54 protein-coding genes (1 of these 54 only partly in view) are annotated in these 56661 nt (G+C 68.3%); 44 read left to right on the forward strand and 10 right to left on the reverse strand.

Translation table 11 applies throughout. The features are described from left to right. Positions 1-70 precede the first annotated feature (70 nt). The gene (gene alr / locus AAIL17_RS11430) at positions 71-1159 is read left to right on the forward strand and encodes an alanine racemase (RefSeq protein WP_424682971.1); all 1089 of its coding nucleotides are present in this window, start codon (positions 71-73) and stop codon (positions 1157-1159) included. Positions 1160-1316: 157 nt separating this feature from the next. Continuing rightward, on the forward strand, positions 1317-2708 hold the full coding sequence (gene radA / locus AAIL17_RS11435; protein WP_424682972.1) for a DNA repair protein RadA: 1392 nt from the start codon (positions 1317-1319) through the stop codon (positions 2706-2708). Positions 2709-2803: 95 nt separating this feature from the next. On the opposite strand, the gene AAIL17_RS11440 is transcribed toward radA, so the two are convergent. Continuing rightward, a complete protein-coding gene (locus AAIL17_RS11440) occupies positions 2804-3622 on the reverse strand; it encodes a cytochrome C assembly family protein (RefSeq protein WP_424683026.1) in 819 nt (272 codons plus the stop codon). A gap of 168 nt (positions 3623-3790) precedes the next feature. On the opposite strand from AAIL17_RS11440, the gene AAIL17_RS11445 reads away from it, so the two are divergent. The 7 genes from AAIL17_RS11445 (at position 3791) to rplS (ending at position 8341) form a co-directional block, all read left to right on the forward strand. Further along, positions 3791-4078, forward strand: a complete 288-nt coding sequence (locus AAIL17_RS11445) for an autorepressor SdpR family transcription factor (protein ID WP_424682973.1) — start codon at positions 3791-3793, stop codon at positions 4076-4078. Next, on the forward strand, positions 4075-4719 hold the full coding sequence (locus AAIL17_RS11450) for an SdpI family protein (RefSeq protein ID WP_424682974.1): 645 nt from the start codon (positions 4075-4077) through the stop codon (positions 4717-4719). Before AAIL17_RS11445 ends, AAIL17_RS11450 begins: the two co-directional genes overlap by 4 nt. Before the next feature lie 91 nt (positions 4720-4810). After that, positions 4811-6193, forward strand: coding sequence for a signal recognition particle protein (gene ffh, locus AAIL17_RS11455; protein WP_424682975.1), 1383 nt, complete (start codon positions 4811-4813; stop codon positions 6191-6193). Positions 6194-6350: 157 nt separating this feature from the next. Next, positions 6351-6608 (forward strand): 30S ribosomal protein S16, encoded by a 258-nt coding sequence (gene rpsP / locus AAIL17_RS11460; RefSeq protein WP_091333189.1) that lies wholly within the window; start codon positions 6351-6353, stop codon positions 6606-6608. A gap of 2 nt (positions 6609-6610) precedes the next feature. Beyond that, positions 6611-7126, forward strand: coding sequence for a ribosome maturation factor RimM (rimM, locus tag AAIL17_RS11465; protein ID WP_424682976.1), 516 nt, complete (start codon positions 6611-6613; stop codon positions 7124-7126). A 14-nt stretch (positions 7127-7140) separates the two neighbouring features. Continuing rightward, complete coding sequence (gene trmD / locus AAIL17_RS11470; RefSeq protein WP_424682977.1) at positions 7141-7923, forward strand: tRNA (guanosine(37)-N1)-methyltransferase TrmD; 783 nt, start codon at positions 7141-7143, stop codon at positions 7921-7923. Between the two features lie 25 nt (positions 7924-7948). Beyond that, entirely contained in the window at positions 7949-8341 is a 393-nt protein-coding gene (gene rplS / locus AAIL17_RS11475) for a 50S ribosomal protein L19 (RefSeq protein ID WP_091333184.1), read from the forward strand. Positions 8342-8445: 104 nt separating this feature from the next. Here the strand turns inward: rplS and AAIL17_RS11480 are convergent, their stop codons facing one another. Beyond that, positions 8446-10485, reverse strand: a complete 2040-nt coding sequence (locus AAIL17_RS11480) for an EAL domain-containing protein (protein WP_424682978.1) — start codon at positions 10483-10485, stop codon at positions 8446-8448. A gap of 203 nt (positions 10486-10688) precedes the next feature. Further along, positions 10689-11699 carry an EF-P beta-lysylation protein EpmB gene (gene epmB / locus AAIL17_RS11485; RefSeq protein WP_424682979.1) on the reverse strand — a complete coding sequence of 337 codons (1011 nt, stop codon included), beginning with the start codon at positions 11697-11699 and terminating at the stop codon, positions 10689-10691. Positions 11700-11784: 85 nt separating this feature from the next. Here epmB and efp point away from each other — a divergent pair, with 85 nt between their 5' ends. From efp to folE2, 7 genes are all read left to right on the forward strand, one after another. After that, positions 11785-12354: an elongation factor P gene (gene efp, locus AAIL17_RS11490; protein WP_325164829.1), complete on the forward strand. Its 570-nt coding sequence runs from the start codon at positions 11785-11787 to the stop codon at positions 12352-12354. Between the two features lie 81 nt (positions 12355-12435). Further along, entirely contained in the window at positions 12436-13767 is a 1332-nt protein-coding gene (locus tag AAIL17_RS11495) for a TRZ/ATZ family hydrolase (RefSeq protein WP_424682980.1), read from the forward strand. A 10-nt stretch (positions 13768-13777) separates the two neighbouring features. After that, positions 13778-14032 (forward strand): YciI family protein, encoded by a 255-nt coding sequence (locus AAIL17_RS11500; RefSeq protein WP_424682981.1) that lies wholly within the window; start codon positions 13778-13780, stop codon positions 14030-14032. A 72-nt stretch (positions 14033-14104) separates the two neighbouring features. Next, the gene (gene ubiG, locus AAIL17_RS11505) at positions 14105-14815 is read left to right on the forward strand and encodes a bifunctional 2-polyprenyl-6-hydroxyphenol methylase/3-demethylubiquinol 3-O-methyltransferase UbiG (RefSeq protein WP_424682982.1); all 711 of its coding nucleotides are present in this window, start codon (positions 14105-14107) and stop codon (positions 14813-14815) included. Further along, positions 14812-15492: a phosphoglycolate phosphatase gene (gene gph / locus AAIL17_RS11510; RefSeq protein WP_424682983.1), complete on the forward strand. Its 681-nt coding sequence runs from the start codon at positions 14812-14814 to the stop codon at positions 15490-15492. Before ubiG ends, gph begins: the two co-directional genes overlap by 4 nt. Continuing rightward, the gene (locus AAIL17_RS11515) at positions 15492-16340 is read left to right on the forward strand and encodes a squalene/phytoene synthase family protein (protein WP_424683027.1); all 849 of its coding nucleotides are present in this window, start codon (positions 15492-15494) and stop codon (positions 16338-16340) included. Before gph ends, AAIL17_RS11515 begins: the two co-directional genes overlap by 1 nt. A gap of 126 nt (positions 16341-16466) precedes the next feature. Then, the gene (gene folE2, locus AAIL17_RS11520; RefSeq protein WP_424682984.1) at positions 16467-17414 is read left to right on the forward strand and encodes a GTP cyclohydrolase FolE2; all 948 of its coding nucleotides are present in this window, start codon (positions 16467-16469) and stop codon (positions 17412-17414) included. Between the two features lie 118 nt (positions 17415-17532). On the opposite strand, the gene yidD is transcribed toward folE2, so the two are convergent. Beyond that, entirely contained in the window at positions 17533-17784 is a 252-nt protein-coding gene (yidD, locus tag AAIL17_RS11525) for a membrane protein insertion efficiency factor YidD (RefSeq protein WP_424683028.1), read from the reverse strand. 123 nt (positions 17785-17907) lie between these two features. Here yidD and dksA point away from each other — a divergent pair, with 123 nt between their 5' ends. Beyond that, positions 17908-19155: an RNA polymerase-binding protein DksA gene (gene dksA, locus AAIL17_RS11530; protein ID WP_424682985.1), complete on the forward strand. Its 1248-nt coding sequence runs from the start codon at positions 17908-17910 to the stop codon at positions 19153-19155. Positions 19156-19248: 93 nt separating this feature from the next. Here dksA and AAIL17_RS11535 read toward each other — a convergent pair whose 3' ends face one another. Together AAIL17_RS11535 and cysS are read right to left on the reverse strand one after the other, a co-directional pair. Further along, the gene (locus tag AAIL17_RS11535) at positions 19249-19677 is read right to left on the reverse strand and encodes a SufE family protein (protein ID WP_424682986.1); all 429 of its coding nucleotides are present in this window, start codon (positions 19675-19677) and stop codon (positions 19249-19251) included. 55 nt (positions 19678-19732) lie between these two features. Beyond that, positions 19733-21100, reverse strand: a complete 1368-nt coding sequence (gene cysS / locus AAIL17_RS11540) for a cysteine--tRNA ligase (protein WP_424682987.1) — start codon at positions 21098-21100, stop codon at positions 19733-19735. A 255-nt stretch (positions 21101-21355) separates the two neighbouring features. On the opposite strand from cysS, the gene AAIL17_RS11545 reads away from it, so the two are divergent. The 8 genes from AAIL17_RS11545 to AAIL17_RS11580 all read left to right on the forward strand — a co-directional run bounded on the left by AAIL17_RS11545 (position 21356) and on the right by AAIL17_RS11580 (position 31969). Continuing rightward, positions 21356-21895, forward strand: coding sequence for a glycine zipper 2TM domain-containing protein (locus tag AAIL17_RS11545; RefSeq protein ID WP_424682988.1), 540 nt, complete (start codon positions 21356-21358; stop codon positions 21893-21895). A 415-nt stretch (positions 21896-22310) separates the two neighbouring features. Beyond that, positions 22311-23315 carry an N-acetylornithine carbamoyltransferase gene (locus AAIL17_RS11550; RefSeq protein WP_424682989.1) on the forward strand — a complete coding sequence of 335 codons (1005 nt, stop codon included), beginning with the start codon at positions 22311-22313 and terminating at the stop codon, positions 23313-23315. Between the two features lie 25 nt (positions 23316-23340). Continuing rightward, on the forward strand, positions 23341-24546 hold the full coding sequence (locus tag AAIL17_RS11555; protein ID WP_424682990.1) for an argininosuccinate synthase: 1206 nt from the start codon (positions 23341-23343) through the stop codon (positions 24544-24546). A gap of 25 nt (positions 24547-24571) precedes the next feature. Continuing rightward, a complete protein-coding gene (locus AAIL17_RS11560) occupies positions 24572-25672 on the forward strand; it encodes an acetylornithine deacetylase (RefSeq protein WP_424682991.1) in 1101 nt (366 codons plus the stop codon). A gap of 37 nt (positions 25673-25709) precedes the next feature. Then, entirely contained in the window at positions 25710-27002 is a 1293-nt protein-coding gene (locus AAIL17_RS11565; protein WP_424683029.1) for an acetylglutamate kinase, read from the forward strand. Positions 27003-27023: 21 nt separating this feature from the next. Then, positions 27024-27971 carry an N-acetyl-gamma-glutamyl-phosphate reductase gene (gene argC / locus AAIL17_RS11570; protein WP_424682992.1) on the forward strand — a complete coding sequence of 316 codons (948 nt, stop codon included), beginning with the start codon at positions 27024-27026 and terminating at the stop codon, positions 27969-27971. A 25-nt stretch (positions 27972-27996) separates the two neighbouring features. Further along, the gene (gene argH / locus AAIL17_RS11575) at positions 27997-29292 is read left to right on the forward strand and encodes an argininosuccinate lyase (RefSeq protein WP_424682993.1); all 1296 of its coding nucleotides are present in this window, start codon (positions 27997-27999) and stop codon (positions 29290-29292) included. Positions 29293-29449: 157 nt separating this feature from the next. Next, positions 29450-31969 carry a PAS domain S-box protein gene (locus AAIL17_RS11580; RefSeq protein WP_424682994.1) on the forward strand — a complete coding sequence of 840 codons (2520 nt, stop codon included), beginning with the start codon at positions 29450-29452 and terminating at the stop codon, positions 31967-31969. A 6-nt stretch (positions 31970-31975) separates the two neighbouring features. Here the strand turns inward: AAIL17_RS11580 and AAIL17_RS11585 are convergent, their stop codons facing one another. From AAIL17_RS11585 to AAIL17_RS11600, 4 genes are all read right to left on the reverse strand, one after another. Then, on the reverse strand, positions 31976-32476 hold the full coding sequence (locus AAIL17_RS11585) for a pyridoxamine 5'-phosphate oxidase family protein (RefSeq protein ID WP_424682995.1): 501 nt from the start codon (positions 32474-32476) through the stop codon (positions 31976-31978). 180 nt (positions 32477-32656) lie between these two features. Continuing rightward, positions 32657-33931, reverse strand: a complete 1275-nt coding sequence (gene kynU, locus AAIL17_RS11590; protein ID WP_424682996.1) for a kynureninase — start codon at positions 33929-33931, stop codon at positions 32657-32659. Positions 33932-33941: 10 nt separating this feature from the next. After that, positions 33942-34454 carry a hypothetical protein gene (locus AAIL17_RS11595; RefSeq protein ID WP_424682997.1) on the reverse strand — a complete coding sequence of 171 codons (513 nt, stop codon included), beginning with the start codon at positions 34452-34454 and terminating at the stop codon, positions 33942-33944. Next, positions 34451-35479, reverse strand: coding sequence for an amidohydrolase family protein (locus tag AAIL17_RS11600; protein ID WP_424682998.1), 1029 nt, complete (start codon positions 35477-35479; stop codon positions 34451-34453). Before AAIL17_RS11600 ends, AAIL17_RS11595 begins: the two co-directional genes overlap by 4 nt. A 172-nt stretch (positions 35480-35651) precedes the next feature. On the opposite strand from AAIL17_RS11600, the gene AAIL17_RS11605 reads away from it, so the two are divergent. The 19 genes from AAIL17_RS11605 to tagH all read left to right on the forward strand — a co-directional run. After that, positions 35652-36212 carry an ECF-type sigma factor gene (locus AAIL17_RS11605; protein ID WP_424682999.1) on the forward strand — a complete coding sequence of 187 codons (561 nt, stop codon included), beginning with the start codon at positions 35652-35654 and terminating at the stop codon, positions 36210-36212. A 283-nt stretch (positions 36213-36495) separates the two neighbouring features. Further along, the gene (tssB, locus tag AAIL17_RS11610) at positions 36496-37002 is read left to right on the forward strand and encodes a type VI secretion system contractile sheath small subunit (RefSeq protein ID WP_424683000.1); all 507 of its coding nucleotides are present in this window, start codon (positions 36496-36498) and stop codon (positions 37000-37002) included. 6 nt (positions 37003-37008) lie between these two features. Continuing rightward, positions 37009-38502 carry a type VI secretion system contractile sheath large subunit gene (gene tssC / locus AAIL17_RS11615; protein WP_424683001.1) on the forward strand — a complete coding sequence of 498 codons (1494 nt, stop codon included), beginning with the start codon at positions 37009-37011 and terminating at the stop codon, positions 38500-38502. A 161-nt stretch (positions 38503-38663) separates the two neighbouring features. After that, a complete protein-coding gene (locus AAIL17_RS11620) occupies positions 38664-39167 on the forward strand; it encodes an Hcp family type VI secretion system effector (protein WP_424683002.1) in 504 nt (167 codons plus the stop codon). Between the two features lie 62 nt (positions 39168-39229). Continuing rightward, positions 39230-40042 (forward strand): type VI secretion system accessory protein TagJ, encoded by an 813-nt coding sequence (locus tag AAIL17_RS11625; protein WP_424683003.1) that lies wholly within the window; start codon positions 39230-39232, stop codon positions 40040-40042. Between the two features lie 9 nt (positions 40043-40051). Continuing rightward, positions 40052-40555 (forward strand): type VI secretion system baseplate subunit TssE, encoded by a 504-nt coding sequence (tssE, locus tag AAIL17_RS11630; protein ID WP_424683004.1) that lies wholly within the window; start codon positions 40052-40054, stop codon positions 40553-40555. 4 nt (positions 40556-40559) lie between these two features. Continuing rightward, positions 40560-42443, forward strand: a complete 1884-nt coding sequence (gene tssF / locus AAIL17_RS11635; protein ID WP_424683005.1) for a type VI secretion system baseplate subunit TssF — start codon at positions 40560-40562, stop codon at positions 42441-42443. After that, complete coding sequence (gene tssG, locus AAIL17_RS11640; protein ID WP_424683006.1) at positions 42407-43426, forward strand: type VI secretion system baseplate subunit TssG; 1020 nt, start codon at positions 42407-42409, stop codon at positions 43424-43426. Before tssF ends, tssG begins: the two co-directional genes overlap by 37 nt. Before the next feature lie 83 nt (positions 43427-43509). After that, positions 43510-43956, forward strand: coding sequence for a hypothetical protein (locus AAIL17_RS11645; protein WP_424683007.1), 447 nt, complete (start codon positions 43510-43512; stop codon positions 43954-43956). Positions 43957-43967: 11 nt separating this feature from the next. After that, complete coding sequence (locus AAIL17_RS11650; RefSeq protein ID WP_424683008.1) at positions 43968-44189, forward strand: hypothetical protein; 222 nt, start codon at positions 43968-43970, stop codon at positions 44187-44189. A 79-nt stretch (positions 44190-44268) separates the two neighbouring features. Then, positions 44269-47016, forward strand: a complete 2748-nt coding sequence (gene tssH / locus AAIL17_RS11655; RefSeq protein ID WP_424683009.1) for a type VI secretion system ATPase TssH — start codon at positions 44269-44271, stop codon at positions 47014-47016. Between the two features lie 96 nt (positions 47017-47112). Beyond that, a complete protein-coding gene (locus tag AAIL17_RS11660) occupies positions 47113-48408 on the forward strand; it encodes a hypothetical protein (protein ID WP_424683010.1) in 1296 nt (431 codons plus the stop codon). An 84-nt stretch (positions 48409-48492) separates the two neighbouring features. Beyond that, positions 48493-49539, forward strand: coding sequence for a M35 family metallo-endopeptidase (locus AAIL17_RS11665; RefSeq protein WP_424683011.1), 1047 nt, complete (start codon positions 48493-48495; stop codon positions 49537-49539). A 156-nt stretch (positions 49540-49695) separates the two neighbouring features. After that, entirely contained in the window at positions 49696-50709 is a 1014-nt protein-coding gene (locus tag AAIL17_RS11670; protein WP_424683012.1) for a hypothetical protein, read from the forward strand. A gap of 268 nt (positions 50710-50977) precedes the next feature. After that, positions 50978-51265, forward strand: coding sequence for a PAAR domain-containing protein (locus AAIL17_RS11675; RefSeq protein ID WP_424683013.1), 288 nt, complete (start codon positions 50978-50980; stop codon positions 51263-51265). A gap of 5 nt (positions 51266-51270) precedes the next feature. Continuing rightward, positions 51271-52659, forward strand: a complete 1389-nt coding sequence (locus tag AAIL17_RS11680; protein ID WP_424683014.1) for a tetratricopeptide repeat protein — start codon at positions 51271-51273, stop codon at positions 52657-52659. A gap of 166 nt (positions 52660-52825) precedes the next feature. Next, positions 52826-54850, forward strand: a complete 2025-nt coding sequence (locus AAIL17_RS11685; RefSeq protein ID WP_424683015.1) for a type VI secretion system Vgr family protein — start codon at positions 52826-52828, stop codon at positions 54848-54850. Between the two features lie 10 nt (positions 54851-54860). Then, positions 54861-55400, forward strand: a complete 540-nt coding sequence (locus AAIL17_RS11690) for a DUF6931 family protein (protein ID WP_424683016.1) — start codon at positions 54861-54863, stop codon at positions 55398-55400. An 8-nt stretch (positions 55401-55408) separates the two neighbouring features. Then, positions 55409-56661: the 5' portion of a type VI secretion system-associated FHA domain protein TagH gene (gene tagH / locus AAIL17_RS11695; RefSeq protein WP_424683017.1), read on the forward strand. Its footprint extends 103 nt past the window's final position; only the first 1253 of its 1356 coding nucleotides appear in the window; its start codon is at positions 55409-55411; the stop codon falls past the right edge of the window.

Below are 56661 nucleotides of genomic sequence, written 5' to 3' on the forward strand. Positions count from 1 at the left end.
GCGCCGGCGCGCCGGCTTGCCGTGCACTCGACGTTCCCCGTTCCCCGTTCCCCGTTCCCCGCTGCACCCCATGAGCCGCACCACGACCGCCACCATCCATCTCGGCGCACTGCGCCACAACCTCGCCCGCATCAAGGCGATGGCGGCACCCGCGCGGGTGATGGCGGTGGTCAAGGCCGATGCCTACGGCCACGGCCTGGAGCGCGTGGCCCGTGCGCTCGATGCGGACGCCGAATGTTTCGCCGTGGCGGCCCTGGGCGACGGCCTGCGCCTGCGTGCGGCTGGGCATCGCCAGCGCATCGTGGTGCTGTCCGGCCCGGACCAGCCCGGCGACATCGCCGAGATGCAACGCCTGCAACTGGACGCGGCGATCCACCATGATGCACAACTGCCGTGGCTCGCCGAGGCCCGCGCCGGCCGTGGCCGCCTGCGTGCCTGGCTGAAGATCGACAGCGGCATGCATCGGCTGGGCTTCGCGCCCGAGCGCGTCGCCGAGGTGCACGCGCGACTGGCCGCGATGCCGGGGCTGGACCCCGAGATCGGCCTGCTCAGCCACTTCGCCGAATCGGAGGTCTTCGACGGCGAGCGGACGCGCGAGCAGATCGAGCGCTTCGCCGAGGCGATCTGCGGTCTGGCCGGACCGCGTTCGCTGTCCAACTCGGCCGCCGTGCTCGGCTGGCCGGAGGCACGCGTCGACTGGGTGCGTACCGGCGGCCTGCTGTACGGGCTGTCGGTGGTGGAGGGGAAGAGCGGCGCGGACTTCGGTTTCCGTCCCGCGATGACGCTCGCCACGCGGCTGATCGCCATCAACACGGTGCGCCGCGGCGAGTCGATCGGCTACAACGGCACCTGGACCTGCCCGGAAGACATGCCGGTCGGTGTTGCCGCCGTCGGCTACGGCGACGGCTACCCGCGCAGCGCCGCCAGCGGCACGCCGGTACTGGTGGGCGACACCCGCGTGCCGTTAATCGGCCGCGTCTCGATGGACCTGATCACGCTCGACCTGCGCGAGGTGCCGCAGGCGAAAGTCGGTGACCGCGTCACCCTGTGGGGCGGGGACCTGCCGGTGGAAACCATCGCCCGCCATGCCGGCACGATCAGTTACGACCTCACCTGCGGCATGACCCGGCGCGTGCTGTTCGTCGAGGACGAGAGCTGACCACCGCATGGCGTAGCGCGTCGTGCGCGACGTCCATGCGCCACCATGCCGCGCGTACGCGCGGGATGCGCTCCTACATATGAAGCCGTCGCCCGCCGTCTCGCCCCGTGCGAGCGGCGAGGGCTAAGCTCCCCGACATCGACTACCGGAATCTCCCATGGCCAAAGCCAAGACCGCCTACGTCTGCACCGATTGCGGTGCGGAGCACTCCAAGTGGCAAGGCCAGTGCGTCGAGTGCGGCGTGTGGAACACGCTGAGTGAAGTGGTGCTGGCGCCGGCGTCCACGGCGAAGGCTTCGGTGGGCGCACAGCGTTCCAGCTACGCCGGCAATGCGGCCGGTTCGGCCAGGGTCACGCCGCTCACCGCGGTGGCGCTGACCACCGAGGCGCGCACGCATACCGGCATCGGCGAGCTCGATCGCGTGTTGGGCGGCGGGCTGGTGCAGGGGTCGGTGGTGCTGATCGGCGGCGATCCGGGCATCGGCAAGTCCACGCTGCTGTTGCAGATGCTCGGCACGCTGGGCGCGCACCTGGCCAGCGTCTACGTCACCGGCGAGGAATCGCTCTCGCAGGTGGCAGCGCGCGCGCAGCGCCTGGGCCTGCCGCTGGAGCCGCTGCAGGCGCTGGCCGAGACCTGCATCGAACGCATTCTCGAACAGGCGATCGCCACGCGGCCGCACGTGCTGGTGATCGACTCGATCCAGACGATCTGGACCGAACTGCTCACCGCGGCGCCGGGATCGGTCAGCCAGGTGCGCGAGTCGGCGGCCAAGCTCACGCGCTTCGCCAAGGAGACCGGCACGAGCGTGTTCCTGGTCGGCCACGTGACCAAGGAGGGCGGCATTGCCGGCCCGCGCGTGCTCGAACACATGGTCGACGCGGTGCTGTACTTCGAAGGCGAGTCGGGCAGCCGCTTCCGCGTGCTGCGCGCGTTCAAGAACCGCTTCGGCGCAGTCAACGAACTGGGCGTGTTCGCGATGTCCGACAAGGGCCTGCGCGAAGTGCCCAACCCGTCGGCGATCTTTCTTTCCGCGCATGCGGGACCGACTTCCGGTAGCGCGGTAATGGTCACCCGCGAGGGCACCCGTCCGCTGCTGGTCGAAGTGCAGGCGCTGGTCGACCAGTCGTCGCTCGGCAATCCGCGCCGCGTGGCGCTGGGCCTGGAGCAGAACCGCCTGGCGATGCTGCTGGCGGTGCTGCACCGGCACGGCGGCGTGGCGGCCTATGACCAGGACGTGTTCGTCAACGTGGTCGGCGGCATCCGCGTGCAGGAGACCGCGGCGGACCTGCCGGTGCTGCTGGCGGTGCTCTCCTCGCTGCGCGACCGGCCGCTGCCGGACAAGACCATCGCCTTCGGCGAGGTCGGCCTCTCCGGCGAGATCCGCCCGGTGCCCAACGGCGAGGAGCGCCTGAAGGAAGCGGCCACCCACGGCTTCCGCCGCGCCATCGTGCCCAAGGCCAACGCGCCAAAGAAGGGCAAGGTGGGCGAGATGGAGGTCGTCGGCGTGGAGCGCCTGTCCCAGGCCATCGACGCCTGCCGCGACGCCTGACTCGCCGTAGGGTGGGCGTAGGGCGGGCTTCAGCCCACCAGCCTCGATGCCGGCAAGGACGGTGGGCTGAAGCCCATCCTGCGCGGTCTTGCGTGTTACAGCCGCGGCAGCGGCCGGTGCAGGATCAGCTCCAGCACGAACTTCGAGCCGAAGAACGCCAGCACCAGCACCGCCATGCCGATCAACGTCAGGTTGACCGCGCGGCGGCCGCGCCAGCCGTGTTTCCAGCGGCCGTAGAGCAGCAGGCCGAACACCAGCCAGGCGACGATCGAGAGCACGGTCTTGTGCACCAGGTGCTGCCCGAACAGGTTGCCGACGAACAGCGCGCCGGTGACCAGGGTCAGCGTGAGCAGCGCGAAGCCTGCGCCGATCATGCGGAACAGCAGCGTTTCGGTCAGCGTCAGCGGCGGCAGCGCGCGCAGCCAGGGGCCGAACTGCCGATGGCGCAGGCCGCGCTCCTGCACGGCCAGGCCGATCGCCAGCACCGCGGCGATCGACAGCAGGCTGAAGGCCACCAGCGCCACCGTGACGTGCAGCTTGATCTGCCAACCCATCGCCACCGGAATCGTCGGCGGTGCCAGGAAACTGTCGACCGCCAGCAGCGCCGCAGCCAGCGGGAATACCACCACGCCCAGCGCCGCGACCGGGCGGCTGAGGCTGACGAACAGGGTGAGCGCCGAAACGACGCAGGCGACCAGCGACAGCGCGGCGAAGAAGTGCAGGTCCAGCGCGCCCCGATGCATGCCCAGCAGCACGCCGGCGTGCGCCAGCACCGCCAGCATGGCGATCGCCAGCGCAGGACGCTGCCATGCCGGCGACGGCGTCGCCGTCCCGCGCCCGAACAGCGGCCAGGCGAGCAGGCCGGAGGCAAGCAGGTAGCAGGCGATGGCGACGATCGAGAGCGCGGGCAGCATGGCGTACAAGTGTGGCACACGGCCTGCGAACGGGTGAATGCACGGCGGGTTTCGCGACGGGCCGGAGGGGCGGGAATCCAGCCGGCGCCGGTGCGGATGCCACGGGTGGGTTTGCTATATTTAGATATTTGTCTAAATATCTACGTGCCAGTCCCGCCTCCGGTCCGCATGAAACAGCAAGCCGTCTTCCGCGCCCTCGCCGATCCCACCCGCCGCGCCATCCTCAAGCGCCTGCAGGGCGGCGCCATGAGTGCGGGCGAGATCGGTACGGCGTTCGACATCACACCGGCCTCGCTGTCGCACCACTTCGCGGTGCTCAAGCAGGCCGACCTCGTACGCACCGAGCGGCGCGGGCAGTTCATCGTCTACTCGCTCAACAGCACCGTGGTGGAAGACCTCACCCGCCTGGTGCTGGACCTGTTCCCGACCGGTGGGGCCACGGGAGGCAAGCGATGAAGTACGCACGTACGCTGTGGGTGACGGCGGTGTTCCTGCTGGTGGCGATGGGCGTGGCCGTCTGGCTCTATCCGGCGCTGCCGGCCCTAGTTCCGTCGCATTGGAACGCGGCGGGACAGGTGAACGGGCATCAGCCGCGGCTGGTGGCCGTGGTGTTCGCGCCGGGCATGATCCTGGTGCTGGCCCTGCTCACCCTGGGCCTGCCGGGGCTGGCGCCCAGGCGCTTCGGGGTCGGCGCCTTCGCCAGCGCATGGGGCGCGGTGATGCTGGCCGTGCAGGGGGTGGTGCTGGTGCTCGGCATCACCGTGCTGCTCGTCGGTGCGGGGTATGCGGTGCCGGTGAACACGATCCTGCTGCTGGCCGTGGGCGCGTTCTTCATGGTGGCCGGCAACTACATGGGCAAGCTGCGACGCAATTTCTTCATCGGCATCCGCACGCCCTGGACGCTGACCAGCGACGAGGTGTGGGAGCGAACCCATCGCCTGGGCGGCTGGACGTTCGCGGCCGGCGGGCTGCTCATCGTGGTCAGTGCGCTCGCGCACGCGCCGGTGTGGGTTTCCTTCGGCCTGCTCGCGCTGGCGGTGCTGGTGCCGTGCGTGTACTCGCTGCTGCTCTACCGGCGGCTGGAAGGGCGCGGCTAGCGGGAGTCCGTGGCACGGATCCGGTGCGCGGCAGGTTCCGCCCGATGGCCTCCGCTATACTCGGTCGTTCCAATCCATTGCCATCGCCGTCATGTTCGAGTCGCTCAGCCAACGCCTCTCCGCCACCGTCAACCGCCTGCGCGGGCGCGGGCGGCTGACCGAAGAAAACATCCGCGAGTCCCTGCGCGAGGTGCGCATCGCGCTGCTGGAGGCGGACGTCGCGCTGCCGGTGGTGCAGGCGCTGATCGAACGGGTGAAGGTGCGTGCGGTCGGCCAGGAGGTGCTCAAGAGCCTGTCGCCGGGCCAGGCGCTGGTGAAGGTGGTCAGCGACGAGCTGACCAAGGTGATGGGCACGGCCAATGCCGAGCTCAGCCTCGCCCAGCAGCCGCCCGCCGTGGTGCTGATGGCCGGCCTGCAGGGCGCGGGCAAGACCACCACGGTGGCCAAGCTCGCCCGCTTCCTGACCGAGCGCAAGAAGAAAAAGGTGATGGTGGTCAGCTGCGACGTCTACCGTCCGGCCGCCATCGAGCAATTGCGCACGCTGGCCGAGCAGGTCGGTGTGAAGTTCTTCCCGTCGGAGGCCGGACAGAACCCGGTCGATATCGCCAAGGCAGCGATCGCCGCCGCCCGCCGCGAGGTGGTCGACGTGCTGCTGGTCGATACCGCCGGCCGCCTGCACATCGACGAGGCGATGATGGGCGAGATCAAGGCGCTGCACGCCGCGATCACCCCGGTCGAGACGCTGTTCGTGGTCGACTCGATGACCGGCCAGGACGCGGCGACCACCGCCAAGGCCTTCAGCGAGGCGCTGCCGCTGACCGGCGTGGTGCTGACCAAGACCGACGGCGACGCCCGTGGCGGCGCCGCGCTCTCGGTGCGCTACATCACCGGCCGGCCGATCAAGTTCCTCGGCGCCGGCGAGAAGACCGACGCGCTGGAGCCGTTCCATCCCGATCGCGTGGCGCAGCGCATCCTCGGCATGGGCGACGTGCTGTCGCTGGTGGAGGAGGTCGAGCGCAAGGTCGACCAGGAAAAGGCGCAGCAGCTCGCCCAGAAGGTGATGAAGGGCAAGCGCTTCGACCTGAACGACATGCGCGACCAGCTCGAGCAGATGAACAACATGGGCGGCCTGGCCGGCCTGATGGACAAGCTGCCGGGCGTGGCCAACCTGCCCGACAACGTCAAATCCAAGGTCAACGACAACGAGCTCAAGCGCATGGTGGCTATCATCGGCTCGATGACGCCGAAGGAGCGCCGCCATCCGGACCTGCTCAACGGTTCGCGTCGCGCCCGCGTGGCGCGCGGCTCGGGCACCCAGCCGGCCGACGTCAACCGCCTGCTCAAGCAGTACATGCAAATGGAGAAGATGATGTCCAAGCTCTCCAAGGGCGGCACCAAGGGCCTGATGCGGCAGATGCGCGGGGCCATGAAGGGCATGGGCGGGATGGGCGGCGGTTTCCCGCCGATGCGCTGACCACCTGGCGCATTCGGGGCCGTCGACGGCGGCGGCCCCTTTGGATAGCCCGCCCAAGGGCTTCCCTTTTACCGAAAATCCACTAAAATGCCGCGTTTACCGCGCGCGGATCCCGTGCGTGCTGCCGGCGCAGCCGGCACCTCTGGAGCTTTTACTTATGGTCAAGATTCGTCTTTCGCGCGGCGGCGCCAAGGGCCGTCCGTTCTACCACGTCGTCGTGACCGACCAGCGCAACAAGCGCGACGGTCGCAGCATCGAGAACGTGGGCTTCTACAACCCGGTCGCCTCCGGCAAGGACAAGCGCCTCGAGCTCAACGTCGAGCGCGTCAACGAGTGGGTGGGCAAGGGCGCCCAGCTGACCGACAAGGTCGCCGCGCTGCTCAAGGAAGCCGGCAAGCAGCAGGCTGCTGCCTAAGCATGGCCGCAGCCGGTCGGCGCGTCCTGGTCGGACGCATCGTCGGGCTGTATGGCGTGCAGGGCTGGCTCAAGATCGAATCCTGGACCGAGCCCCGCACGCAGATCTTCAAGTACCAGCCCTGGCTGCTCGAAAAGGCGCCGGGCGAGGTGATGGAGATCGCCGGGGTCACCGGTCGTCCGCAGGGCAAGGGGCTGATCTGCCAGTTGCCCGGCGTGGATGAACGGGACGCCGCGGCAGCGCTGGTGGGCAAGGACATCCATGTCGCCCGCGAGCTGCTGCCGCCTCCGGCCAGGGACGAGTATTACTGGGTCGACCTCGAGGGTCTGGAGGTCGTCACCACGGAAGGCGTGGCGCTGGGACGGGTGAGCCACCTGTTCGCCACCGGCGCGAACGACGTGGTGGTGGTGAGGGACGGTACGCGCGAGCGGCTGGTGCCCTTCGTCCAGGGGACTTACGTGCGTTCGGTGGACCTGTCCGGCGGACGCATGGTGGTGGACTGGGATCCGGAGTTCTAGGAATCGAGGATCCGATGCGCATCGACGTCGTCACGCTGTTTCCCGACTTCATGCGCCAGTGCGCCGCGGTCGGTGTGGTGGGACGCGCGCAGCAGCGGCAGTTGTTGCAGGTGGAAACCTGGAACCCGCGCGACTACGCCACCGACAACTACCGTACCGTGGACGGCCGCACCTGCGGCGGCGGACCCGGGATGGTGATGCTGATCGAACCCTTGCGGGCGGCCTTGAAGGCCATGCGCGAGGCGGCGCCGGAACCGGCGCACGTGATTTACCTCAGTCCGCAGGGAGCGCGGCTGACGCAGGGCAGGGTGGAAGCGCTGGCGAAACTGCCGCGCATCGCCTTGCTCTGTGGGCGTTACGAGGGTGTGGACGAACGCCTGCTGGCGCACGAGGTCGACGAGGAGCTCTCCATCGGCGATTATGTGCTGTCCGGGGGCGAGCTGGGCGCCGCGGTGGTCATCGACGCGGTCGGCCGTTTGCAGGAAGGCGCGTTGAACGACGCGCAGTCCGCCGAGCAGGATTCGTTCTCGAACGGACTGCTCGACTGTCCGCACTACGCGAAGCCGGTGCATGACGCACTGGGTGACGTGCCGGAGGTGCTGCTCTCCGGCGACCACGCGGCGATAAGCCGCTGGCGCCTGAAGCAGTCGCTGGGACGGACCTGGCTGCGGCGGCCCGACCTTTTGGCGCAATGCGCGCTGGACAAGACGTCCCGTGCATTGCTGGAAGAATTCCGCCGTGAGCATGCTCGGCAAGAGCAGCAACGGCACGACGAAGCGGCCGTCAAGCCGCAGTAATTGCAAATTTCAATCAGGTGTTGCCATGAACAAGATCATCGAACAGTTCGAAGCCGAGCAGATCACCCGCCAGCTGCCGGAATTCGGCCCCGGCGACACCGTGGTGGTCAACGTCAAGGTGAAGGAAGGCAACCGCGAGCGCGTGCAGGCGTTCGAGGGCATCGTCATCGCCAAGCGCAGCCGCGGCCTGCATTCGGCCTTCACCGTGCGCAAGATCTCGCACGGCACCGGCGTGGAGCGCGTGTTCCAGGCGCACAGCCCGGCGATCGATTCGGTGCAGGTCAAGCGCAAGGGCAAGGTGCGCGGCGCCAAGCTGTACTTCCTGCGTGGCCTTGAAGGCAAGGCCGCCCGCATCAAGGAAGACATCGCCGCCGTGTCGGCGGCCAAGGCGGCCGCCAAGGCTGCTGCCGCCGAGTAAGCGGCTTAGGCTCGACCTACGAAAAAGCCCCGCGGAGCGATCCGCGGGGCTTTTTTCGTTCCGGTTCTGGGCGAATCCTTTGGATTGCTGCCCAGGCGATACCGTTACAGCAAGCGCTGCGGCTCCTGCAGGAAGTTGCCCTGCACGAAGTCGACGCCGCAGGCGAACAGCAGCGAGGTGCTGGTGGCGTCCTCGACCCACTCGGCCACCGTGAGGCGCTTCATCTCGTGCGCCTGCACGCAGATCTCGCCGATCTTCTTCTGGTTCTCGGGGTGCTGCGGCAGCTGGTTCATGTAGGTTCGGTCGATCTTCAGGTAATCCGCATCGATGTGCGTGAGCAGCTGGAACGAGTTCAGGCCTGAGCCGAACTGCTCCAGCGCGAAGCGCCCGCCCATCTTCTTCCAGCGCGTGATGAATTCCTGCGCCGGGCGCAGCAGGGTCACCACCTTGCTCTCGGTCATCTCCAGCACGATCTGGCCCTGGCGCAGCGCGGCGCGCTTGAGCCGCTCCTCCAGCCAGGGCAGGAACGCCGCGTCCTGCATGGAGTCGGCGGTGAGCTTGACGAAGAAGGTGGTCTGGATGCCCTGGCCATCGCGTGCCTTCAGCACGTCGATGGCGCGGTTGATCACCCAGCGGTCGATCGCCGGGGTGAGCTGGTGCTTCTCGGCGATCGGCATGAAGAAGCCGGGCAGTACCTCGCCCTGTGGGCCGTTCATGCGCAGCAGCACTTCGGAGTACTCGCCCTCGGCGTCCTGCAGGCTGATCGTGTGCTGGTGGTAGAGCACGAAGTTGTCCTGCGCCAGCGCCTGCTTGAGCAACTGCAGCCAGTAACGCTCGCGCTCCTCCTCGGCCTTCTCGCGCGCGGCCGGATCGTGCAGCTCCATGCGTCCGCCGCCCTGGCTCTGCGCGTTGCGCAGGGCCTGGCTGGCCTGGTTGAGCAGCAGCTCGGCGTTGGCGTTCTTCTCGCCCAGCAGGCTGCCGCCGATGCTGGCGGTGACCGTGATCGAGCGGGTGCCGGCGTCGAAGATGTCGCTGGCCACCGCCTGCAGCAGGCCGTCGATCCACTGCTTGATCGCCTCGTCGCTGCGCGAATCGAGCACTACGCCGATGGTGTGTTCGGCCAGCAGGCCGGCCATGTCGCTTTCGCCGAGCAGGGCGCTGACCCGGCCGGCGAAGGCGGCCAGCAATTCGTCCGCCTGGCCCAGGCCGATGCCGGCGACGATGGTCTGCCAGTTGTCCGGTTCGATCAGCAGCAAGGTCTGGCCCTTCTTGCCCTTGGCCGCGGCGGCGACCGCCTCGTCGATGGTCTCCAGCGTGCGTGCGCGGTTGAACAGGCCGGTGACCGGGTCGCGCTGCAGCTGCTCGATCAGCGCCGGGTCGACCTGCTGGCGGCGGAACACGATCTGCAGGCAGGGCTCGCCTTCGAACGTGGCGCCGGCGAATTCGACCGTGGCCTTGAACGTGCTGGCATCGGCGCGGCGAGCCTGCAGTTCGACCTGGTTGGAAGCCTTTTCCTTGCGCGAATGGGCGCGCAGCAGGTTCTTGAAGGCCTCGGCGTCGGCGGTGCCGATCATGTCCAGCACCGGCAGGCCCATCAAATCGTCGAAATCGTCGTAGCCGAAGGTCTCCAGGTAGGCGCGGTTGGCGCGCACGTGCATGCCTTCATGCACGTACGCGATGGCGTCGGTCGAGGAGTCGAGCAAGGCGTCGCAGCGGCGCTCGGATTCGCGCAGCGCAGCTTCCAGCAGGCGTACCTGGCGACGGGTATGGAGCGAATCGAACTCGCGCTGCAGCACCGCGATCAGCTGCTTGGGCTGGGTGCGCAGCGCGGTGCCGCGCACGCCGCCGGCGAACATCTCGGCCACGCTCTGGGTGTCGAGCTGACTGACCAGCGCCACCAGCGCCACGTCGCGGCCGTGTGCGTCGAGCAGGTGCACCACTTCGCGCAACTCCAGGCCGGCGGCCGGATCGAACAGCACGATGTCCGGCTCGAGTTCGTCCAGCGCCGCCTGCATCTGGTCCGCCTGGGTCGCCCGCGCCGGGCGGACGGCGATGCCGGCATTGCGCAGGAGGCTGATGATCTGTTCGGCGTCCTCGACGGATTTCTCGACGAAGAGGATCTTGATGACGGAATCTTTTTTCATTGAGCCCTGGCGGCTGCCCTAGGATCGGCTGGAGTCGCCGGCGCCCCTCGCCGCGACCGGAGGCGAGCCGGCGTCTGGCCGTCCAACCTCGTTCACGGTTTGTAGCGGATTCGCCGGGAGAGCGCCAGCGGCAAGTCGCACAAGGGCAATGCCCGCCGCGATTTTGCGGGTTCCGAAGAAGACGGCCCGGGGAGGGCGCGGGATCACAGCGGACGCTTGGAAGCGTCCCCGGCGACCTCGCGCACCAGCCGCGGCACCAGGTAGCCCGGCAACCGCTGGCGGACTTCTTCGACCAGCGCAAGGGCACGCGCGTCGTCCACCTCGAAATGCGCCGCACCCTGCACGCGGTCGAGCTGGTGCAGGTAGTAAGGCAGCACGCCGGCGGCGAACAGGCGCTCGGACAACGCCGAGAGGGCTTCCACCTGGTCGTTGATCCCGCGCAGCAGCACCGACTGGTTGAGCAGGATGGCGCCGGCCTGGCGCAGCCTGGCGCAGGCGGCGTCCACACCGGCATCGAACTCGTTGGCGTGGTTGGCGTGCAGCACCACCACCTTCTGCAGCGGCAATGCCTCCAGCCACGCCAGGAACGGCGCGTCGACGCGTTCGGGCAGCACCACCGGCAGGCGGGTGTGGATGCGCAGGCGGGTCACGTGCGGCAGCTCGGCCAGGCCGCGGCCGAGCTCCTCGAGCTTGGAGGTGGCCAGTGCCAGCGGGTCGCCGCCGGAAAGAATCAGCTCGCTGATCGACGGATCGGCCTGCAGGTGCGCCAGCGCCTGCCGCCATTGCCCGGCCGCGGCGATCTCCTCGCCATAGGGGAAGTGCCGGCGGAAGCAGTAGCGGCAGTTGACCGCGCAACTGCCGCTGGCGATCAGCAGCGCGCGGCCGTGGTACTTGTGCAGCACGCCCCGCGCCTCGCGCGCGGCGAGATCGCCGACCGCGTCGGCGCTGAAGCCCGGCACCTGGTCCAGCTCGGCCAGTTGCGGCAGCACCTGCAGCAGCAGCGGATCCCGTGGATCGCCCGGCTGCATGCGCGCCACGAAACCGCGCGGGACCCGCAGGGCAAAGCCGGCGTCGCCCGGCGGCAGGTGGTCGCCCAGGTGAGCCAGTCCCACGGCATCGAGCAGCTCGCCGGTGTCGGTGATGGCGTCCCGCCACAGCTCGCGCCAGTCGGGCGCGGTCGGCGATAGGCGGGCGGCGGGGCTTGCGGTTATCATGGCGGGCCTTGAGGCGGGCCTTGAGCCCGTGCAAACCCCTATTTTAGCCGCCAGCGGGCGGTGTTCACCTCTGGAGCAGAAGCGCATGGCGACCGCCGGTCTCAACGACGTCAAGAAGGGTATGAAGATCCTTCACAACAATGACCCGTGGGTCATCACCGACGCCGACTTCATCAAGCCCGGCAAGGGCCAGGCGTTCACCCGCATCTTCATCCGCAACCTGAAGACGGGCCGCACCACCGAGCAGACGATGAAGTCGTCCGACTCCTTCGAGGTCGCCGACGTCACCGATACCGACATGCAGTACCTGTACTCCGACGGCGAGTTCTGGCACTTCATGCAGCAGGAGACCTTCGAGCAGCACCAGGCCAGCAAGGCCGGCGTGGGCGATGCCGCCAAGTGGCTCAAGGGCGAGGAAGAGTGCGTGGTGACCCTGTTCAACGGCGAGATCATCACCGTGCAGCCGCCGAACTTCGTCGAGCTGAAGATCACCGAGACCGACCCGGGCGTCCGCGGCGACACCTCCGGCGGCGGCGGCAAGCCGGCCACGCTGGAAACCGGCGCGGTGGTGCGCGTGCCGCTGTTCGTCGGCACCGACGAGGTGATCAAGGTCGACACCCGCACCGGCGAATACGTCAGCCGCGTCGGCAAGTAAGCGGCCGACGGCAGCAAACCCGGCGGCACGGCAGCGCAGGCGCCGTGCCGTTTTCGTTCCAGCCATGACACGAGGGCCGCAATGCGTCCAGCCGCCACCGAGATCGACCTGCTCATCGAAGCCCGCTGGGTGGTTCCGGTCGAGCCGCACGCCGTGGTGCTGGAACACCATGCGGTCGCGGTCGATGGCGGTGAGATCAGGGCGATCCTGCCGATCGCCGAGGCACGCGCCGCCTATGCGCCGCGCGAGCGGGTCGAGCTTGCCGAGCACGCGCTCATCCCGGGCCTGGTCAACAGCCATACGCACAACCCGATGACGCTCATGCGCGGGCTGGCCGACGACCTGCCGCTGATGACCTGGCTGCAGCAGCACATCTGGCCGGCCGAGGCCAAGGTGATCGGGCCCGAATTCGTGCGCGACGGCGTGGAGCTGGCGGTGGCCGAGATGCTGCGCGGCGGCACCACCTGCGCCAACGAGAACTACTTCTTCCCCGACGTGATCGGCGCGACCTACCGGCGGCTGGGTTTCCGCGCCGTGGTCGGCCTGCCGGTGATCGAGTTCCCGACCGCCTGGGCCAAGAGCCAGGACGAGTACTTCGAACGCGCCGGCGAGGTGCACGACAGCTTCCGCGGCGACGGTCTGGTCGGCACGGCGTTCGCGCCGCATGCGCCCTACACGGTGTCGGACGACAGCTTCGAACGCATCCGCGTGCTGGCCGACCAGCTCGACATCCCGGTCCACCTGCACCTGCACGAGACCGCGACCGAGGTCGAGGACGAAAAGAAGAAGTCCGGCCTGCGCCCGTTCCAGCGCCTGCAGAAGCTGGGCCTGGTGAACGACCGGCTGATCGCCGTGCACATGACGCAGATGACCGAGGGCGAGATCGCCGCCTGCGCCGAAGCGGGCGTGTCGGTGGTGCATTGTCCCGAGTCGAACCTCAAGCTCGCCTCCGGTTTCTGCCCGGCGGAAAAACTGCGTCGCGCCGGGGTCAACCTGGCGATCGGCACGGACGGCTGCGCGTCGAACAACGACCTGGACATGATCGGCGAGCTGCGCACCGCCGCGCTGCTCGCCAAGGCAGTCGCCTCCGATGCCGCCGCCTTCGATGCGGCCTACGCGCTGCGCGCGGCCACGCTCAACGGCGCCAGGGCGATCGGGCTGGACAGCCGCATCGGTTCGATCGAGCCGGGCAAGCAGGCCGACCTGGCCGCGGTGCGGCTGGGTGACATCGAGACGCAACCGCTGTTCCACGTCGCCTCGCAGCTTGCCTACGCGGCCGGCCGCCACCAGGTCACCGACGTGTGGATCGCCGGCCATCGCAAGCTGGCCGCGCGCGAGCTGGTCGATCTCGATTCCGCGGCGATCCTGGCCAAGGCGCATGCCTGGCGCGAACGCATCGCCGCGTTCTCCTGAAGAGGTGGGCATGAATCTGTTTCTGGTCATGGTGATGCGCCGCCCGCAGTTCGATCCCGCGGTGGTGCCGGCGCACAACGGCTTCCTCGACGAATTGCGTGCGGAAGGCCGCCTGGAGCGTTCGGGCCCGTTCGGCGACAAGTCCGGCGGCGCCTACCTGTTGCGCGCGGCGGATCTTGCCGAGGCGCAGGCCATCGCCCACCGCGATCCGACGCACGTCAGTGGCGGTTGGGACGTGACGGTGTACGAATGGCAGGCGCACTGACGTTCGTATTCCGACTTTGAGCCGGCAGCCCTCCCCCATGCCGGGTGTGGGGCACCCGCAAGGAAACTCACCATGACCGATACCACCGCCAACGTCAGCCCCGAGGAAATTGCCCGCTTCGACAAGCTGGCCGCGCGCTGGTGGGATCCGGACGGCGAATCGCGCCCGCTGCACGACCTCAACCCCGTGCGCGCCGCCTATGTCGCCGGGCGCGTGGACCTGCGCGACGCAAAAGTGGCCGACGTCGGCTGCGGCGGCGGCCTGCTCAGCGAGGTGCTGGCGCGCGAAGGTGCGCAGGTCACCGGCATCGATCTCGGCGAGAAGGTGATCGAAGTCGCGAAGCTGCATCTGTACGAGTCCGGACTGAAGATCGACTACCGCGTGCAGGCCTCCGCGGCGCTCGCCGCCAGCGAGCCGGCCAGCTTCGACGCCGTGTGCTGCATGGAACTGATCGAGCACGTGCCCGATCCGACCGCGCTGGTGAACGACCTGGCCGCGCTGCTCAAGCCGGGCGCGCGCCTGTTCATGTCCACCCTCAACCGCACGCCGGCCGCGTTCGGGGCGGCGATCCTGGGCGCCGAGTACGTGATGCGGCTGCTGCCGCGCGGTACGCACCACTACGCGCAATTCCTCAAGCCTTCCGAACTCGGCCGCCTGTTGCGCCACGCCGGGCTGGAGCTGGAGGACGTCTCGGGTCTGGCCTACAACCCGCTCACGCGCAAGGCCTCGTTGAGCCGCATCACCGCGGTCAACTACCTGCTGTGCGCGCGCAAGCCCGCATGAAGCCGCTGCCGCCCACGATCGAGGGCGTGCTGTTCGACCTCGACGGCACCCTGCTCGACAGCGCTCCGGACCTCTACGCCGCGCTCGAGCGCCAGTGCGGGGAAGAGGGCGCGCCGGTGCCGCCCTACGCGCCGGTGCGCGAAGTGGTCTCGCGCGGTGCGCGCGCCGTGCTGCGCTGTGCTTTCGGCCACTTGGGCGAGCCCGCGGTGGAAGCGCGCGTGGAACGCTACCTGACGCTGTACGAAGAAGTGATGGGCCAGGCCACGCGGCCCTTCGAAGGCATCGAGCCGATGCTCGGCCAGCTCGAAGCCGCCGGCGTGCGCTGGGGTATCGTCACCAACAAGGCCGGTTTCCTCACCGAGGAGCTGCTGCGGCGGATCGGCTGGGACGGCCGCGCCGCAGCCGTGGTCAGCGGCGACACCCTGCCGGTGAAGAAGCCCGACCCGGCGCCGGTGCGCCTGGCCTGCGAACGCGCAGGCATCGCTGCGGCGCGCAGCCTGTTCGTCGGCGACGATCGCCGCGACGTCATGGCGGGCGCGGCGGCCGGGCTGTACACCGTGGCGGTGGCCTGGGGCTATCTCGATGGCGGCGATCCGCGCGAATGGAACGCCGACGCCGTGCTCGACACGCCCGCGCAGTTCGCCCAGTGGCTGCGCCGTGGGCGAGCGGTGGCGTGATGGAGGCCGGCCACGACGCCCTGCAGAGCTACCTGGACAAGTGGCTGGCCGCGCAGCCGGCACAGCGCGTGGCGCTTGCTTTCGTGGAACCCGCGCGCCACCCGGGCCATGTCGCGCTGGCCGCGCTGGAGCAGGAATGGCTCGGCGCCGCCTACGGCATCCGCGAACCGCACGTGGCCGCCACCAAGCTCAACTGGTGGGCGGAGGAACTGGCAGGTGCCGCGGAAAGTGGCGGGCGCCATCCGCTGACCCAGGTGCTGTTCGACGACGAGCGTGCCGCCCGCATCGGCAGCGAGCGTTGGCTGGCGCCGGTGCTGGCCGCGATGGCCCAACTGGAGGAGGGCACGGCGGCCGACTTCGGTGCGCAAGTGGCCGCCGCCTCGCAACTGCATGGCGCACTGGCCGCCCTGGAGACGGCCTGGTGGTTCGGCGATTCGGCCTCGCCCGAACGCGCCGCGCGGATGGCCACGCTCGCCCATCTGCTGCATGCACTACGCCGGCTCGACGACGATGCCGAGCGTGACCGTCTGCCGCTGCCGATGGCCTCGCTGGCGCGCCATGGCCTCAGCCGCGACCAATTGCGCCGCGCAGGTACCGCGCGCAACGCCGCGGCACGCGATCAGCTCGGCGAGATCACCGCCGCTTGGCGCGAGGCGGCACGGTTGCCGGGGCCGCTCAGCGTGTTCCGCGCCGTCGAATCGCGTGAAGGCGAGCGCCTGGCCCAGCGCGCCATGGGCGCCGCCGAGCCGCTGGAAGCGCTGCAGCGCGCGCGTCCGGCGGGTGGGCTGGCGACGACCCTGGCCGCCTGGCAGGCGGCGCGCCGCTGGCGGCGCGCGGGCGGTGCCTGATCAAACCCCCGGCAGGGGGTGCGGGCACTCAACACAGTGTTTCCGCATCGTGCCTGTTGCCCCTGCGCCCGCTGCCCCAAAATAGAGAGCCGCACGGCGCCATTCGCCTGCCGCAAGGACATCCCCATGCACAGCCACGAAAACACCGCCCGCCTGCTGCCCGACGTCGCCGTCCAGGCGCAGCCGCACCTGCCCGGCGCGCTGGACTGGGTCGGCATGGACGGCATCGAGGTGCCGGTGCGCTTCGATGCCGGCGACGGCCAGGTCGAGCGCGCCAGCGCGCAGGTGGGCGCCTTCGTCAACCTGACCCGGCCGGACAAGCGCGGCATCCACATGTCGCGGCTCTACCTGCTGGTCGACCGGCACCTCAGCGCGAAGCCGCTGGATGCGGCGATGATCGAGGCGCTGCTGCGCGCCTTCCTCGAGTCGCACGGTGACCTGTCCGATCGCGCGCGCCTCAGCATCCGCTTCGACCACCTGGTCCGCCGGCCGGCATTGCGCAGCGGCAACAGCGGCTGGCGCGCGTATCCGGTGTCGATCGAGGCGAGCCTTTCCGCCGATGGCTTCCAACTGGAGCTCGGCACCGAAGTGGTCTATTCCTCGACCTGCCCGGCGTCGGCCGCGCTGTCGCGCCAGCTCATCCAGGAGCAGTTCGCGCGCGACTTCGACGCGGACAAGCCGATCGACCACGCCGCGGTGCTGGCATGGCTGGGCAGCGAGCAGGGCATCGTCGCCACGCCGCATGCGCAGCGCAGCGTCGCGCGGTTGCTGGTGCGCCTGGCCGACGGCGTGGGTTTCAATCTCATCTCCACGCTCGACCGGGTCGAGCAGGCGCTCGGCACGCCGGTGCAGACGGCGGTCAAGCGCGAAGACGAGCAGGCGTTCGCGCTGGCCAACGGCGGCAACCTGATGTTCTGCGAGGATGCCGCGCGCCGCATCCAGAAGGCGCTGGACGCCGATCCGCGCATCGCCGATTTCCACGTGCGCCTCGAACACCAGGAAAGCCTGCACCCGCACGACGCGGTGGCCTACGCCAGCAAGGGCGTACCCGGAGGCTACGGCTCCGCGGGTTGAGGCTCATTGCTCCTCGGGTTGAGGCTCATCGCGTTTCTGCGGCCGACCCTTGGTCGTGCGCCTTCTCGCGCATGACCGCTTCGTTGCAGTGCCAACGGGCATCCGTCAACGTGTCGGATCAGGACTCGCCATGCGAACGGCAGCGGGTGAAGTGGAAATGCTCCGGCACAGGATCCTCGCCGCCGGTGCACAGCGGCTGGCAGCGCACGATACGCCACAGCGCCAGCACACCACCGCGCAGCGGACCGAAGCGCACGATGGCAATCCGTGCATAATCGGAACAGCTGGGGTGGAAGCGGCAACGCGGCCCCAGCAGGGGGCTCAGCAGGCGTTTGTAGGCACCAAGCAGGAGGAGCAGGAATCGGGTCACTTCGTTCACGCAGCCCCAACGGCTCGCGGCATGTAGTGCCTTCGAGTATTCCAGATGCCTGTTGCTGGTGTAAGGCGCATGGGCTATAACACCCGGCCGCCACGGCCAAAACGGTGAAGGGAAATGGCGAAAACGACGCGTAGTTCGACCGCCGCCAAGGCGCAGAAAGGAAAGGCCGCGGGCAAGGCGAAGGAAACCAAGGCCGCCAAGCCCAAGCTTGCCGCTGCCAGCGCCCGGGCCGGCAAGAGCGCCACTGCCAGGAAGGCTGCGCCCGCCCGCAAGCCGGCGGCCAAGCAGGCTCCGGCGAAGAAACCCGTAGCGCGCAAGGCGGCCGCGAAGCCGGCGGCCAAGTCCGCCAGCAAGGCCGTGGCAAAGAAGGCTCCCGCCAAGAAGGCGCCTGCCGCGAAGACTCCCGCCAGCAAGACTGCTGCCCGCAAGCCCGCGCCGGCGGTGAAGAAAGCCGTGCCTGCCAGCAAGCCGGCCAAGGCGGCAGCGAAGAAGGCATCCAGGCCCGCCGCCAAACCGGCGGCGAAAAAGGCGCCACCGACCAAATCCGCCGGCAAGTCCGCGAAGTCGGCGGCGCCCGCGAAGCCGGTCAAGGCCACGGGCAAGGCGGGTACCAAGACGGCCGCCAAGGTTCCCTACAAGATCGTCGACAAGCCCGCCGCGCCTGCCAAGTCCGCGAAGACGCCGGCGAAGGCCGCCAGCGCACCGGCGCCGGCCAGGCAGGCCGCATCGGTCGTCGCCAAGCAAACATCTCCATCACCCGCCGTTGCGCCCATGAAGGGCAAAGTGGCGAGTGCCGTCGCGATGGTGTCCCCGCGCGTGGCCACGGCCACCGCACGCCATACCCCACTCAAGAAGCAGAAGACCCCGCAGTCCTCAATGAATAATTCCGCTACAACCCTCGACAATGGCGTGACCCGCGAGGATGGCCGTTACGCCCTGCCTTCCACCATCAATATCGACCTGCCGCCGGGTTACCGCCCCTCGAACGACGAGGAGTACATGAATCCCAAGCACCTGGCGTACTTCCGCAACAAGCTGCGCGACTGGCGCGACCAGCTGGTGGAAGAGTCGCGCCAGACGATGGAAAACCTGCGCGACGAAGTGCGTGACGTCGGCGACGAGGCCGAGCGCGCCACCCGCGAGACCGAGAACTCGCTGGAGCTGCGCACGCGCGACCGCTACCGCAAGCTGATCTCGAAGATCGACAAGGCGCTGCGCCGCATCGAAGAAGGCCGTTACGGCTATTGCGAGGAGACCGACGAGGAAATCGGCCTGGAGCGCCTGGACGCCCGCCCGATCGCCACGCTGTCGCTCGACGCGCAGGAGCGTCGCGAGCATCTGCAGAAGCAGATGGGCGACTGACCTTCGCATCGACCGGAAACGACGAAGCCCCGCCATCGCGCGGGGCTTTGTTTTTGGCGGGAGGGCTTCCGCTCCTGCGAGCGGAAGGGGCCGTCAGGCGAGCGCTTGCGCCGCGTAACCCTTGAGCTTGGCCAGCATCGCCGACAGGCCGTTGGAGCGGGTCGGCGAAAGGTGCTTGGCCAGGCCGATCGACTGCACGAACTCGGGTTCGGTGGCGACGATCTCCGCCGCCGGCCGATCCGAATACACGCGCAGCACCAGGGCGATCAGCCCGGAAACGATCGCCGAATCGCTGGCCGCCGCGAAATGCATCTTTGCGGCGTCCCCGCTGGGCACCAGCCATACCATCGACTGGCAGCCGTGCACGCGGTGCTCCTCGGTCTTGCACTCGTCGGGGAAGGGCGGCAACTGCTTGCCCAGGTCGATGAGATATTGGTAGCGCTCGGACCAGTCGCCGAAGAAGGCGAACTCCTCGGCGATGTCCTGCTGCGCCTGCTCGGCGCTGGGGGCGGTAGCGTTCATGCGTGCATTATCGCGCGTGAGGTGGATGGTGGGCTGAAGCCCACCCTACGCAGGCTCAACTTTTCTGGATGCTCCAGCGTGTGCCCTGCGCGCCGTCCTCGATCACCACGCCCATGGCCGAGAGCTCGCCGCGGATCGCATCGGCGCGGGCGAAGTCGCGAGCGGCGCGTGCGGCGCGGCGTTCTTCCAGCAGAGCTTCGATGCGCATGGCGTCGACGGTTTCGTCGCCGCGCCTGAACCAGGCTTCCGGGTCCTGCTGCAGCAGGCCGAGCAGGGCGCCACCGCCCAGCAGCGCGGCCTTGGCCTGGGAGCTGCCCGACTGGCGCGCGCCATCGGCGAGCAAGGCGAGTTCGGCCAGCGCCTGTGGCGTGTTGAGGTCATCGCACAGAGCCGCCTCCACCGGCGCGGGTACCGGCAGCTCGCCTTCGACCGGCACGTGCGCCAGGTCGCGCAGCACGCGATACCAGCCGTCCAGCGTGCTCACCGCCTGGGCGAGTGCGGCGTCCGACCAGTCCAGCGGCTGCCGGTAGTGGCCGCGCAACAGCAACAGCCGCAGTGCCTCGGGCGGATGGCGCTTGAGCAGTTCGTGCACCAGCAGCACGTTGCCCAGCGACTTGGACATCTTGCGTCCGTCGAAGGTCAGCATGCCGTTGTGCAGCCACCAGCGCGCGAACACCTCGCCTCCATGCGCGCAGGTGGACTGCGCGATCTCGTTCTCGTGGTGCGGGAAGGTCAGGTCGACCCCGCCGGCGTGGATGTCGATCGTCGTGCCCAGGTGCGCCGCGCTCATCGCCGAACATTCGATGTGCCAGCCGGGGCGGCCACGACCCCAGGGGCTGTCCCAGCCAGGCAGTTCGGGCGTGGAGGGCTTCCACAGCACGAAATCCGTAGGATTCTTCTTGTAGGGCGCCACCTCGATGCGCGCGCCGGCGATCAGTTCGTCGGTATCGCGCCCGGACAGTTGCCCGTAGGCGGCATAGGTGCCGACGTCGAACAGCACGTGTCCTTCGGCTGCATAGGCGTGGCCGCCGGCGATCAGCGTTTCGATCATCGCGATGATCTCGCCGATGTGCGCGGTGGCATGCGGCTCGACGTCCGGCGAGGCGATGCCGAGCGCGGCCATGTCTTCGCGGTAGGCCTGCGTGAAGCGCCCGGTGATCGCGCCGATCTCCACGCCCTGGTCCAGCGCCGCCGTGTTGATCTTGTCGTCCACGTCGGTGATGTTGCGGGCGTAGACCACGTGCGGGTAGTGCCGCCGCAGCAGCCGCACCAGCACGTCGAACACCACCGGGCCGCGCGCGTTGCCGATGTGCACGTAGTTGTAGACCGTCGGCCCGCACAGGTACATCGTCACGCGCTGCGGATCGAGCGGCACGAAGGTGTCGGTGCGGCGGGTGAGGCTGTTGTAGAGCGTGATCGGCATCGGACGTGTCGGTGGCGCGGCCAAGCCGCGCATCTTAGCAGGCCACACCCTTGGCTCCCCTCTCCCCTCTGGGGAGAGGGTTGGGGTGAGGGGCGGGGCTCGCGGTGAGCCCACGTTTCTTTGGGGGGAGCCGACAAAGGCTGAACGAACCCCGCAGCCCCTGTCATCCCTCGAATGCTCTAAGCGTTGATTCAGCGTGAATTTGTTGCAATGACAATCGCGCAGAAGCGCTTTTCGGACCATGTTGGAGGTCCCATGAACAAGATGTTGCTCCCCGCCCTGGCGCTGGCTCTCGCGGTCGGCGCCGTGCGCGCGCAGGACGGGCGTTACGCCGATGGCGACGACGCCAACAACAACACCCATTACGGCTGGGCCGACGTGTTGCGGGTCGATCCGGTCTACGGCATGGCGCGCACCGAGGTGCCGCGGCAGGAGTGCTACGACGAACCGGTGGTGCGTCGCGAAGGCGGCAACACCACGGCCGGCACCGTGCTCGGCGCAGTGATCGGCGGCGTGCTCGGCAACACGGTCGGCAAGGGTGACGGCCGCAAGGCCGCCACCGTCGCCGGCGCGGTCGCCGGTGGCGCGGTCGGCCACGGCGTGGCCCGCCGCGGCGAGCGCGAGTACGACGACACGGTGACCCGCTGCCGCCAGGTCAGCTCGGTCAGCGAGCAGCGCCGCCTGATGGGCTACGACGTCGAATACCGCTATCACGGGGACGTCTACGTGTCGCGCCTGAACTACGACCCGGGCGAGCGCCTGCGGGTGCGCGTCAGCGTGGCCCCGGCCGAGTGACCGACGACCGCCGCCCCCGGGGCGGCGGTTTCGTTTTGGACGTCCGTTCGTATGGACGTCCAGAAATAGTTGTTGCGTCGCCGCAAGAATGCCGGCATGATGCCGGCTCCCTATCCGGAATCCTCATGTCCGCAGCCGTCTACACCGCTACCGTGCTCACCAGCGCCCGCATGGCCGCTGGCATGACCTCGCGTGCGCGCCGACCGCTGGTCCGACATCCGGCCGGGTAGGCTGTCGCTGCACGCGCTTCAGGCGCAACGACGAACAAACCCGGCCATCGCGCCGGGTTTTTTTGTTGCCAAAAAAAGCTCGCTGCGATCGCCGAAGACCCAGTTACTTATGCGCAGGTTCCATCTGCGCGAAAAGCAAAAAAGCGGCCACATCCATGGCCGCACCCTTCAACAGAGGCACCAGCATGGCCCTTCGACACTTCCTCACCACCCAGGACTACAGCCGCGCCGAGATCGACGCCCTGCTGGAACAGGCCGCCGCGTTCAAGCGTTCGCCGCACGGCCAGCAGCTGGCCGGCAAATCGATCGCGCTGCTGTTCTTCAATCCTTCCATGCGCACCCGCACCAGCTTCGAACTCGGTGCTTTCCAACTCGGCGGGCACGCGATCGTGCTGTCGCCTGGCAAGGATGCCTGGCCGATCGAATTCGAAGTCGGCACCGTGATGGATGGCGAAGCTGAAGAACACATCGCCGAGGTGGCGCGCGTGCTCAGCCGCTACGTCGACCTGATCGCCGTGCGCGCGTTTCCCAAGTTCCAGGACTGGTCGGTGGACCGCGAGGACCGCGTCATCAAGGCCTTCGCCCGCTACGCCACCGTGCCGGTGATCAACATGGAGACGATCACCCATCCGTGCCAGGAACTGGCGCACGCGCTGGCGCTGAAGGAGCACCTGGGCGACCTGCAGAACCGCAAGTACGTGCTGACCTGGACCTACCACCCCAAGCCGCTCAACACGGCGGTGGCCAACTCGGCATTGCTGATCGCCACCAAGCTGGGCATGGACGTGACCCTGCTGTGCCCGACGCCCGAGTACGTGCTCGACGAGCGCTACATGGAAGCCGGCCGGCAGAACGCGAAGGCGAATGGCGGCTCGCTGAAGGTCAGCCACGACATCGAGGAGGCCTACAGTGGCGCCCACGTGGTGTACGCCAAGAGCTGGGGCGCGCTGCCGTACTTCGGCCGCTGGGAACAGGAGAAGCCGATCCGCGAGGCGCACCGGCACTTTATGGTGGACGAGGCCAAGATGGCACTCACCGACCACGGCCTGTTCAGCCATTGCCTGCCGCTGCGCCGCAACGTGAAGGCCACCGACGCGGTGATGGAAGCACCGTACTGCATCGCCATCGACGAAGCCGAAAACCGCCTGCACGTGCAGAAGGCCGTGATGGCCTCGCTGCTCGCCTCCTGACCGCCCGCCCCGAAAGAGACAACCCATGAGCCAGCAAGACATCGTCCTCGCCTTTTCCGGCGGCCTCGACACCAGCTTCTGCGTGCCCTACCTCAAGGAGCAGGGCTGGAACGTGCACACCGTGTTCGCCGACACCGGTGGCGTGGATGACGAGGAGCGCGCCTTCATCGAGAACCGCGCCAGCGAACTGGGCGTCGCCAGCCATCTGACCGTCGACGGTGGCCCGGCGATCTGGAACGGTTTCGTCAAGCCGTTCGTGTGGGCGGGCGAGGGCTACCAGGGTCAGTACCCGCTGCTGGTATCGGACCGCTACCTGATCGTCGAGGCGGCGCTGAAGCGTTGTGCGGAACTGGGCACCCATGCCATCGCCCACGGCTGCACCGGCATGGGCAACGACCAGGTGCGCTTCGACCTGGCGGTGAAGGCGCTGGGCGACTACCGCATCGTGGCGCCGATCCGCGAGATCCAGAAGCAGCACACGCAGACCCGCGCCTACGAGCAGAAGTACCTGGAAGAGCGCGGCTTCGGCGTGCGTGCCAAACAGCAGGCCTACACCATCAACGAGAACCTGCTGGGCGTGACCATGTCCGGCGGCGAGATCGACAAGTGGCAGGCGCCGGGCGAGGGTGCGCGCGGCTGGTGCAAGCCGCGCGCCGAATGGCCGTCCGAACCGCTGGCAGTGAAGCTCGGTTTCGAGCGCGGCGAGGCGGTGAGCCTGGACGGCGAGCGCCTGCCCGGTCACCAGTTGCTGGCGAAGCTCAATGCGCTGTTCGCCCATTATGGCGTGGGCCGCGGCATGTACACCGGCGACACCACGATCGGGTTGAAGGGCCGCATCGTGTTCGAGGCACCCGGCCTGATCGCGCTGCTCGCTGCGCACCGCGCGCTGGAAGAGGCAGTGCTGTCCAAGCAGCAGAACCGCTTCAAGCCGGAGGTGGCGCGCAAGTGGGTGGAGGTGGTCTACGAAGGCTTCTTCCACGATCCGTTGAAGACCGACCTGGAAGCCTTCCTGGCCTCCAGCCAGGCCACCGTCAACGGTGTCGTGACGCTGCAGACGCACGGCGGCACCGTCGAAGCGGTGGCGGTCGAATCGCCGCAGATCCTCAACGCCAAGGGCGCCACCTATGCGCAGTCGGCCGACTGGGGCGTCGAGGAAGCCGAGGGTTTCATCAAGCTGTTCGGCATGAGCTCGACGCTGTGGGCGGAAGTGAACCGGAGCGTGAAGGGATGAGCGCCGCAGCTTGCCGGAGAGCGCGATGAACGCCTTGCTGGATGCCACGCTGGAGCACCTGCGCGCGCTGGTCGCCTTCGACACGCGCAACCCGCCGCGCGCGATCGGCACCGACGGCATCTTCGACTACCTGCGTGCGCAATTGCCGGGCTTCCAGGTGACCGTGACCGACCATGGCGCCGGCGCCGTGACGCTGCATGCCGTGCGTGGCCAGCCGCGGCTGCTGTTCAACGTGCACCTGGACACCGTGCCCGACTCGCCGGCCTGGAGCGCCGATCCGCACGTCCTGCGCGTGAGCGACGACAAGGCGGTCGGCCTGGGCGCCTGCGACATCAAGGGCGCCGCCGCGGCTTTGCTGGCGGTGGCGCAGGCCACCGAGGGCCCGCTGGGGTTGCTGTTCTCCACCGACGAGGAGGCCAACGACGCGCGCTGCATCGCCGGCTTTCTCGCCGGTGCGCCGGCCTATGAAGCGGTGATCGTGGCCGAGCCTACGCGTGGCGAGGCGGTGCTGGCGCATCGCGGCATCCAGTCGGTACTGATGCGTTTCGCCGGCCAGGCTGGCCATGCTTCGGGCGAGCAGAAGCCGACCGACAGCGCACTGCACCAGGCCATGCGCTGGGGCACGGCGGCACTGGATTTCGTCGTCGCGCAGTCGCACGAGCGCTTCGGTGGGCTGACCGGCCTGCGCTTCAATATCGGCCGCGTGGAAGGCGGCATCAAAGCCAACGTGATCGCGCCGGCGGCCGAGCTGCGCTTCGGTTTCCGGCCGTTGCCGACGATGGACCCGGACGGCCTGCTCGCGCGTTTCCGCGGCCTGGGCGAGGTGTCGCCCGTGCATTTCGAGGAGACCTTTCGCGGTGCCTCGCTGCCGGCGGGCGACACCGCCACGGCGGAGGCACGGCGCCTGTCGGCGCGCGACTTGGCCGACGAGCTCGAACTGCCGATCGGCAACGCCGTCGACTTCTGGACCGAAGCGGCGCTGTTCTCCGCGGCCGGCTATACCGCCTTCGTCTACGGCCCGGGCGACATCGCCCAGGCGCACAGCGCGGACGAATGGGTCGCGCTCGACCAGTTGCAGCACTACACAAACAACCTCTACCGGATCGTCAGCCGTGGAAACGCATAAGCACACCCGCCAGACCATCGTGCGCCTGCTCTCGGCGATGGGCAGCGCGAAGGAAATCCAGCAGTACCTCAAGCGCTTCTCCCAGATGGACGCCAAGCGCTTCGCCGTGGTCAAGGTCGGCGGCGCAGTGCTGCGCGACGACCTGCCGGCGCTGGCCTCGTCGCTGACCTTCCTGCAGCAGGTGGGCCTCACCCCGATCGTGCTGCATGGCGCCGGGCCGCAACTGGACCAGGAGCTGGCCGCCGCCGGCATCGCCAAGCAGACCGTCGGCGGCCTGCGCGTGACCACGCCGCAGGCGCTGGGCATCGTGCGCCGCGTGTTCCAGCAGCAGAACCTGCGCCTGGTCGACGCGCTGCATGCGATGGACACGCGCGCCGTGTCGGTGGCGTCGGGCGTCTTTACGTCCGATTACCTCGACCGCGACGCGCTGGGCATGGTCGGCAAGGTCACCGGCATCGAGCTCGCGCCGATCGAGGCAGCGCTGCGCGCGAACGCGATTCCGGTGATCGCCAGCCTGGGCGAGACGGCCGAAGGCCAGTTGCTCAACATCAACGCGGACGTGGCGGCGAACGAACTGGTGCGCGTGCTGCAGCCGTACAAGATCGTGTTCCTCACCGGCACCGGCGGCCTGCTCGACGGGCAGGGGCAGGTGATCGACTCGATCAACCTTTCCACCGAGTACGACCATCTGATGGCGCAGCCATGGATCGACGGCGGCATGCGGCTGAAGATCGAACAGATCGCCGACCTGCTGGCGGACCTGCCGCTGACCTCGTCCGTGTCGATCACGCGTCCCTCGGAGCTGGCCAAGGAGCTGTTCACCCATCGCGGGTCGGGCACGCTGGTACGGCGCGGCGAGAAGGTGCTCGCGTTCGATTCGTGGGACGGCGTGGATCGCGGGCGCATGCGCGGGCTGATCGAATCGAGCTTCGGCCGCGCCCTGGTGCCCGACTATTTCGAGCGCACCCGGCCCTGGCGCATCTACGTGAGCGAGAACTACCGCGCCGCGATGATCCTGACCCGGGAGGAGGGCATGGCCTACCTGGACAAGTTCGCCGTGCTCGACGACGCGCAGGGCGAAGGCCTGGGCCGCGCGGTATGGCTGGTGATGCGCGAGGAGAATCCGCAGCTGTTCTGGCGCTCGCGCCACGGCAACAACGTCAACCCGTTCTACGACGCCGAGTGCGACGGCTCGCTCAAGCAGCCGCGCTGGAAGGTGTACTGGTACGGCATCGACGATTTCCGCCAGATCGAACGCTGCGTGGCGCATTGCGCGCAGCGGGTGCCGACACTCGTCGATGCGGCTCCCTTGAAAGACAACGCGGCTTGAGGTTGTGGAAAGATGACCGGAATGGGCAGGAAAACCGTAGGCATCGTCGGCGCGCGCGGCCACACCGGCGCCGAGCTGATCCGCCTGATCGCGCGCCACCCGGCGCTCGAGCTGGCCTATGTCTCCTCGCGCGAACTGGACGGCCAGCGCGTGGACGCCCACGTGCCGGAGTACGCTGGCGAGCTGCGCTACAGCGCGCCCGCGCACGAGGACCTGCCTTCGCTTCAGGCCGACGTGGTGATCCTGGCGTTGCCCAACGGCAAGGCGGGCGCCTGCGTAGAGGCCTTCGACAAGGCCGGCGCCGATCCGCTGATCGTCGACCTCTCGGCCGACTACCGCTTCGACGAACGCTGGTACTACGGCCTGCCAGAGCTGACCCGCGAGCGCTGGCGCGGCCAGCGGCGGATCAGCAACCCGGGCTGCTACGCCACCGCGATCCAGCTGGCGGTCGCTCCGCTGAAGGATCTGCTCGCCGCGCCGCCGGTGTGCTTCGGCGTATCCGGCTATTCCGGCGCGGGCACCACGCCTTCGGACAAGAACGATCCGGACAAGCTGCGCGACAACCTCATGCCGTATTCGCTCACCGGCCACATGCACGAGCACGAAGCATCGGTGCACCTGGGCGTGCCGGTGGAGTTCATGCCGCACGTCGCGCCGCATTTCCGCGGACTGACCGTCACCAGCAACCTGTACCTGGCGCGCGCGACGAAGCGCGAGGACGTGATCGCGCGCTTCCGCCACGCGTACGACGCCGAGCCGTTGGTGCAGGTCCTCGACGAAGCGCCCTGGGTCAGCCGCATCGCCGGCCGGCACCATGCGGAGGTGGGCGGTTTCGCGATGGCCGCCGACGGACGCCGCGTGGTGGTGGTATCGACGCTGGACAACCTGCTCAAGGGCGCGGCGACGCAGGCCATGCAGAACATCAATCGCGCGCTGGGCCTGCCGGAATTGACGGCGATCCCGGCATGAAGCCCCGTTCCCGAAGGACACCACCATGACCGACCTCCTCTGGCAGAAGCCCGACGTCCAGGTGGACGCGCGCATCATGCGTTTCCTCGCCGGCAGCGACGTGCTGCTCGACCGCGAGTTCTTCCTGCACGACATCGCCGCCAGCAAGGCGCACGTGGAAGGCCTGGCGCGCATCGGCGTGGTGTCGGCCGGCGAAGCCGCATCGCTTGCGCGCGAGCTCGACGCCTTGGCGGACGACTTCCGCTCCGGCGCGTTCGTGCTGGACGAGCGCTACGAGGATGGGCATTCGGCGATCGAGGCGCGACTCACCGAGCGCCTCGGCGACGCCGGCAGGCGCGTGCATACCGGGCGCAGCCGCAATGACCAGATCCTGGTGGCGACGCGGCTGTGGCTGAAGGAAAAGCTCGCCGCGCTCGCGACGCACTGCCGCGCCATCGCCTCGGTGTGCCTCGACCGCGCTGCGCAGCCGGCCCTGCCGCTGCCGGGCTACACGCACCTGCAGCGCGCGGTGGTGTCCTCCACCGGCATGTGGTTCGCCGGCTTTGCCGAGGGCTTCATCGACAACGCCCTGCGCGCGCAACAGACGCGAGCATGGATCGACGCCAACCCGCTGGGCACTGCCGCCGGCTACGGCGTGAACCTGCCGCTCGACCGCGCGCATACCACCGAGGCGCTGGGCTTCTCGCGCATGCAGGCTTCGCCGGTCTACGCCCAGCTCTCCCGCGGCAAGTTCGAGATGGCCGCGCTCGAAGCGCTGGCCAGCGCGTTGCTGGACCTGCGCCGACTGGCCTGGGATCTGTCGTTGTTCACTACCGCCGAATTCGGCTTTGTCAGCCTGCCGCCGGAATACACCACAGGCAGCTCGATCATGCCCAACAAGCGCAACCCGGACGTGGTCGAGCTGCTGCGCGCCAGCTATGCCACGGTGGCGGCGGCGCGTTGCGAGATCGAGCAACTGCTGTCGCTGCCCTCGGGCTACCAGCGCGACCTGCAGTTCTCCAAGGGCTCGCTGTTCCACGGCATGACCCATGGCCTGGCCGCGCTGGAACTGGTGCCCGACCTGGTCGGCCGCCTGCGCTGGAACGAGGCAGCCATGCGCGCGGCGATCGAGCCGGCGATGTATGCCACCGACGTGGCGATCGAGCAGGCCGCGCAAGGCGTGCCGTTCCGCGACGCCTACCGCGCGGCCGCCGCGGCCGTGTCCACGGCCGGCGAAGGCCGCACGCCGGAACGCAGCCTGGCCGAGCGTGTGTCGCCCGGCGGCGGCGCGGACCTGCGGCTGGATGAACTGGCCGCGCGCCTGCGTGCCCTACCAGGCTGAACCGCCATTCAGTCCGCTTGAGGGCCGTTTCACAACGCCGCGTCGATACTCGCGGGCATGCCTTCGACCACGCCCGCAAAGCATCGCAAGGCCCGGCATGCCGCGCTGATCAGCGGTGGTGATCGCCGTGATCGGGGCTGAAGGCGCAAACGGCGGCATGCCGAGGGCGCTGCTGGCGGCCGAGCAGGCGGCGATCCTGGGGCAACTGGCCGAGGGCGTGATCCTGACCGATACGGCCGGTCGGATCACCTACGTGAACGATGCCGCGGCGCGCCTGCACGGGGGCCGCCATCTCGGCATCGGCCCGGACGACTACGCGAGCACCTACCACCTGCTGACCGAGGATGGGCGGCCCTATGCACCCGCCCAACTGCCGTTGGCGCGGGCGGTGCTGCATGGCGAAGTCGTCGCCGATGCGCGGTGGCGGATCCGCCGTGCCGATGGCACGGAGATCATTGCGCAAGGCTCCGCGCGGCCGATCCAGGACAGCGATGGCAAACGCCTGGGCGCGGTGCTCACCATGCACGACGATACCGCGCGCCTGCAGGCCGAGCAGGCCCTGCGCGAAGAGAGCCAGGCACTGGAAACGCTCAACCATGTCGGCGCGGCGGTGGCCAGCGAACTGGAATTGGGGCGGATCGTGCAGACGGTCACCGATGCCGGCGTCGGGCTGATCGGCGCCAGCATGGGGGCGTTCTTCTACAACGCCACCAACGAGGCAGGCGAGAGCATGCTGCTCTACGCCCTCTCCGGCATCGACCGGCACGCATTCGACCGCTACCCCATGCCACGGGGCAGCCTGTTGTTCCGACCCACGCTAGCCGGCGAAAGCCTGGTGCGTTGCGATGACGTCCTGCTCGACCCACGCTATGGCAAGAGCCCGCCCTACCATGGCCTGCCGCCGGGCCATCCGCCCGTGCGCAGCTACCTAGGGGTGCCGGTGGTTTCGCGCTCGGGCCGGGTGCTGGGCGGGCTTTTCTTCGGCCATCCGGAGCCGGGGCGGTTCTCGCCGCGGCACGAGCGCTTGATGGCGGGCATCGCCGCGCACGCGGCCATCGCCATCGACAATGCGAACCTGTATGCGGTGGCGCAGCGGGAGATCGGCGAACGCCGCGCCGCCGAGGAGCGCCTGCGCGAACTCAACGAGACGCTGGAGCAACGCGTCGAGGCGCGCACGCGCGAGCGCGATCGTGCCTGGAAACACTCGCGCGACCTGCAGGCGGTGATCGACGACCGTGGTCGCTTCCTGCAGGTCAGCGATGCCTGGTGCACGGTGCTCGGCTGGCAGGCGGCGGAGGTGGTCGGGCACCCGGCCTACACGTTCATCCATCCGGCCGACCGGCCCGCGGGCGATCGACCGTTCTTCGCCAGCCTGGCCAAGGGAGCTGCGTTCGAGAACCGCGTGCGGCACAAGGACGGTGGGTATCGCTGCATCTCCTGGGTGGCCAGCCAGGATGAGGACACGATCTACGCCAGCGGCCGCGACGTCACCGAGCAGAAGGAGCAGGCGCACGCGCTGGCGCAGGCCGAGGCGGCCCTGCGGCAAAGCCAGAAGATGGAGGCCGTCGGCCACCTGACCGGCGGCATTGCGCACGACTTCAACAACATGCTGGCGGTGGTGATCGGCTCGCTCGACATGCTCAAGCGCCGCCTGCCCGAGGGTTCGCGCGAGCGGCGCCATGCCGGCAACGCGATGGAAGCGGCCGATCGCGCGGCTACCCTGACCCAGCGGCTGCTGGCCTTCGCCCGCCAGCAGCCGCTGCACCCGAAGCCGGTGGATGCCAATGCCCTGGTCGCGGGCATGCACGAGTTGTTGCGCCATGCGATCGGGCCTGACGTCCGCCTGGAGGTCCAATCCGCGGACGGACTGTGGCCGACGCTGGCCGATGCCAACCAGCTGGAGAACGCCATCCTCAACCTTGCGGTCAACGCGCGCGATGCCATGCCCGAGGGCGGCCGGCTGGCGATCGAGACGGCGAACGTCACGCTCGAAGGGCGCCAGGCGGCCAGCCAACTGGACATGCCGGCAGGCGACTACGTTTCGATCACCGTGACCGACACCGGCATCGGCATGGCGCCGGAGATGGTCGCCCGTGCGTTCGATCCGTTCTTCACCACCAAGCAGGCGGGGCAGGGCACCGGCCTTGGACTGAGCCAGGTCTACGGCTTCGTGAAGCAGTCCGGCGGCCACGTGACGATCCATTCGGAACTCGCACACGGAACCAGCGTGAGGATCTATCTGCTGCGGATGTCCGGCGAAGCGGACGGGCAGCAGGCCGACTCCGCGGCACCGCCGCTGCCGGCCGGGCGGCAGGAGCTCGTCCTGCTGGTGGACGACGAGCCGGCGGTGCGCCAGGTCAACGCCGACGCCTTGCGCGAGCTGGGCTACCGGGTGCTGGAAGCGGACGGCGCCGAGTCCGCGCTGGCGCTGCTCGGCGCGCACCCGGACGTCGCATTGTTGTTCACCGACGTGGTCATGCCCGACACAGACGGACGTCGGCTCGCGACGGAAGCGCGCCAGCGCCGGCCCGGCCTGAAGGTGCTGCTCACCACCGGCTACTCGCCCGCGGTGGCCCGGCAGGACGGCACGCCGGGTGCGGACGTGCCGCTGCTGGGCAAGCCGTACACGCTCGATGAACTGGGCCGCAAACTGCGCCAGGTGCTGGAAGGCGCCTGAGCAGCGTCAGCCGTGCAGGTGCCCCTGGTGGCCAAGGTCGCGCGGCTGCTCGCTCCACATGCCGCGGGCGAAATCCAGCGCGCGCTCGACGAAGTTGCCCGCGGACTCCCAGTACATCGCGTCGCGCACGCGTACGCGCAGCACGGTCAGGTTGGGATCGTCCTTGCCGGAGAAGAACACGTTCTGCGCGGGCGACCACAGCTCCTCGATCAGCGCCTGGTCGCGATTGATACGCGCCCGCCCGCGCACGGAAACGTAGCGCATGTCGTTCTGGTTCGCGTAGGCGAGGTTCACGTCCAGGTCGTCGGTGAGCTGCTGGACCTTGGCACTGTCGGCCGCGGTGAAGAACACCAGGTCGCCCTCGGCGGTCAGCTTCAGCGTCTGCAGCGGCCGACTGACCAGCGAGCCGTCGGCGGCCTGGGTGGTGAGCATCGCCACCTCGATGCCGTCGATCAGTTCGCCGAGCTTGCGCAGGTCGGCGTCGTCGCGTGGTGCGTCGTTTTCCATCGCTCGATCCTCTGGAAGTGGGGCTTCCGAAGATGGCGCGGACGCCTTCAAGAGGGCATGAAATTGCCCAGCCGCGTGCCGCCCGATGCGCGGCGAATGTCGGTGCGAGCGCGGCGGCCCCCCGGTTGCGAGCCTCATCCTCTCGCCGCGCGCGTCCGGGCGCGGCGGCGGCGAAGCTCGCTACGCGCCGGCCCAGCGACGCACGGCTTCGGCGAAGGCCAGGCAGTCGGCGTGGCGGTTGTAGAGCGGTGCGGGGGAGATGCGGATGACATCCGGTTCGCGCCAGTCGCCGATGATGCCGTTGGCCATCAGGTACTCGAACAGCGCCCGCCCGCGTGCGCGGCCGCCGAGCACGCGGATCGACAGTTGCGCACCGCGGCGCGACGGATCGGCGGGCGTGACGATCTCCAGCACTTCCGGCAACTGCGTGCGCACCAGCCATTCGAGATAGCCGGATAGCTTCAGCGATTTCTCGCGCAGCCGGTCCATGCCGGCACGGCGGAAGATCTCCAGCGATACGCGCAGCGGTACCAGCGCCAGGATCGGCGGATTGGACAACTGCCAGCCGTCGGCGCCGGGCGTGGGCACGAACTGCGGGCCCATCTGGAAGCGGGTGGTCTTGTCGTGTCCCCACCAGCCGGCGAAGCGCGGCAGTGCCTCGCGCGCATGGCGCTCGTGCACGAAGGCGCCACCGACCGCGCCAGGGCCGGCGTTCAGGTACTTGTAGCTGCACCAGATGGCGAAGTCCGCATCGCTGTCGTGCAGCGCCAACGGCAGGTTGCCGACCGCATGGGCAAGGTCGAAGCCGACCTGGCAGCCGCGCGCGTGGGCGAGGCTGGCAATGCGCTTGAGGTCAAAGGCCTGGCCGGTGCGGTACTGCACGCCCGGCAGCATCACCAGCGCGGTGCGCGCGCCGTGCTCGGCCAGCGCGCGTTCGAACGCGGCGTCGGAAATCGTGCCGTTGGGCTCGTCCGCTTCCAGCTCGATCAACGCCGCGGCCGGGTCGTAGCCGTGGAAGCGGATCTGCGATTCGACCGCGTAGCGGTCGGTGGGGAAGGCGCCGGCCTCGATCAGGATCGCGTGGCGTTCGGGCGTGGGGCGGTAGAAGCTCACCATCATCAGGTGCAGGTTCACGCCCAGCGTGTTCATCGCCACCACTTCGGAAGGCTGCGCGCCGACCACGTCGGCCAGGTCGTCGCGCACGAACTCGTGATAGTCCATCCACGGCAGGCGGCCCTTGAAGTGGCCTTCGACGCCCAGCTCGCCCCAGTAGTCGAGCTCCGCCGAGATCGCCTCGCGCACGGCGCGCGGCTGCAGGCCGAGCGAGTTGCCGCAGAAGTAGTTCGAATCGCGGCCTTCGTGCGGGGGAATCAGAAACTCGCTGCGGAAGGCGCGCAGCGGATCGGCGTCATCGGCGGCGGCGGCCCATGCGGGCGTCGCCTGGTAATCGGTCATGCCTCGAACCTCATCGTGCCAGGCTGGTGGCGACCGCGCCGCAACCCCTGTCGAACGAGGCGGCCCAGGCGGCACCGGCCTCGCTGCGTTCGGGGCGCGCGCAGCGCAGGTGGATCGCGTGGTTGTTCTTGAACCAGTAGCGGTCGTCGTAGCGGTAGGCCGCGCCGTGTTCCTGCGCGGTGTAAGCGTAGCTGTTGGGACCGTCCGGATGGCCGGCGGCCTGGTATCCGGCCAGCGCGGCAGCCTTGCGGTTGGCGGCGCCGACGTACTGTTCGAACGCGGCCAGGTCGCCCACCTGTTCCACTTCCACCGACACGTAGGAAAGGTTGTCGCGGGCGGTGGGCGACGGGTCGGGCACCTGGAACACGCGCATCTCCGGTTCGCCCTGGGTTTCCATGATGGAGACCCAGTTGTCCGGCGTGCTGAAACCCACGCTGCCGCCGGCCATGCTGACGTCGGTGGCGCAGGCGGTGCCGGCCAGCAGCAGTGCGCCGGCCACGAGGAGGATGCGGGTAGGGCTCATGGATGCTCCGGAATGCCTTGGTTGAAACGCTGCAGGGGCAGGCCCAGCCATTCCAGCGCGGTGCCGTGGAACAGCCGCGCGCGGTCCGCATCGCCAAGCCCCAGGGCCTCGATGCCGCTGCCGGGCTCCTGCTCGCCCAGCGGGAAAGGATAGTCGGTGCCCAGCATCACGCGGTCGACGCCGGTCACATCCAGGAGATAGCGCAGCGCCCGCTCGTCGTGCACGCAGGAGTCGAAGTACAGGCGCTTCAGGTACTCGCGCGGATTGCGCGGGTTGTCGGTGGCGACCAGGTCCGGCCGCATGCGAAAGCCGTGTTCGATGCGCCCGATCGACCAGGGAAAGCTGCCGCCGCCGTGGGCCAGCATCACGCGCAGCTTCGGCAGCCGCTCCAGCACGCCGCCGAAGGCCAGGCAGCAGCCCGCGCGCGACTGCTCGGCCGGCATGCCGACCAGCCAGGGCATCCAGTACTTGGGCATGGTGTCGGTGCCCATCATGTCCCACGGATGCACCAGGACCGCCGCGCCCAGGTCCGCCGCCGCTTCGAAGAACGGGAACAGCTCCGGCGCGTCGAGGTTCCACTCGTTGCAGTGCGAGCCGATCTGCACACCGGACAGGCCCAATTCGTCGATGCAGCGTTCCAGCTCGCGTACGGCCAGCTCCGGCGCCTGCAGCGGCACGGTGCCGATGCCCGCGTAGTGGCGCGGGAAGTCGCGGCAGATCTGCGCCATGTGGTCGTTCAGGTGCCGGTGCAGCTCCAGCGCCTGGTAGCCGGGCGCCCAGTAGGAAAACAGCACCGGCACGGTGGAGATCACCTGCACGTCCACGCCGAAGCGGGCGTAATCGTCGGTGCGCGTCTGCGGATCGAACGCCGAATCCCACACTTCGCGGAAAAACTTGCCGTCCTTGTAGATGCGGTGGCGGCCGTCGGTATGCGTCATCACCGGGAAACGGTCGTTGCCGTACTTGGCGGCCAGGTTGGGCCAGTCGCGGGGCAGGATGTGCGCGTGGGTGTCGATCTTGAGCATGCGGCGAGTCTAGCAGGGCGACCACGGCGCCCCCGTAGTGCGAAAACGGCACCTGCTTCCTGTCGCCGCCGAAGGCCTTTGGCCTATACTTTTTCCAGCGGCCGAGCCTGGCCGCCGACCGGATCGGCGCAGCCGGGCCGGACCATTCGGGCGGGAAGGAACCACCAGGGCCGTGAACAACAGTGTCGATGTGACGCGACTGCTGCATTCGGCGCAGGCGGGCGATGCCGCTGCGCTGGAGGAAGCGCTGCGCCAGATGTACGCGGCGCTGCACCGGCTGGCCGGCGCGCAACTGCGCCGCAACACCAGCGAACGCACGCTCAGCGCCACTGCCCTGGTCAACGAGGCCTACCTGAAGGTCTTCGGCGGCAACTGCCCGCCGCAGTGGGAAAGCCGCGGCCACCTGCTCGGCGTCGCCGCGCGCGCCATGCGCGAGGTGCTGGTCGATTCGGCCCGTCGCCGACAGGCCGCCAAGCGGCCGCAGGATTGCGACCGTATCGAGCTGTCGGAGATCTCCGGTTCGCTGATGCCCGAGATCGACTACGTCGCCCTGCTCGATTCGCTGGATGCGCTGGAACAGCTCGATCCGCGCCAGGCCAGCATCGTCTCGATGCGCTTCTTCGTCGGCCTGAGCGCCGAACAGATCGCCGCCGCGCTGGGCATTTCCGCCACCACCGTGCAACGCGAGTGGCGGCTGGCGCGGGCGTGGCTCCAGCGAGAGCTGCAGGCCTGAATCGCCGGGTCTCGCCCGGACAAAACCCCTGTGCTGATTTCGTGAACGCCAACTGAACGGCGCGTTCATGCACGTGGCCGATCCGTGAAGGACACCACGCACTAGAACAGTGGGAAGGCGTTCAGCCCGCCCTTTGCCACGCCAGTCCGACAGCCACCTGCATTGCGCGGAACCCACCGTTCCGCCGCGATCGTGCCGGCCGGATGCGCTGCAGGGACGTGCGCGCGCGCACCCAGGGCGTCGCGTTCAACCGGAAGACCTCAAGTCCCAGGAGACAGCCGCAATGGCCAAGCAAAGCAGTCAGAAGTTCATCGCGCGCAACCGTGCGCCGCGAGTGCAGATCGAGTACGACGTCGAGGTCTACGGCGCCCAGAAGAAGGTCCAGGTGCCGTTCGTGATGGGCGTGATGTCGGACCTGTCCGGCGCCAACAACGCCGAACTCCCCGCGATCGAAGACCGCAAGGCGCTGGAGATCGACGTCGACAACTTCGACAGTCGCCTTCAGTCGATGAAGCCGCGCGTTTCCTTCGCGGTGCCCAACACGCTGACCGGCGAGGGCAACCTGAGCGTGGACATCACCTTCGAGAGCATGGACGACTTCTCGCCCGCCGCGGTGGCGCGCAAGGTCGCCCCGGTCGCCAAGCTGCTGGAAGCGCGCACGCAGCTGGCCAACCTCAACACCTACATGGACGGCAAGGCCGGCGCGGAGAAGCTGATCGCCCAGGCGATCAACGATCCGGCCCTGCTGCAGTCGCTGGTTTCGGCCGCCAAGCCTTCCGACGCGGAGTAAGCACACATGTCCACCGAAACCGTTGCCGAACGCGGGCAAGCCACCGAAACCATCGAAGCCGGCGATTTCGCCGCGCTGCTGAGCAAGGAATTCAAGCCCAAGAGCGACCGCGCCAAGGAAGAGGTCGAATCGGCCGTCCGCACGCTGGCCGAGCAGGTGCTGAGCAAGTCGGACATCGTTTCCGACGACGTCGCCCAGACGATCAACGCCTACATCGCCGAGATCGACCGCAAGCTCAGCGAGCAGATCAACCAGATCATGCACCACGCCGACTTCCAGAAGCTGGAAAGCGCCTGGCGCGGCCTGCATCACCTGGTCAACAACACCGAGACCGACCAGCTCCTGAAGATCCGCGTCATGAACATCTCCAAGAAGGAGCTGGGCAAGACGCTCAAGCGCTACAAGGGCACCGCCTGGGACCAGAGCCCGATCTTCAAGAAGATGTACGAAGAGGAATACGGCCAGCTCGGTGGCGAGCCGTACGGCTGCCTGGTCGGCGACTACTACTTCGACCACAGCCCGCCGGACGTCGAGCTGCTGGGCGGCATCGCCCAGGTGGCCGCCGCCGCGCATGCCCCGTTCCTCGCTGCGGCCAACTCCAGCCTGATGGGCATGGAGAGCTGGAACGAGCTGTCCAACCCGCGCGACCTGGCCAAGATCTTCTCCACGCCCGACTACGCCGCGTGGCGCTCGCTGCGCGAATCCGACGACGCCAAGTACCTGGCGCTGGCGATGCCGCGCACGCTGGCCCGCCTGCCGTACGGCGCCGCTACCAACCCGGTGGAGGAGTTCGACTTCGAGGAAGACACCGGCGGTGCCGACTCGAACAAGTACACCTGGCAGAACGCCGCCTACGCGATGGCTGTGAACATCAACCGCTCGTTCAAGGCCTACGGCTGGTGCTCGCGGATCCGCGGCATCGAATCCGGTGGCGCGGTCGAGGGCCTGCCGGTGCACGCCTTCCCGACCGACGACGGCGGCGTGGACATGAAGTGCCCGACCGAGATCGCCATCACCGACCGCCGCTCGGCGGAGCTGGACAAGATGGGCCTGATGCCGCTGGTGCATCGGAAGAACTCGGACATGGCCGCCTTCATCAGCGCGCAGTCGCTGGCCAAGCCGGAGGAGTACGACGATCCGGACGCCACCGCCAACGCCGCATTGGGCTGCCGCCTGCCGTACATGTTCGCCTGCTGTCGCTTCGCGCACTACCTGAAGTGCATCGTGCGCGACAAGATCGGCTCCTTCAGCGACCGCGAGCAGATGCAGAACTGGTTGACCAACTGGGTCATGCAGTACGTCGACGGCGACCCGGCCAACTCCAGCGAGGAGACCAAGGCGCGCAAGCCGCTGTCGGCCGCCGAAGTGGTGGTGGAAGAGGTCGAGGGAGCGCCTGGTTACTACACCTCCAAGTTCTTCCTCAAGCCGCACTACCAGCTCGAGGGCCTGACCGTATCGCTGCGGCTGGTCTCCAGGCTTCCCTCCGCGGCCAAGTCCTGACGAACGCGACCGGCCGGCGGCGCCCGCTTCGGGCCGCCGGTCGGGTCCGTGCGCCGAGGCGGGAACTGCATCAATACCTCAGCAAGAGGACGACCGGCCGCAGGACTTCCGTCCGGCCGGCGATATCGAACATCCAACACGAGACGTAGGGAGAAGGTTTCATGGCATTCGACATGCACATCAAGTTCGGCGCCGGCAAGGTCAAGATCGAGGGCGCGTCCAACCACAAGAAGCACAAGGGCGAGGTGCCGATCCTTGCCTGGTCGTGGGGCGTCAGCAACAGCGGCGACCTGCACACCGGCGCCGGTTCGGCCAGCGGCGGCAAGGCCAACGTGCAGGACATCTCGATCACCAAGTACGTCGACGGCTGCTCCAACGCGCTCATCGACGCGTGCTGCACCGGCGGCCGCATGGATCAGGCCTGGCTCTACATCACCAACGCCACCGGCGAGCAGACCGACTTCCTCACCATCGAGCTCTCCGAGGGCGTGCTGGTGACCTCCGTCTCCACCGGCGGCAGCGGTGGCGAGGACCGCCTGACCGAGAACATCACCCTGCACTTCGGCAAGTTCAAGTACTCGTTCCAGCCGCAGGACGACAAGGGTGCTGCCAAGGGCGGTGCCAAGGAGTTCACCTTCGACATCCAGGGCGTGGCCAAGGCCTAAGGCCTGCCAACCCGCCTGCAGCCCTCGTTCCAACCCCACTGAAGACCGTCAGAGCCCAAGCCATGACACCCGAGAACATGCTCAAGGAAGGACGGTTGGACGAGGCGCTGCAGGGGCTGACCTCGCAGGTGCGCAGCAACCCGGCAGACGCGCGCTGCCGGGTTTTCCTGTTCCAGTTGCTGGCGCTGCTCGGCCAGTGGGAGCGGGCGCAGACGCAACTGAAGGTCAGCGGCGAACTGGACGTGAACAATGCCCTGATGGCCGGTGCCTATGCGCAGGCCATCCGCGGCGAGCTGGCGCGCACCCATGTGCTCGCCGGCGAACGCATGCCCTCGGTGATCGGCGAGCCCGAACAGTGGGTGGCATTGCTGCTGCAGGCGCTCAGGCTCGATGCCCAAGGGCAGCACGCCCAGGCCGCGCCGCTGCGCGAGCAGGCGTTCGAGCAGGCCCCGGCGATCGCCGGCGAGATCAACGGCGAACCGTTCGAGTGGATCGCCGACGCGGACCCGCGCTTCGGTCCCTGCCTGGAAATGGTGGTCAATGGCGGTTACGCCTGGGTACCGTTCGCGCGCCTGAAGCAACTCGTCTTCGAGGCGCCGACCGACCTGCGCGACAAGATCTGGGCCCCGGTGCAGGTCACCTGGGTCAACGGCGGCCAGTCGGTAGGCTTCGTGCCGTGCCGCTATCCGGGCTCGGAGCATTCCTCCGATGCCGACGTGGTGCTCGGCCGCCGCACCGACTGGCATGACATCGACGGCGGCCTGTGCATGGGTTCGGGCCAGCGCATGCTGGCCACCGATGCCGGCGACTACCCGCTGCTGGACGTTCGCACGATCCTGTTCCAGCAAGACGCGCTCCAGCACGACCCGGCCTGACGACGCGTCATGGCCGAGCTGACCACCCAGGAACGGCTGCAGCCCTCGCTGCTGGACCGCCTGACCGACGAAGAACCGGGCAAGCAGGAAGAGAGCCGCGAAAGACGGGTGATCTCGGCCACGCGTCTGCGCGACTGCGTCGCGCGCGACATTTCCTGGCTGCTGAACTGCGTCAACCTCGGCAGCGGCGTCGAGCTGGAAGATTATCCCGAGGTCGCGCGTTCGGTGCTCAACTTCGGCATCCCGGACCTCACCGGCATGGCGCTCGCCGGCGTCGACGCGGCCGTGCTGCAGCGCCAGCTGCGCGAGGCGTTGCTGGCCTTCGAGCCGCGACTGACCGGCAGCACCCTGCGCGTGGCCGTCAACACCGACGGCAAGCGGATGGATCAGCAGTCGCTGGTGTTCAACATCGAATCGGAAATGTGGGCACAGCCCATTCCGCTGAATCTCTACCTCAAGACCGAAGTCGACCTGGAAACCGGCCGCTTCAACGTCTCCGAAAGCCTGGGCTGACGCCATGGACCCGCGCCTGCTCCGCTACTACAACCGCGAACTGCAGCACGTCCGCGAGATGGGCGGCGAGTTCGCGCGCGAATATCCCAAGATCGCCGGGCGGCTGGGCCTGGAAGGCTTCGAATGCGCCGACCCGTACGTCGAGCGTCTGCTGGAAGGCTTCGCCTTTCTCGCCGCGCGCGTGCAGCTGAAGCTGGATGCGCAGCAACCGGTGTTCACCCAGCACCTGATGGAAATGGTCTACCCGCACTACCTCGCCCCGGTGCCCTCGATGGCGGTGGTGGAGATGGCGGCGGACCTGAAGGAGGCCGCGCTGGTCACCGGCCACACGGTGCCCCGCCATACCGCGCTGCGCAGCCTGACCGGCCGCGACGAGCGCACCGCCTGCGAATACCGCACGGCGCACGACGTGACCCTGTGGCCGCTCAAGCTGGCCGAGGCGAAGTACTTCGACACTCCGGCGGCGATCGCCGCAGCAGGTGTGGCGATTCCCGCCGACCGCACGGTGCGCGCGGGCCTGCGCCTGAAGTTCGCCGTCACCGCCGGCGCGCAGGCCAGCGAGCTGGCGATGGACGAACTGCCGGTGTTCCTCGCCGGCGCTGACGAACTGCCCAAGCGGCTCTACGAACAATTGCTGGGCAACGCCGTCGGCGTGACGGTGCGCACCAAGGGTGCCGGCGGCATCGCCAGCACCTGGCTGGAGGCTTCCAGCATCCAGCCCAAGGGCTTCGCCGACGACGAGTCGATGATCCCCTACAGCGGCCGCTCCTTCAGCGGCTACCGGTTGCTGCAGGAGTACTTCGCCTGTCCGGAGCGCTTCCTGTTCACCGTGTTCACCGGCCTGCGCCAGGCGCTCGCGCGCGCGCAGGGCAGCGAATTCGAGATCGTGGTGCTGTTCGACCGCAGCATCAGCCGGCTGCACAACGCGGTGGACGCGGGCAATTTCCGTCTGTTCTGCACGCCGGCCATCAACCTCTTCCCGCGCCGCGCCGACCGCATCCATCTGCAGCAGGGCAGGACGGAATACCACGTGTTGGCCGACCGCACGCGGCCGATGGATTTCGAGATCCATTCGATCGGCCAGGTCGAGGGCTTCGGCGACAGCCAGGAGCCCGAGCAGCAGTTCCAGCCGTTCTACGGTTGCGACGAGCGCACCTGGCAGGGCGGCCACGGCGCGTTCTACACGGTGCGCCGGGAGCCGCGCCAGTTGTCCGCGCGGCAGAAACTGCAGGGCGCCCGCTCGAGCTACGTCGGCAGCGAGTTGTTCATCGCGCTGGTCGACGCCAACGAGGCGCCGTACTCGAGCCGGCTGCGCCAGGTCGGCATGCAGTTGATGTGCACCAACCGCGACCTGCCGCTGCAGATGCCGGTGGGCAAGGCGAATACCGACTTCACCCTGGACGTGGGTGCGCCGGTGGAGTCGGTGCGCTGCGTGGCCGGTCCGACCAAGCCGCGGGCGCCGGTCGCCGGCGGCGAAACCGCCTGGCGGCTGGTCAGCCACCTGCAACTGAACTATGTCTCGTTGCTGGGCGAGGGCAACGCCGACGGTGCCGCGGCACTGCGCGAGATGCTCACGCTCTACTGCGACGAGTTCGATTCCGGTGCGCGCCGGCAGATCGAGGGCATCAAGACGGTGTCCTCGCAGCCGATCGTGCGGCGCATTCCGGTGCCCGGTCCGATCAGCTTCGGCCGCGGGCTGGAAATCACCCTGACCTGCGACGACGGCGCCTTCGAAGGTACGGGCGCCTTCCTGCTCGGTTCGGTGATGCAGCATTTCTTCGCGCGCTACGTGTCGGTTAATTCGTTCACCGAAACCGTATTGCGCACCCTGGAACGCAACGAGGTGGCCCGATGGCCGGCACGGCTGGGTACGCGCCAGACGCTGTAGCGCTGGAACGCGCGCTGCAGGAGCGGCCGGGGGACTTCGATTTCTTCGAGGCGATCCGGCAGCTCGAGTGCGCGCATCCGACTCGCCCGCGGCTGGGCGAGTCGACCAAACCGTCGGAAGACTTCGTGCGCCTGTGCCAGACGCCCTCGCTGGCCTTCGCCGCGAGCGCGATCGACCGCTTCGAGCCGGCCACGGCAGGCCAGCCGGCGCGCATGCGCGCCTGGTTCTTCGGACTGTTCGGCCCCAATGCGCCGCTGCCGCTGCACCTGACCGAGTACGCGCTCGACCGCGAACGCAACGCGCGCGATCCGACCCTGATCGCGTTCGCCGACATCTTCCATCACCGCATGGCGAGCCTGTTCTACCGCGCCTGGGCCAATGCCCAGCCCACGGTGCAGGCCGACCGCCGCGCGGAAGACCGCTTCCGCCTTTACACCGGCGCCCTGGTCGGCATGGCCACGCCCGGCCTGGAAGGCAGGGACGCGCTGCCGGACGACTACAAGCGCTACTTCGCCGGCCGTATGGTCGCGCAGACGCGCAACGCCGAAGGCCTGCGCAGCCTGCTGCAGCATTTCTTCGCCGTGCCCGTGCGGGTGATCGAATTCGTCGCCGAATGGATGCGCCTGCCGCGCGAGGCGCACCTTCGGCTCGGTCGCTCGACCGAAGTCGCGGCGCTGGGCCGCACGGCGGTCATCGGCGAGTACGTGTGGGGCGCCCAGCAGCGCTTCCGCCTGCGCCTGGGGCCGCTCGATCGCAACCAGTTCGAGCATTTTCTTCCCGGCGGCACCGCGCTGGCGCAACTGGTCGCCACCGTGCGCAGTTATATCGGGGACGAGAAATCCTGGGACGTGCAACTGGTGCTCAAGCGCGAAGACGTGCCGGCTGCGCGACTGGGCAGGGGTGGGCGCCTCGGGCTGAGCCTGTGGCTGGGGCGGCGCGCCGGCCAGGGCGACAGCGATGATGTCGTGTTGCCGGTGGGCTGAGGGAATGGATCGCAGCCGCGCGGCGCCGACGGACCGGCAAGCATCGACCGGATCCGGGCGCCATCGGGAGAAGGACGAGCGTTATGTCGAAGTGCCCGGCAGACCTGTGGAGAGCCATCCACACGAGCGATTTCCCGGACGGTCCCGTTGTCGACGGCGAGCCGGCCCCGGGAATTCTCTATCCGACGTTCGAGCGCAAGCAGATCGGCGTGCTTCCCAATGGCAAGCCGAAGTACCGCAAGCCGGACGTGAGCATCGTGGACGGCCTGGTGCAGCCCGGCGGTGGCACGTCGCTTTTCGACAGGAAGAACGTGTTCAAGGGGAAGGCGTGGCGGTACTTCCATATCCCGAAGGACACGCTGGTAGATCCCAATCTGGCTATCGTCGGCCCGGACTACAACGAGGCCTTTGCCGCCAACCACTACCAGATCGAGCCATGCAAACCGTTGTTCACCGGCGTCCTGAAGGGAGCGTTGGACAACTTCGCCAGAGCCGCTTTGGCCAAGCTTTACGAAGACGCGCGCAGCTAGGGATCCATGCCATGACGATAAGCATCCACACGTTGACCATGTCCGTACTGGCGGTGCAGGCCAGGATCGAGGAGCTGCAGGACCGCATCTCGCGCGCCGCGGATCCGGAGCTGTCCTGGCTCGAGGAGGATCTGCTGGCGTATTCCAAAGCACAGACGGAACTGAAGCGAATGTACGTGCAGGAACAGCAGCGCTCCGACAACCTGGTTCCATACGAAGAGCTGTTCGAGTAGCCCTGGCTATCGCCGAAATCCTTCAACGCATCCGATTCCACGTTCCCGCCCGGGAACATTCAAACCTTGGGAAAGTGTCATGGCCGAAATCAGTCGCAGCGCCCTGTTCGGGAAACTCAACAAGCTCGCCTACCGGGGCATCGAAAGCGCCACCGTGTTCTGCAAGCTGCGCGGCAATCCCTATGTCGAGCTGCTGCACTGGATCCACCAGATCCTGCAACTGCAGGACTCGGACCTGCACCGCATCGTCAAGCAGTTCAACATCAACCCGTCCAACCTGGCGCGCGACGTCACCGACGCGCTGGACAAGCTGCCGCGCGGCTCGACCACGATCACCGACCTTTCCTCCAACGTCGAGGAGGCGGTCGAGCGCGGCTGGGTGTTCGCCACGCTGATGTTCGGCGAGGCGCAGGTACGCACCGGCTATCTGATGGTCGGCGTGCTGCGCACGCGCCACCTGCGCAACGCGCTGGTCGGCATCTCGGCCGAGTTCGACAAGATCAAGCCTGAGACGCTGGTGGAGAAATTCGCCGAAGTGGTGTCCGGCTCGCCCGAGGACGGCCAGAGCGCCAGCGACGGCTTCCAGATGGGCGGCGCCGTGCCGGGCGAGGCCAGCGGCGCGATGGGCCCGGCGCAGATGGGCAAGCAGGAGGCGCTCAAGCAGTTCACCGTCGATCTCACCGCGCAGGCGCGCAGCGGCAAGATCGACCCGATCGTCGGCCGCGACGAGGAGATCCGCCAGGTCGTCGACATCCTCATGCGCCGCCGCCAGAACAACCCGATGCTGGTCGGCGAGGCAGGCGTGGGCAAGACCGCGGTGGTCGAAGGGTTTGCCTTGCGCATCGCCCAGGGCGACGTGCCGCCGCAGCTCAAGGACGTCGAGCTGCGCACGCTGGACGTGGGCCTGCTGCAGGCCGGCGCCAGCATGAAGGGCGAGTTCGAGAACCGGCTGCGCCAGGTGATCGAGGAAGTGCAGGCGAGCCCGAAGCCGATCATCCTGTTCATCGACGAGGCCCACACCCTGGTCGGCGCCGGTGGCGCGGCCGGTACGGGCGATGCGGCCAACCTGCTCAAGCCGGCGCTGGCGCGCGGCAACCTGCGCACGGTCGGCGCCACGACCTGGGCCGAGTACAAGAAGCACATCGAGAAGGATCCGGCGCTGACCCGCCGCTTCCAGACCGTGCAGGTCGACGAGCCGAGCGAGGAGAAGGGCATCCTGATGATGCGCGGCGTCGCCAGCGTGATGGAGAAGCACCACCGCGTGCAGATCCTGGACGAGGCGCTGGAGGCCGCGGTCAAGCTCTCGCATCGCTACATTCCCGCGCGCCAGTTGCCGGACAAGGCGGTCAGCCTGCTCGATACCGCCTGCGCCCGCGTGGCGATCAGCCAGCACGCCGTGCCGCCGGAAGTGGACGACACCCGCAAGCGCATCCAGGCGCTGGAGACCGAACTGGCGATCATCGCCCGCGAGAAGACCGTGGGCGTGGACGTGGCCGAGCGCGAGGCTTCGGCCGGCGAAAAGCTCGCCGTCGCCAAGGCCCGGCTGGAGACGCTGGAGGTGAACTGGCAGGTCGAGAAGGGCCTGGTCGAGAAGATCCTCGCCCTGCGCGCCCGCCTGCGCGGCGATGCGGCGCCGGTGGAGGGCACCGGCAGCGCGCTGGAGGAGGCGGCCAACGCCGAAGGCGGCGCCGTCGCGGTCGCAGGCACCGCCCTGACCGACGCCGAACGCGCCACCGCCCTGGATGAACTGAAGGGCCTGCAGGCGCAGCTCTCCGAACTGCAGGGCGAAAGCCCGCTGATCCTGCCCACGGTCGACTATGTGGCGGTCGGTTCGGTGGTGTCCGACTGGACCGGCATTCCGGTCGGCCGCATGGTCAAGAGCGAGCTCGAGACCGTGATGAACCTGGCCAGCCTGATGGGCAAGCGCGTGATCGGCCAGGACCACGCGATGGAGATGATCGCCAAGCGCATCCAGACCAGCCGCGCCGGCCTGGACAACCCGAACAAGCCGATCGGCGTGTTCATGCTGGCCGGCACCTCCGGCGTGGGCAAGACCGAGACCGCGCTGGCGCTGGCCGAGGCGCTCTACGGCGGCGAGCAGAACCTGATCACCATCAACATGAGCGAGTTCCAGGAGGCGCACACCGTCTCCACGCTCAAGGGCGCGCCTCCGGGCTATGTCGGCTACGGCGAGGGCGGCGTGCTGACCGAAGCGGTGCGCCGCAAGCCGTACTCGGTGGTGCTGCTGGACGAGGTGGAGAAGGCCCACCCGGACGTACACGAGATCTTCTTCCAGGTGTTCGACAAGGGCGTGATGGAAGACGGCGAAGGCCGCTCCATCGACTTCAAGAACACCCTGATCCTGCTCACCACCAACGCCGGCACCGACCTGATCGCAGGACTCTGCCAGGACCCGGACCTGATGCCCGAACCCGAAGGCATCGCCAAGGCCCTGCGCGAGCCGCTGCTGAAGGTGTTCCCGCCGGCGTTGCTCGGCCGCCTGGTGACGATCCCGTACTACCCGCTAAGCGAGAAGATGCTCGGCGAGATCGTCAAGCTGCAACTCGGCCGCATCAAGAAGCGCATCGAGGCGCGCTACAAGATTCCGTTCGAGTACGACGACGAGGTCGTCAAGCTGGTGGTCAGCCGCTGCACCGAGAGCGAGTCGGGCGGCCGCATGATCGACGCGATCCTGACCAACACGATGCTGCCGGACGTCAGCCGAGAGTTCCTGAACCGCATGATCGCGGGCACGCCGGTGACGGGCGTGCAGGTGGGCGTGAAGGACGCCAATTTCTCGTATGCGTTTGCCGAGCAGTCCAACTGACGCGGATGGCCCGTAACCGGCGGAGCCGCCTGGCGCAGCGTTGCGCCCTGGCGGCACGCGGGAGCCTGCGGGCCAGCCTTTTCCTGGAGAAGTTTGATGTCCACATTCACGGTCTACTGCCACGGTACTGGCTTCAACCGCACCAAGGGCAGCTCGTCCGACGAGCTGGTCGCCTGGTTCCACAACCACAACGACGGCGTCGAGGCGGTGCTCGGTGGCGGCGGCGTGACCCGCGGCGACTACATGATCAATGAAGGGCCCGGCCATAGCGGCAACGGCATCGCGCAGCCGCAGCAGATCAACCCGATCACCGGCAACCGCAAGCAGAACCTGTCGGTGGGCAAGGCCATCAAGGGGCCGTCGTTTGCCGACCACGCCATCGGCAATACCGGCGGCCCCAAGGTCGCGGCCAAGCTGCGCGGTGTGATCAGCGGCCAGGGATGGGACGAGAACGTCATCCGCACGGTGAATCTCATCCAGGACCTGAAGTTCGAGCATGGCCAGCCGATCGACCGCGTCAACATGGTCGGCTGGAGCCGCGGTGCAGTGACCTGCATGCGCATCGCCAACATGATGAACGAGGTGTTCGGCAACGAGATCACCTGCAACATCTTCGCGGTCGACCCGGTGGCCGGCGCCGACGCCGGCGAGAAGATGGCCGACACCCAGGTCCTGCATGCCAACGTCGCACGCTATGTCGGCATCCTTGCCATGCACGAGATGCGCAGCACGTTCAACCCGCAGGACTGGAGCCGTGTCCGTGCCCCGGCCACCGAAGCCATCTTCCTGCCCATGCCCGGAGTGCACAACGCGCAGGTCATGGTGAAAACGCCGCCGGATGCGGCCTACGTCACCCGCAATCTGGCCTGCGGCCTGCTGCGCGACTGGGGCACGCCGATCAACGTCACGCCCTACGGCCACCTCAGCACCGCGCAGGACATGTGCGTGGCCTATGCGCGCATGGTGCTGGCGCTGTCCGAGCACAAGTCGTACGAAACCAAGAGCGTGATGGGCCGCGTCATGGGCGGTACCACCAGCCTCCGGCGCCGCGAGTTCGCCAAGCACTCCAAGATGGACACCTACACCCGCGGCGGCAAGGAGAGCTACTGGATCAACGAGCATCACCGCGCCTGCTTCGCCAAGGCGTTTCCGGACGTCTACGACATGGTGTTCGAGAGCCAGGGCTCGGGCGAGATGGCGCTCACGGCGCAGTCGCGCTTTTCGGCGTTCTTCAACCTGATCCAGGGCAATGCACCGCTACGCCGTTCGCTGGAGCTGAAAGGGCTGCTGGTGGAGGAGTCGCCGACCCGGTACCTGATCGGCATCGGCGCGGGCCGCTACAGCAACCAGTTGCGCCGGCTGTGGCCGGATGCCTTTCCGCTGCACGCCTGATCCTGGCGTGGCGGAGCGGAAACCGGGGAGCTGGTTTCTGGGTTGGACCACGTGACCTGCATGTGTCGGACGGGATGAAGAGCCATGGGTACTTCCGTTATTCAAGACAACGCCAAGTTCGCGAACGTCATGGCGAACTTCAAAGTCCATTCAACGGCGGCCGCCAACGGCGCCCTGGTTTTTGCAGGCACTCATTGGCCACTGGGCGTTGCGGACGTCAACGCGGTGGGGGCGACCTCCGTAGGTCGCCAAATGCGGCGCGAAATCGACTACGCATTTGCAGAAGCGCGGGCAATGCTGGCCGCGGGTTTCGTCAAGGCGGCGGCCGCATGCCAGGGAGAGGAGGCCGCGGGCCTTCTGATGAAGAAGTGGTTTGGCAGAAGGCAGTCGGGCCCCGGTCAGAACGACTGGTGGCAAGGCGCCTATCGCATTATCGGGCAACTGCAGGCTCTGCTCTCGAAGGATATAAACGTCTTCTATCGCGGCGACGATACGCTGATAGGAAAGCCGGACGACTATCCCGGTGCCACTGGTAACCTGGTTGCGCGGGACGTCGCCGGTTACGCCGAGACCAGTGCCGGCGCGACTGATGGAAACATCGGCCTTTGCAAGCTTTTCTTCAGGCGTGAATCCGGTGGCGTGTTCAAGACCGCCCAGAAGGGACGCGATTCGATCGGTGGCTGCATCGTGCACGAGCTTTCGCACAACTACTGCGGTACCGAAGATCACGATGGCAAGGGTGGCGGCACCTGTTACGGCGATGCATCGTGCCAGAAGCTGGCGAGAGAGCGGAGGCGGCGAGCCTGGTACAACGCCGACAACATCGAATACTTCTGTGAAGATGCTTACTACGGCATCGTCGCCGCAAAGCAGGCCATCCAGTCGGGAGCGGTGAATACCGCGAGCAATCTGCGCAATGCACACAAGCAAATCATCGACGCCCTGGTCCCGCAGCCGAAGAACACGGTAGCGCAAGGAGGCGTTCGCCAGCCTGGCCAAGTCACGGGAGAGGTGGCGCTCAGGCGCGCCATATTCCAGGCGACGGCAATCGTGGAGAACCCGTCGTTGCCGACCAATCCGGTGGTTTCGACGGGAAAGGTTTCTGCGCTCCGCGGCGTCTTCGAGCAGTAGGGCGGGGTGTCGCCAACGCCATCTGCAGCAGCTTCGCTCCGCCGTAAAGAACCTCGTGCCGGATCAAGGCGAGGAGTAATGCAGGTACGCACGAACGGACCTGCAATGGACACGAAAACGCCGGCGCGGGCGGCATCAAATCACGGGGAAAAGCATATGCCTACAGCAACACTGAGTCGCGAAGAGTTCATCGCGATGGGCGAACTGGCCAAGGCGCGACGGAAGTTGCTGGTCAACATGTTCTCGGGCACGCGGCTCAAGTTCGGCAGGGCCGACCAGCTCTCCACCGGCAAGCAGTTGCTGTCCACCGGCAAGAAGATCAAGACCAGCACCGAAAAGCTTGTCAAGGGTGGCAAGACCGCCAGCAAGGTGGTCAGCCTGCCGGGCATGAAGGACGCGGTCGCCGATTTCATGGTCCAGTGCGCCGACGTCGACGGCATCGATGACATCATCGAGGCGCTGTCCGGCGAGGTGCTGGCCAACCTGGTGGCGGAGATCACCCCGGTGCTCGGCGTAGTAACCAGCAGCGTAAAGCTGGTCAAGGCCGGCAAGGCGGTGGCCGAGGACGGCTACAACCTCTACAAGAGTTCGGACTATAAGCAGGGCTTCCGCTTGGGCGACCCGTCAGCCGCGGCCGAGGCGATCCAGGCCATCATCAAGCGGGACCTGGCCCGGCATTCGATCCAGCTAGGGCAGCAGAGCGTGGCCACCGGCACCAAGATCGCCGGCCTGTTCGCCGATTTCGGCACCGCCACCACGGCCGCCATCGGCGCGGCCAATGCGCTGGCCAGCCTGGGCCTGCAACTGTTCTCGCTGGGCCTGGACATCAAGGACCTGCGCGCGGGCAACAAGCGCCTGGCGACCCCCAACACGCTCGACCTGACCGTGTTCAACGAATGCCCGGTGCTGGGTTGCTATCTGCTGACCTGTTCGGACACCTCCTCGGTGGCCAACATGTTCGTGGCCGACATCGGCCTGCCCGGATGGATGGACCGGGTCGAGGCTATGAAAAAGAAGCAGATGGACCCGATGCTGAAGATCGCCAGCAAGAATATCCAGAGCTCGCGCCTGCAACTGGAAGGCCTGAGCAGCGACAAGGGCACGCATGTGAAGAAGGGCTTCTTCGCGGGCATCAAGAGTACGGCGCTCAAGCGGGTCGGGCTGGCCTGAGGCATCCGGCACGCCCGCGAGCCGGGCGTGAAGGGCGCGTGACCAGATCGGCCGTCGTTTTACGGATTCACCTATAGGCAACGCTGGCCGGCCCGGCCGGCGTGCCGCCACCAGGGGGACTCCGCCAGCCGTGCAGGGCGGACGGAAATCGAGGCTGGATGCCGTCTCCGGGTGGATCCGGCCTGCCAATGGAGCCATTGGCAGGCCGGCGCGTCGCGTCGTCGCCGCACCGTCGGGCCGGTCATCCCGCTCCAGCCGAGGAACCCGCATGCAACCCGCCGCCCGCCTCACCGACATGCATGTCTGCCCGATGGTCACTGGCGTGGTGCCCCATGTCGGCGGGCCGGTCACCGCGCCGGGTGCGCCCACGGTGCTGATCGGCGGCCTGCCGGCCGCCCGCATGGGCGACATGGCGACCTGCGTGGGCCCGCCCGACAGCATCGTGATGGGTTCGCCCAAGGTGCTGATCGGCGGCCAGCCGGCCGCGCGCATGGGCGACAGTTGCGCGCACGGCGGCACCATCGTGCTGGGCTGCTTCAAGGTGCTGATCGGCTGATGGCGATGAGCAGACCCAGGCCGGACAACCTGATGCTGCGCCGCACCGTGCGGGACCACCGCGCCGTGCTGCAGCAGGCGATGCGCGCGCACCAGGCGGACGACCTGGACACCGCCGAGCGGCTGTACCGCGAAGTGCTGGACCTGCATGCCGCCCAGCCCGACGCGCTGCATTACCTCGGCGTGCTGTGCCACCAGCGGGGCCGCAGCGACGAGGCGGTGGATCTGATCCGCACCGCGCTGAGGATCACCCCGCGCCACCCGGACGCGCACAACAACCTGGGCAACATCCACAAGGAGTGCGACCGGCCGGCGGAGGCGGAAGCCTGCTACCGGCGCGCGCTCGAATGCGGCCCCGGCCACCACAACGCCCTGGGCAACCTGGCCGTGGTGCTGGAGCTGCAGTCGCGCCTGGACGAGGCCTTCGAGGCCTACGGCAGCCTGCTGCAAAAGGCGCCGGACGACGCGCGGGGCCATTACCTGATGGGCCTGTTCCTGCGCAGCCACGCGCAGCACATGGAACATCTGGAGCAGGCAGCCGGATGTTTCGGCCGCGCGTTCGAGCTGGACCCGCGCAACCTGCGCGCGCTGGAGGCACTCGGCGTGACGCTGTACGCCCTCAAGCGGCGCGACGAGGCGCGCGGGGTCTACCGCGACTGGCTCGAGCGCGAACCCGACAATCCCGTGCCGCGCCACATGCTGGCCGCCTGCGGTGGTGCCGAGGCGCCGCCGCGTGCCGCCGACGACTACGTGCGCGAACTGTTCGACGGCTTCGCCGACAGCTTCGACGAACAACTCCTTAAAAACCTGGACTACCGCGCACCGCAGGTGCTGGTCGACGCGCTGGGTGGGATACTCGCTGCCCCGGCGGCGGCACTCGACGTGCTCGATGCCGGCTGCGGCACGGGCCTGTGCGCGCCGCTGCTGCGTCCCTACGCCCGCCAACTGGTGGGCGTGGACCTCTCCGGCGGCATGGTGGAGAAGGCGCGTGCCCGCGGCGGCTACGACGTGCTCGAGGTGGCCGAACTGACCGGCTACCTGCAGGCCCGCCACGAGGCCTGGGACCTGGTGGTCTCGGCCGACACGCTGGTCTATTTCGGCGAACTGCAGGAGGCGCTGGCCGCCACCCGCAACGCGTTGTGCCCGGGCGGCTGGCTCGGCTTCACGCTGGAAGCGCTGGACGAGGATGCCGACCGCGCCGAACTGACGCCCAGCGGCCGCTATCGGCACACCCGCCGCTACGTCGAACGCGTGCTGGCCGCGGCCGGCTTCGACGACGTGCGCATCGCCGCCGACACGCTGCGCCGCGAGGCCGGCCAGGCGGTGGCCGGCTGGGTGGTACTGGCGCAGCGACCGGGCCGGGGCATGCCGGCCGACGATGGAGATGCGGCATGAGCGATCGCGCGCAACGGCACACGCCGGCGGCTCGGGATGCCACACCCGTTGCCCGCCGCTGCCATCCCCGCATTGCCGCCCGGCAAGCCCGCCTCCGGCGACAAGCCACGACATCATGCGTGCGGCCCAAGGCCGGCACGATCCCCGCACTCCGGAGCCCCGCCCGATGAGCCAGCTGATCACCCTGACCTCGGCGCAATGCGACGGGCTGCTGTTCACCAGCATGGCGACCGACGAGCAGCTCGGGCGCATGTTCTCCTACCACGTCGAGTTCGCCAGCCGCGACGAGAAGATCGATCTGGGCGGCCTGCTCGGCACCTCGATGACGGTGAAGCTGGCCACCCCGGACGGCTTCGAGCGTTACTTCCACGGCATCGTGTGCGAGGCAGCACAAACCGGCGCGGAGCCCATCGACGGCCTGCACTACGCGCACTACAGCGTGCGCCTGGTGCCCAAGCCGTGGTTGCTGATCGACAAGGTCGACTGCCGCATCTACACCAACCAGAGCGTGCCCGACATCGTCAAGGCGGTGCTGGCCGACGCCGGCTACACCGACGTCAAGCTGAGCCTCAGCAGCAGCTACGCCAAGCGCGACTACTGCGTGCAGTACCGCGAGAGCTGCCTGAACTTCATCAGCCGGCTGATGGAGCAGGAGGGCATCTACTACTACTTCACCCACGACGCCAGCACGCACACGATGGTGCTCGCCGATGGCGTGGGCGCGCACGCCAAGGCCAGCCACTTCGACAAGGTGCCGTACTCGACGACCCGCGACAGCGTGCTGCGGCCGGAGGCGGCCATCTCCGCATGGGTCCCCGCGCGCGGCCGCGACGCCACCAAGGTCCAGCTGATCGACTACGACCCGCTCAAGCCGAAGACCTCGCTGCTGGCCAAGGGCAGCGGCGACGGACACGGCGGGCAGGGGCCGGACATGTTCGACTTCCCCGGCGAGCACTTCGACGCGCAGCTGGGCCAGCACTATGCGCAGGTCCGCGCCGAGGCGCTCAGCGCGTCGCGCTCGCACTACAGCGGCACCACCAGTTCGTGCGGCATCGAGATCGGCGGGCTGTTCAACCTGACCGGCTTCCCGCGCGACGAGTTGAACCAGGAATACCTGGTGATCGGCGCCACGATGGAGTTGCACGGCGGCGGCTACGCCTCCGGCGGCGGCATGCAGGGGCCGGGCTTCGCCTGCCACTTCCAGGCGATCGAGAGCAGCCGGCCGTTCCGCAGCCTGCCGAGCGCCGCCAAGCCGTCGGTCGTGGGCCTGCAGACCGCGGTGGTCACCGGCAGCGAGACCGACGAGGACATCGCGATCGACGACCACGGCCGCGTGCAGGTCACCTTCCACTGGAACAAGCCGGACAAGCCCAACGCCCAGAGTTCGTGCCCGGTGCGCGTCGCCTCGGCGTGGGCAGGCAAAGGCTGGGGCGCGGTGAGCCTGCCGCGCGTGGGGCAGGAGGTGGTGGTCAGCTTCCTCGAGGGCGACCCGGACCGCCCGCTGATCATCGGCAGCGTCTACAACGCCGACAACACGCCGCCCTACGGCCTGCAGGCGACCAAGACGCAGAGCGGCATCAAGAGCCGCAGCCTGCTCGGCGAGAGCGCCGACTTCAACGAGCTGCGCTTCGAGGACAAGAAGGGCGAGGAAGACTTCTTCATCCACGCCCAGAAGGACATGCACGAGGAAGTCGAGAACGACCACGTGGTCACCATCGACCACGACGAGATCATGACGGTGAAGCACGACCAGACGCTCACCGTCGAGAACGACCAGACCGAGACGATCAAGCACGACCGCAAGGTCACCGTGCAGAACGACGACAAGCTGGACGTCACCAACAACGGCACCACCAGCATCGGCCAGAAGTTCAAGCTATCGGCCGGCACCGAGATCGAGCTGGTCACCGGCGCGTCGAGCATCGTGCTCAAGAGCTCCGGCGACATCGAGATCAAGGGCGTCAACATCAAGATCACCGGCAGCATGGGCGTCAAGGTCGAGGGCCAGGTCGAGGTCGGCATCAAGGCCGGCGCCACCATGGACGTCGGCGCGGGTGCCAGCCTGAAGGTGCATTCGGACGCGATGGTCGAAGTCGCCGGCAGCGCCATGGCCACCGTCAAGGCACCCATGCTCACGCTCAAGGGCGACGGCATGAACCAGGTGTCCGGCGGCGTCGTGATGATCGGATAAGGAGACGCCCATGTCGCCAGTCGTACAGGCAGCCGAACAGATGGAACTGGCCGAGCCCGCGCGGGCCCGGCTGGAGCCGCGCATGAACCCGTTGCAGGCGGTGCAGGCATTGCTCGCCGAGGGGGAAACGCAGGACGCGCTCAAGCTGCTCGCGCGCCTGCTGCCCAAGCGCTATGCCGTGGCCTGGGCCTGCCAGTGCGCGCGCGACATGCCGCTGGCGCTGGAGGACAAGGCCGGCGCCGCGCTTGCCGAGCAGTGGGTGCGCGAACCGGAGGAACCCCAGCGGCGCGCGGCCTTCGAGTTCGCCAACGCCGGCGGCTACCGCACGATCGGCACGTGGCTCGCCGCCGCGGCGGGCTGGTCCGGCGGCAGCCTCGCGCCGGCCAGCCAGGAAACCCCAGTGCCGCCGGCCGAACACCTCACCGCCTGCGCTGTGGTCGCGGCGATCAACCTGATGGCTGGCATGGAGCCCGTGCGCTTCGAGCAGCGCCGCAGCGAGTTCATGGCCCGCGCCATCAGCCTGCTTGGCGCCGGCGGCCAGGTCCACTGACGGAGACGATGAGCGTGCCGAACCCACAGACCCTCGTGCTCGCCGTGCTCGGCCCGCATGCCGCCCAGTTCGGCGCGCGCAGCCAGAAGGCCTTCGAAGGGCGCGACGGCAGCATCGGCCGCGCCGACGACTGCGACTGGGTGCTCTCCGCCGCCGGCGTGTCGCGCGTGCACGCGATGGTGCGCTGCCTCAACGGCATGTACTTCATCGAGGACCGCAGCACCAACGGCATGCTGCTCAACGGCCGCCCGCTGGTGAAGGGTGACCCCGCCTCGCTGAAGGACGGCGACCGTCTGCAGATCGACACCTTCGAGGTGGCCGTGCGGCTGCAGGCCGACAGCGCCACCCTGGTGCAGCCGGCGATGGCGCCTGCGCCGGCGATGGCCGTGGCGGCGCCGCTGCCGGGCGGCGATTTCCTCGACGAGATGCTCGGCAGCGATCCGTTCGGCGCCGCGCCGCTGCCCGCGCGCGGCGTGCCGGACGAGCCGCTGATCCCGGGCGGCGGAGCGCCGACCGCGACGCTCGATCCGCTCGCCTTCCTCGACGAACCCTTCGGCGCGCCCGCGGCTCCCGCGCCCGCGCCGGTCGATAGCTGGAACCACTCCAGCGGCATGGCCGACCATTTCCATCCGCCCGGCGTCGCCGGCCAGCGCGAGGCGCTGCCGGACAACTGGGACCTGACCATGGGCGACTTCGCGCCCAAGGCGCCGCCGGCACCGCCACCTGCACCCGCGCCCGCCCCGGCGATGCCGCCGGTGGCGGCGCCAGTCGCACCGGCTGCGGCGCCGCCAGTCATGGCAGCCGCCACGCCGTTTGCCGCGCCGGCACCCGTCGCTCCCGCGCCCGGCCTGCCACCCGAGCTGGACACCATCTTCCGCATCGTCGTCGACGGCGTAATGGACGTGCTGCGCGCACGCGCCGAGATCAAGAACACCTTCCGCCTGCCGGTCACGCTGATCCAGCGCTCGGAAAACAATCCGCTGAAGTTCGCGCCGACCGCCGACGAGGCGTTGCAGAAGCTGCTCTCGCCACCCAACGGCGCCTTCCTTTCCGGCACTGACGCCTTCCAGGACGCCTTCGACGACATCCGCTGCCACCAGATGGCGATGCTCGCCGGCGTGCGCGCCGGCTTCGAGGCCGTGCTCGCGCACTTCAATCCCGACCGCCTGGAGCAGGAGGTCGACGGCAGCAAGCGTTCCTCCTTCGGCGGCAAGGGCCGCTACTGGGAACGCTACCGCGAGAACTTCGAGGGGCTGGCCAA

This window comes from Frateuria sp. YIM B11624 (assembly GCF_049727805.1).
In the GTDB taxonomy this organism is placed as follows: domain Bacteria; phylum Pseudomonadota; class Gammaproteobacteria; order Xanthomonadales; family Rhodanobacteraceae; genus Frateuria_A.

Coding starts and splice junctions, on each gene's coding strand:
- alr (WP_424682971.1), top strand. CDS start 71: ATGAGCCGCACCACGACCGCCACCATCCATCTCGGCGCACTGCGCCAC.
- radA (WP_424682972.1), top strand. CDS start 1,317: ATGGCCAAAGCCAAGACCGCCTACGTCTGCACCGATTGCGGTGCGGAG.
- AAIL17_RS11440 (WP_424683026.1), bottom strand. CDS start 3,622: ATGCTGCCCGCGCTCTCGATCGTCGCCATCGCCTGCTACCTGCTTGCC.
- AAIL17_RS11445 (WP_424682973.1), top strand. CDS start 3,791: ATGAAACAGCAAGCCGTCTTCCGCGCCCTCGCCGATCCCACCCGCCGC.
- AAIL17_RS11450 (WP_424682974.1), top strand. CDS start 4,075: ATGAAGTACGCACGTACGCTGTGGGTGACGGCGGTGTTCCTGCTGGTG.
- ffh (WP_424682975.1), top strand. CDS start 4,811: ATGTTCGAGTCGCTCAGCCAACGCCTCTCCGCCACCGTCAACCGCCTG.
- rpsP (WP_091333189.1), top strand. CDS start 6,351: ATGGTCAAGATTCGTCTTTCGCGCGGCGGCGCCAAGGGCCGTCCGTTC.
- rimM (WP_424682976.1), top strand. CDS start 6,611: ATGGCCGCAGCCGGTCGGCGCGTCCTGGTCGGACGCATCGTCGGGCTG.
- trmD (WP_424682977.1), top strand. CDS start 7,141: ATGCGCATCGACGTCGTCACGCTGTTTCCCGACTTCATGCGCCAGTGC.
- rplS (WP_091333184.1), top strand. CDS start 7,949: ATGAACAAGATCATCGAACAGTTCGAAGCCGAGCAGATCACCCGCCAG.
- AAIL17_RS11480 (WP_424682978.1), bottom strand. CDS start 10,485: ATGAAAAAAGATTCCGTCATCAAGATCCTCTTCGTCGAGAAATCCGTC.
- epmB (WP_424682979.1), bottom strand. CDS start 11,699: ATGATAACCGCAAGCCCCGCCGCCCGCCTATCGCCGACCGCGCCCGAC.
- efp (WP_325164829.1), top strand. CDS start 11,785: ATGGCGACCGCCGGTCTCAACGACGTCAAGAAGGGTATGAAGATCCTT.
- AAIL17_RS11495 (WP_424682980.1), top strand. CDS start 12,436: ATGCGTCCAGCCGCCACCGAGATCGACCTGCTCATCGAAGCCCGCTGG.
- AAIL17_RS11500 (WP_424682981.1), top strand. CDS start 13,778: ATGAATCTGTTTCTGGTCATGGTGATGCGCCGCCCGCAGTTCGATCCC.
- ubiG (WP_424682982.1), top strand. CDS start 14,105: ATGACCGATACCACCGCCAACGTCAGCCCCGAGGAAATTGCCCGCTTC.
- gph (WP_424682983.1), top strand. CDS start 14,812: ATGAAGCCGCTGCCGCCCACGATCGAGGGCGTGCTGTTCGACCTCGAC.
- AAIL17_RS11515 (WP_424683027.1), top strand. CDS start 15,492: ATGGAGGCCGGCCACGACGCCCTGCAGAGCTACCTGGACAAGTGGCTG.
- folE2 (WP_424682984.1), top strand. CDS start 16,467: ATGCACAGCCACGAAAACACCGCCCGCCTGCTGCCCGACGTCGCCGTC.
- dksA (WP_424682985.1), top strand. CDS start 17,908: ATGGCGAAAACGACGCGTAGTTCGACCGCCGCCAAGGCGCAGAAAGGA.
- AAIL17_RS11535 (WP_424682986.1), bottom strand. CDS start 19,677: ATGAACGCTACCGCCCCCAGCGCCGAGCAGGCGCAGCAGGACATCGCC.
- cysS (WP_424682987.1), bottom strand. CDS start 21,100: ATGCCGATCACGCTCTACAACAGCCTCACCCGCCGCACCGACACCTTC.
- AAIL17_RS11545 (WP_424682988.1), top strand. CDS start 21,356: ATGAACAAGATGTTGCTCCCCGCCCTGGCGCTGGCTCTCGCGGTCGGC.
- AAIL17_RS11550 (WP_424682989.1), top strand. CDS start 22,311: ATGGCCCTTCGACACTTCCTCACCACCCAGGACTACAGCCGCGCCGAG.
- AAIL17_RS11555 (WP_424682990.1), top strand. CDS start 23,341: ATGAGCCAGCAAGACATCGTCCTCGCCTTTTCCGGCGGCCTCGACACC.
- AAIL17_RS11560 (WP_424682991.1), top strand. CDS start 24,572: ATGAACGCCTTGCTGGATGCCACGCTGGAGCACCTGCGCGCGCTGGTC.
- AAIL17_RS11565 (WP_424683029.1), top strand. CDS start 25,710: ATGGGCAGCGCGAAGGAAATCCAGCAGTACCTCAAGCGCTTCTCCCAG.
- argC (WP_424682992.1), top strand. CDS start 27,024: ATGGGCAGGAAAACCGTAGGCATCGTCGGCGCGCGCGGCCACACCGGC.
- argH (WP_424682993.1), top strand. CDS start 27,997: ATGACCGACCTCCTCTGGCAGAAGCCCGACGTCCAGGTGGACGCGCGC.
- AAIL17_RS11580 (WP_424682994.1), top strand. CDS start 29,450: ATGCCGAGGGCGCTGCTGGCGGCCGAGCAGGCGGCGATCCTGGGGCAA.
- AAIL17_RS11585 (WP_424682995.1), bottom strand. CDS start 32,476: ATGGAAAACGACGCACCACGCGACGACGCCGACCTGCGCAAGCTCGGC.
- kynU (WP_424682996.1), bottom strand. CDS start 33,931: ATGACCGATTACCAGGCGACGCCCGCATGGGCCGCCGCCGCCGATGAC.
- AAIL17_RS11595 (WP_424682997.1), bottom strand. CDS start 34,454: ATGAGCCCTACCCGCATCCTCCTCGTGGCCGGCGCACTGCTGCTGGCC.
- AAIL17_RS11600 (WP_424682998.1), bottom strand. CDS start 35,479: ATGCTCAAGATCGACACCCACGCGCACATCCTGCCCCGCGACTGGCCC.
- tssB (WP_424683000.1), top strand. CDS start 36,496: ATGGCCAAGCAAAGCAGTCAGAAGTTCATCGCGCGCAACCGTGCGCCG.
- tssC (WP_424683001.1), top strand. CDS start 37,009: ATGTCCACCGAAACCGTTGCCGAACGCGGGCAAGCCACCGAAACCATC.
- AAIL17_RS11620 (WP_424683002.1), top strand. CDS start 38,664: ATGGCATTCGACATGCACATCAAGTTCGGCGCCGGCAAGGTCAAGATC.
- AAIL17_RS11625 (WP_424683003.1), top strand. CDS start 39,230: ATGACACCCGAGAACATGCTCAAGGAAGGACGGTTGGACGAGGCGCTG.
- tssE (WP_424683004.1), top strand. CDS start 40,052: ATGGCCGAGCTGACCACCCAGGAACGGCTGCAGCCCTCGCTGCTGGAC.
- tssF (WP_424683005.1), top strand. CDS start 40,560: ATGGACCCGCGCCTGCTCCGCTACTACAACCGCGAACTGCAGCACGTC.
- tssG (WP_424683006.1), top strand. CDS start 42,407: ATGGCCGGCACGGCTGGGTACGCGCCAGACGCTGTAGCGCTGGAACGC.
- AAIL17_RS11645 (WP_424683007.1), top strand. CDS start 43,510: ATGTCGAAGTGCCCGGCAGACCTGTGGAGAGCCATCCACACGAGCGAT.
- AAIL17_RS11650 (WP_424683008.1), top strand. CDS start 43,968: ATGACGATAAGCATCCACACGTTGACCATGTCCGTACTGGCGGTGCAG.
- tssH (WP_424683009.1), top strand. CDS start 44,269: ATGGCCGAAATCAGTCGCAGCGCCCTGTTCGGGAAACTCAACAAGCTC.
- AAIL17_RS11660 (WP_424683010.1), top strand. CDS start 47,113: ATGTCCACATTCACGGTCTACTGCCACGGTACTGGCTTCAACCGCACC.
- AAIL17_RS11665 (WP_424683011.1), top strand. CDS start 48,493: ATGGGTACTTCCGTTATTCAAGACAACGCCAAGTTCGCGAACGTCATG.
- AAIL17_RS11670 (WP_424683012.1), top strand. CDS start 49,696: ATGCCTACAGCAACACTGAGTCGCGAAGAGTTCATCGCGATGGGCGAA.
- AAIL17_RS11675 (WP_424683013.1), top strand. CDS start 50,978: ATGCAACCCGCCGCCCGCCTCACCGACATGCATGTCTGCCCGATGGTC.
- AAIL17_RS11680 (WP_424683014.1), top strand. CDS start 51,271: ATGAGCAGACCCAGGCCGGACAACCTGATGCTGCGCCGCACCGTGCGG.
- AAIL17_RS11685 (WP_424683015.1), top strand. CDS start 52,826: ATGAGCCAGCTGATCACCCTGACCTCGGCGCAATGCGACGGGCTGCTG.
- AAIL17_RS11690 (WP_424683016.1), top strand. CDS start 54,861: ATGTCGCCAGTCGTACAGGCAGCCGAACAGATGGAACTGGCCGAGCCC.